Origin of the sequence: Aquibacillus saliphilus (assembly GCF_020404745.1) — a bacterium.
Classification (GTDB): Bacteria; Bacillota; Bacilli; order Bacillales; family Amphibacillaceae; genus Aquibacillus; species Aquibacillus saliphilus.
In genome coordinates this window covers 56,186-111,778 of record NZ_JAIZAP010000017.1, presented here as the reverse complement: position 1 = coordinate 111,778, position 55,593 = coordinate 56,186, and the positions used below count along the sequence as shown (strand labels likewise).

The window sequence follows — 55,593 nt, the reverse complement described above, 5'->3', positions numbered from 1 at the left end:
GGGAGAATCATGCGTGACGAGGCTCTATGTCAAGTCTTATAGGGGGAATAATATAAAATTTAATAAAAAAGATAGGGAGCAATTTCCTCTGTTTAAAATAAAAAATGAAATTTTAAGAAAGATAGAGGAATTTCAAGTATGTGTCTGAAATTAAGGGGCCCAGCCGGTTTTAGGGCGAATAATTCCAACTTTGGGTAGAATAACTTCCACTTTGAGGCGAATAACTCCAACTTTGGGTAGAATCAGGTTCAGCGGTAATTAAGATGTAGTTGAATATGTGTTGTTGCAGGTGTTCCCGCTAAAGAAATTAAAGAAATTCATCCTATGTAGAAGTAAAAATGAACGGATTGCAACGTCTGGTTAAATGAATGGTGGCTTATCGTCTATTTCGGATGAAACTTGAAGATATCTAATTATAAGAAATGATGACCAGATAGATAGAGGTCATCATTTTTTCGTGGGTGGAAGCTACTTCCTTATGATTATTTATCTTTACCTGCAAAAATCCGCCAAAAGGTGCAAGGAAGGAAAACAGTAGAATGATAGAGTTTGACAAGAGGTGCTGGAAATTTAAATAAAGTGACTCCTTTCTTAGTGTTGACCGTCTAATATAATGAAAGAGTGAGAGGTGAGAGGTATGGAAGACGAAAGATTAGTGGAATTGGTGTTGGACGGAGATGATGAAGCCTTTGAAACGTTACACGATAGATATTTTCAACAGTTATTTCAATATGTCTATGTGAAGACGGGGAACTACCATAATGCAGAAGAAATTATTCAAGATATTTTTTTCAAAATGGCAAAAAATTTATGGAGGTTTCAGGGCAAATCCAGTTTTAAGACATGGCTGTTTTCAATAAGTCAAAACACGATAACCGATTATTACAGAAAGCAAAACAAGTATAAAAAGACAATGGCAATGGGACATATGGAATTGGAAAATCTCACGGAACAGGTGCCATCGACAGAAAGCCAGGTGGTCCAACAGGATAGTTTAGATGAGATAACAAAAGCGATAAACCGATTAGGACCGGATTATCGAACAGTTTTACATTTGAGATTGATGGAAGGTTTCTCGATAAAAGAAACGAGCTATATCATGGAAAAAACGACGTTTGCAGTCAAATCGCTACACAATAGAGCTAAAAAGAAACTGGCTGAATGTCTTAGAAATGAGGTGGAAGAACATGACAAAAAGGCCTTACGATGATAAAAAAAATAAACAGTCTGTAACCGATAAGGAGATAAAGGGAGCGATGACTAAGTGGAACAAAAAAGCGTCCGAGTCTACGAAACAAAAAAGTTTTTCAAAAGCGATGGAAGGAATTGAGTTTTCTAGAGAAAAGACTGTAAAACGGCGAAAGAGTGCTTACAGAAAAAATTGGCTAAAGGGGACAATAGCAACCACTACAGCAGTGATATTACTAGCGCTCATGCTTATTAGTACGGATGTCGTTCAGAACGCCTTACTTTCTTCGGGTGATAATCCAGCACCGTTGGAGGACGATAAGAAGGGATCTACTGAAGATGAAAAAGAACCGGATGAATCAGAAGAATTAGAAGAGTCAGATGAATTACAAGATATCCCTGAGGTGAATCGTCCTGCTTCTAAAGATGTTGTGACGAACCCTGAAGGAATGGGTGAAGTAATCAATGCTTATCAGTTGCTTCATGAAGATAATCTTCCTTTTACAACATATATTCCTGATGACTTTGGGATCAAGAAAATAGACGAGGATCTTGGTAGTGGAGTTTCTGTTTCACCTGTTGAATCAGATGTAATGATGATGAAGGTTGTGTTATTTGATCAAGGAGTTTCGGAAGAGAAAGCTCTTGATTACGTAAAAAAAGCGATAGATGGACTTGGAGAAGTCGAAGAATTGCCTAGAGAAGAGTATGAAGATATTCCTGAGTGGGCACTTGCTTCTTTCTATCATTCAGGAGAAATGTTTGGGACGATGACACTTGGTAAATATAATGATCAGCTCTTTTATGTTCATGATCAATATATTGGTGATGCCGGAGACGGGTGGGGACCGATTAAATACGTTATTTTTGATGAATGGCGTTGGACAGAGACAGCTCAACCGTTGAATGAACCTGAGGGCGATAGCGGAGCTTAGACCAATTTAAAAGTAAGAACAAAGGAGTAAAAGCCTATGTGTGGAATTAATGGAATTATCTATTTTAATGGTCAAGCAGTTGAAACGGAATCTCTTAACAGAATGGGGAGACTAATGGCTCATAGAACTAGATGATGATAATTATTGGATTGAAAATAATATCGGGCTTGGGCTTTCGTAGGTTGTCAATTATTGATGTGGAAAATGCGAACCAGCCGCTTTTCAATGAAGATTACTCACTTGTTTTAGTTTGTAATGGTGAAATTTATAATTACCAGGAATTAAGGAATTGGCTTATTTCTCAAGGGGCACGAGTTTAAAACAAAAGGAGATGCAGAGACGATTCTGCATCTCTACGAAGAATATGGAGCAGATTGTGTCAATCATTTGCGAGGAATGTTTGCGTTCATTATTTGGGATACAAAAACAGAGACATTATTCGCTGCAAGAGACCACTTCGGCATCAAACCTTTTTACAACGGGCACCAGGATGAAAAGTTGGTATGTTCGTCATATTTAAAGCATATTACACAAGAAATGGGATCTTTAAAAGAGTTGGATAAGGAAAGCTTGCTCCAATATTTAACGTTTCAATATGTTCCATGTCCAAGAACGATGGTGAAGGGTGTGGCTAAACGACCACCAGCTCACCGACTTACTGTCAAAAGAAAAGATGTGCAAGTGGAGCGGTATTGGCAACCCACGTTGATACAAAAATTTACCGAATTAATTTTCAGAAATTAATTCGGTAAATCCTTGCAATCTTAAACAGACTGTTATACTATGACCTTGTTACCTAATAATTCTAGGTAGGTGAAAATAGTATGTTTAACCGGGAGCTAGTAAAGGGAAGCACATCACTTCTTGTTTTACAATTATTAAATGAACGAGATATGTATGGTTATGAACTAGTCAAGGAAATGGATAAACGAAGTGATCATCACTTCCAAATAAAAGAAGGCACGTTGTATCCTGCTCTACACAAATTGGAAAAGCAGGCGTACATTGACTTTTACTGGCAAAATCAACCAAAGGGTCCAGCACGGAAATATTACCGAATTACATTAGAAGGACAAAGTATTTTGGACGAGAAAACAAGTGAATGGCATCGATATGTACAGGTAATGAACAATCTAATTCGGAGAAATGAGTCATGAGTGTGGCTGAACAACAGTTTATTGAAGAGCTAAGTGAATCCTTATCTAACTGCTCAAATAAACAGGAAATTCTAAAAGAATACGAGATGCACTTATATGAGATAGCCAATGAAGATAATAGCGAAATTCCTTATCAGCAATTGAAAGAACGCCTAGGGTCACCTCAAGAAATTGCGAGCATGTGGCATCATGAAACAGCCATCACACCTAACCGTACACAGTGGCTATTTGTTACTTTTAACATTTGTTTATTTGTTGGCGGAAGTCTATTAACATGGAGCTACAACGTCTTTGATTGGACCTTTATAGAGGTTATCTGGGGAAGACTTACTCACATAGCTTCAATTATCATCATTGTCTATTTTTTCTTCTGGGCGCTGTTAGGTTATGAGATAGGTAAGGAATTTGGTCCTAAAGGAAGAAAGTTGTTAAGAAAGACGTTTGTTTATTGTGTTGCACCGAATCTTATTCTAATGGCATTGACTATTTTTCAGGTGATTCCTTATCAATGGTTTCAGCCACTTCTGAGCATACCATTTATTATTTCATGTATTGTTTTTACAGGCTTACTCTATCCGGTTAGTTGGATTGGTTACCACTGGGGAAAAAAGGCATCTATTTGAGTATGGTACTGTGACTTCATCAGTACTGTACTTTGCTATATTTTTTGCACATATACATAGAATAACTATGTATATAGTATATCTTAGTAATGGAGGATTAGTATGAATATCGAGATAAAACGTCAGGATTTATTATTTCTACTTGTTTGTTTAGGCTTGGCAATTATTACCGAGTTAAGCTTTTTCCATGGAACCGTTGGTGTCTCTTATTTATTGTTTTTAACTGCTTTTTATAGTGTTTTCTTTTTTAGATTCCGGTCATTAGCATTTACTCATCGACGAATCGGAATGTTGTTAATGGTATCAATCTGGATATTATCGGCAAACTACTTATTTTATGATAATCAGCTGTTTTACCAATTAAATTTTTTGGTAACTCCAGCATTAATGACTGTTCATATTATATTAATTACAGCTCCTAAACAAATGAATTGGCACGCACCATACTTTTTACAAACAATGGTTGAGAAGTTGGCAATGGGAATAAAGTATAACAATCATTTTTTTACTAAAATATTTAGATTGATTTTCAAAAATATCGATGTACAAACTGCTCAAACAATTAAACGGATAGCGCTTGGTTTAGTGGTTGGCTTACCGTTGTTAGGTATTGTTACCCTTTTACTTATGTCAGCAGATTCGGTGTTTCAGGATTTTGTCTTACGATTACCGAAGTTTATTTTCCAATTAAGTTTTGAAGAACAACTATTGCGAGCTATGATTGTCGGTTTCTTCTTACTTGTCTTCTTCGGAATATTTCAAGTATTAGAATTATCAAAGTCAAACAAGACTTATCAAAATCAAAAAGAAGATAGAAAAAAGTTCGACAGTGTCGTAGCATTAACAATATTATTTTTACTTAACGGTGTTTATCTTTTGTTTACAGCCATCCAATTCACTTACTTTTTCGGTACGGGATTAGAAGAAGGCTATACGTATGCGGAATATGCTAGACGAGGCTTTTTTGAATTAATACTTGTGACGATGGTGAATTGGACCTTATTAATCAGTTTTCTTACTTTTGTCAAGGAGTCTCGAAAAAAAGCTAATTTAACCTTGAAGGTAATGTATTCAATCGTTGTTGTCGTTAGTGGGGTTATGCTTGTTTCCGCTTTCCAACGTTTAAGTATGTATGAGGAAGCCTATGGGTTTACCTTCGATCGTATTTTGGCTCATGCATTTATGGTATTTTTAGCTATTATTTTTGCTTATACAATGATGCGTGTTTGGATTGAAAGGCTATCCTTGTTGCACTTTTACTTGTTAACTAGTCTTACTTTCTACACGGCGTTAAATGTATTACCGCTAGAAAAAATAATTGTCGATAATAACCTAGAACGCTATCAACAAGTAGGAAAAATAGATGTGTTTTATTTGGATTCACTTGGGTGGCGGGGTGTGGAAGGATTAATTAACTTATACCAAGAAGAACCAAATCATCCAAACGTAGAGAAGATTCTGATTCAAAGAAAAAATACAGCAGAGAATTTTCAGCAGCAACGAACATGGCAATCGTATAACGTTCAAAAACAAACAGTAATGGAAAAATTAAGTAAACTGAACATTAAATAAAGTAAGACATAAAGTGGGGGGGATTATATGGGTGAAGATACGAAATGTAGATTCAGGAAAAATAAATCTTACAAAAAAGTATGCTTAATCATTTTCTTTGTTGCGATACTAACGACGGGATTGATTGGATATGGAATCTACTGGGCATTCTTTGATATGGAGAGGTTACCAACAGGACGATTTCTAACTGAAGAAATATCTCCTGACGGAAAATATACTATAAAAGCATACGTTGCAAATAGTGGTGCAACAACTTCATACTCGATTCGTGGTGAATTAGTGTTTAATGAACGAAATAATAAAACCAAGAATGTATATTGGAATTATAGAGAAAATACCGCAAATATAAAATGGGTTGACAATGATACGGTCAGAATTAACGGGCATGAACTTAATTTGCCAAATGATAAATTTGATTTTAGAAACAAATAATAAGAAGGTTAATATAAAAAATGAGAAGTACGCAATAATCTTTCACGCACTTCTCATTTCTCTTTCTTATACCAAAAATGCTTAAATTAATTAAGCTTAAGCATTGCCGGCAACAGTTTGATCTGCACCATCTGGATCTAGTGAATTTGTTGCATTAATACCACTATTTGTATTGATGAAATCACCTGTGTTAAAGGCACCTGAACCGGCAGAAGTTTTAGATGAACTTTTTGGAGATAAATAAAAACTGTCACCAAAATTGATGACTCCACCACCAACGCTATTAATTTTTATTGGTCCTACAGCAGATGGCATTATGGACACCTTCTTTTCATAGTATTTGTTTTTATTATTTTAAAAACAACTAGGCATTACCACTAACCACTTGGTCAGTTACGTCTGGATCAACCGTGTTCGTTGCACTCAACCCACTATTAGTATTGATAAAGTCACCAGTATTAAAAGCGCCAGAACCAGCAGCAGTTTTAGATGCGCTTTTAGGTGATAAATAGAAACTATCTCCGAAGTTAATTACTCCTCCGTCAACGCTATTTATTTTGATAGGTCCAACGATAGATGGCATTTTTAAACACCTTTCTTAACAGACTATTTATAACTATTGTATTAAATCGTTTTCGTTTTGTTCCTGTTCTAGTATCCGAATGTGCTTTAACCTAGCTTCTGAATCGATATGTTTTAGACTGCCGATTTGAACAAGTGAAGAAGCAGAGACACCGGTAATAGTAACGTTTTTCACATGAATAGTTGGGTTATGGTGATAGGTGTTTTTCTGTATTATTGGCATACCAGGTGATTTGGCAGGTTCCTGTGCAAATATTTTGAATCTGTCAAAGTCAAATCCCTCATCAGAATAAACGCCACCTTCTTTTTGAACAGCTATTACTCTGTTAACAGGTGAAGATGTATTTGCGTCACCAATTTCAACTATCGAACTAAAAGCAACAGACGTAATTTTTATTTTTTCGACTTCAGATAGTCGTTTATTCATTGGTAGTTCCTTCATCAATTGCTGCTTGTCGGAGTGGGACTAGTGAACCAACAATATATGAATCAGGTGGTGTATCGTAGAAGGATGTCAATTTAATTGTTTCGTTATCCCCAATCAAAAACACAGATGAAGAAGCTACCCCTGTTATCTCAACATTTCCGACATTTAATCCCCAATTGTGAACCTCATAATTCATACCTATTTATCTCCTTTTGGTTGATCATTTTGAAAGAACTGTCGAAGAGAATGATTAATTTCTTTTTGAACTTGCTCATAAATTAATTCTTTTAATTCTTGGTCTGTTTGTGTTGGAGCATCACTTCTGGCGTTTTTTTCATAATGGGCTACTCGTTCTGGTAATTGTTTCCGAACGTCATTTACTATTAGTTCCTGATAGGATTGATTTAGAGGAAGACCGTGCTCATTAGATAGTTGATTTAATAAAGCTGGACCTTCATTTATTAAATAAGAATCAAGTTGCTCAACTAATTGTTGAGTTACTGGTTTTACTTGTCGTTGGTAATTATTGATTGGTGACTGGTTTAGTGACAGATCATCGACGTTTGATAGATCCTCTGGAGAAATACCAATATGGAGCGTGCCATCAAGTCTTTCAATTTTTAGTTGGTCAAAATGGTATTCTAATTTTTCAATTGTTGTATTTTTGGCATTAGAATGGTTGTTTTCATTGTTTTCTATTCTGGCAAGTCGTTGTTCAAGTTCTTTCATTCTATTGTCTTGTTGCTGCATATATGCCTGGACTCTGGCAAGGTAATCATGCCATGAATTTGAGTAGTTCATCTTTTGAATCCTCCTAGGCTATGACCTAACTAATACTACAATATGCACGTATTTTTTTGTTCGTGATTTTTTCGCTCCTAAAAATGGATGATATCGAAATAAATAGAGATTATTATCGTTGTCGGACGTTAAAGCTATCGTCATCTAACCCAAAAAACGCGCGAAAATTTCTATAAAAAAAGCAATTCCAAATTTAAGTAGGAGGAGCAAGTGGTACAAGTGGTTCCGCAATTGTACCTTCTGGCTCTGCCTCTTCAGCAAGTTCTGTATAGCCACCAGTATTATATAGTTCAGCTAATGCTTGAATATTACCGGCACTTCCAATCTGAAATATAGAAGAATTTGAAACACTACCTACTTTAATCATCCGAATACAGATAGACTGATGTACTGTTAAATTCATTGATTATCACCTCTACAATCCACTAATGTTCTGGTCAAAGTTATCTTTTTCATCAACGTTAGTGGTTGATTGGTCCAAAGAAATACGTATCCCATCCCCTGTATTAAATGATCCTCCACCAGCAAATGTTTTTGCTTCTGTAAATGGACTCATCGCATAGACATCTCCTATGTTAAAAATACTTGATGACGCAATTGATATTACTTTGACGGCTCCTACAGCGGCAGGCATAGTTTTTCCTCCTTTACGTATAGTTTATGAAACAGGAAGGTTATCTGTTCAAAGATTTAGATGGAGTCACGGAATAATTTAACGAACTTTAGCCAGAAGTCTCCTTCCTCAAAAATTCGTTAGAATTTTAGGTGGGAGCTGAATGGCTGTTTTGCCTCTTTTACAGAAAATAAAAAGCAAAAACGAAGACAAAAATACAATAATTTGGTAGAATTAACTTAAGAACATACGTTTGAAGGTGGCTTGGTATGGCTAAAAAGAACAAAGCATTCAAATTTCGTTTGTACCCATCATTTGAACAACTTATTTTATTGAAGAAGACGTTCGGTTGTGTGCGTTTTGCGTACAATAAAATGTTGAATGATAGAATTGATACATATGAAAAGTTCAAAGAGAATAAGGATGAATTATTGAAACAAAAGCATCCAACTCCAGCTAAATACAAAAAGGATTATCCATTTTTGAAGGAAGTAGACAGTCTTTCTTTAGCGAACGCTCAAATGAACTTGGATAAAGCGTACAAAGCTTTCTTCAAAAAGAATGCGAAGTTTCCAAACTTCAAAAGTAAGAAACACAAGCAATCCTACACAACAAACGTTGTGAACGGAAATATTGAACTTTTGAATGGTCATATCAAGTTACCTAAATTAAAATGGGTGAAACTCAAGCAACATAGAGAGATTCTAGAAACACATCGATTAAAGTCCGTGACCATTTCGATGACTGGTTCTGGAAAAATCTATGCTTCGATTCTTACTGAATTTGAGGAAATCATTAAACCAGTGGAACCTAAAAACGTTGTTGGATTAGATTTTTCCATGAGCGATTTGTACGTGACAAGTGATGGTGAGAGAGCCAATTACCCTCGCTTTTATCGTCAATCTCTCGAAAAGTTAGCCAAAGAACAGCGTATTTTATCACGCCGTAAAAAGGGTTCTAATCGTTGGTACAAACAAAAACGGAAAGTAGCGAAGCTACAAGAAAAAACTGCCAATCAACGCCGTGATTTCCTTCATAAGAAAAGCTATATTTTGGCGAACAAATACGATGCCATCGCTATCGAAGACCTTGATATGAAAGGAATGACGAGGGCTCTTAGTTTTGGGAAAAGCGTCTCTGATAACGGATGGGGAATGTTCACAACGTTCTTAAAATACAAATTTGAAGACCGTGGAAAGTCGTTTGTCAAAATTGACAAATGGTTCCCTTCTTCAAAGATGTGCTCAGAATGCGGCGAAGTAAAATACCAATTATTACTTTCAGAACGCACATTTTCGTGTTCTTGCGGTCACGAATGCGACCGTGATGAAAATGCTGCAAAAAATATTAAAATAGAAGGAAAAAGACAACTTTCAGAAACGAAAGTAGCCTAAACCATATATTCGAACCGCTGGTTCAGCGGGGATAGCTCGGTCAATTTGGGTGGCTAGTAAAAGCACCTATTTATTCGAGAAGCCCCCACTTCAAAATTCGCTAGAATTTTAAGTGGCGGGTAGTTCACGATACAATGAGGGCAGATAATTAGATTAAAAGTTAAATTGGAGGAACTACTATGGCGGAAATAAATTCTCCTCTCACAGAAAGCAGTCGATTACAGTGGATTGATGCTGCGAGAGGACTTGCAATACTAGGAATTTTCATGGTCAATGCACCAGCATTTAATGCGCCTTTCTTTCTCTATGGTGGAGAGGACGAGTTCTGGACTAGCTCACTGGATCAGTCTGTTCAAGTAATTATCGATATTTTTTTCCAAGCAAGCTTTTATACGTTGTTTTCATTTTTATTTGGATTTGGTATGCAGATTATTATTAACAAATTAATAGATAAACAAATGGATGTAAGAATTCTCCTTTTTAGAAGATTAACAATCTTAATTGGTTTTGGATTTATTCATGCATTTTTTATCTGGCATGGGGATATTTTACTTTCATACGGGATTATTGGTCTGTTACTGCTTTTATTTATTAATACGACTAATAGAACATTACTTTATTGGGCGTTTGGGCTACTTTTAATTCCGGTGTTAATTTACACTTGGTTGTTATATATGGTTAAAGATCAATTAAATACATATAATTTAGGTGCTGTAAATCAGGCATTTACTAACTATGGCCAAGGTACCATTGTGGATATTTGGCAACAAAATTATCAAGATTGGATCTATGCAAATGGGTTTATTGGTTTTATTTTTCTAGCTTTTGGGCTTTTACCATTATTTTTACTTGGTATGCTTATAGCAAGAAAGAAGTGGCTTCATAATGTAAATCAACATGCATCGATATTAAAAAGGTTATGGCTAGTTACGTTATTAATTTTTATTGTATTTAAAGCAGGACCACATTTGTATGGAAACCCTGCGTGGTTTTCGTATGCACAAGATTCGGTTGGCGGTTCGGCTTCTGCGCTATTCTATCTTGTTTCGATTACACTGGCTTTTCAAAAAGGATTGCTTGCTAAGCTGTTACTTCCGTTTATCTATGTAGGTAGAATGTCACTTACAAATTATTTGTCACAATCAATCATCTGCTTCATTTTATTTTACTCAGTAGGTTTCGGTTTGTATGGGAAAATTAGTCCAATAGGGAGTGTAGGAATTGTACTAGTTATTTTCAGTCTCCAAGTAGTATTAAGCAAGGAATGGATAAAGAGATATAGATTCGGCCCGATGGAATGGGTGTGGAGAAGATTAATGTATGGAGAAAAACTTCCAAATAAACGAGAAAGGAAAGAGGTGGAGCAAGGGTGAATCGTGATTCGATAAAAAAAGAAGCGCAAAAATGGCAAGAAGAAGGAATCATCAATCAGCAACAGATGAGTCAAATTGTCGGTCGATATCCGAAACGTGATCGTGGTTTTTTATTATTAACCTTTGCAGCATTGTTTATTGGTTTAGGATTTTTAACATTTATTGCCTCCAATTGGTCCTTTATTCCGCAGATTGGAAAAATGGCAATCATTCTAATTTTCATGGTCGGTTTTTATATAAGTGGCGAGCAAGTTTATCGAAACAAATCAAAACCAGTTGGACTGAGTTTGCTTGTTATTGGTTTATTTGTGTTTGGTGCTGGTATTTTTCTAACAGGTCAAATGTATAATTACATGTATTTTCAAGCTACACCTTTCTTGATATGGGCGTTAGCTGGAGTTTTATTGTTCGTTTTTTATCAACACGCTACACTATATGTTGTATCGATTGTGATTACTACAGTAGGGCAAGTGTATAATGCCTTCGTGTACAGTGATTTTTACTTCATGTTATTTTTGGTTCTGTTGTTAGCATTTGGTCACTACACCTATCACAGGGCAAGGCGCCTATATGGATATTTGTTTGCTTGTAGTTTTATGATTCAGACGATCGTGCTTATTTTTGCTTTTGGAAGTGAATATTACTGGGTAATTGTAAGTTCGCTAGTTTTATATGGATTAGGAAGTGCTAGTAATAGACAAGGAATAAGCAGACCTTTCCGGCATGTGAGCTTGCTAGCGATGTTCATCTTATGCATTTTTCATATATTCTCACTTGGAAATTCCTATTTTTTGAACTCGATTGGATTTGAATCTGCATTTCTAATCGTATGGATTATTCTTTTTATCTTAGCTTCAATAATTAAGATAATGAAAAAAGAGATAATAAACACAATTGAACTTGTCTTGTTTTTGCCAGTAGTTTATCTGTCATTTGGTGATTTACTTGCTATGCTAATGTTATTTGCTTTTTCACTAGGTATCTTACTTATTGGTTATAAAGAAGAAAATTATCAAAAGATTACGCTTGGTACATTTGCATTTCTAATAAGTACTTTACTTGCTTATATTCACTTAGCTTGGGCGTTCCTTAACAAGTCACTATTTTTCTTTCTAGGTGGTATTATCCTATTCATCCTTAGCTTTCTATTAGAGCGGAAACGTAGAGAACTAAAAAAGGATGTTAAAGGAGGCGTCAACGAATGAAACGGATATTTTTTTACATCATTGTTGGATTGCAATTTTTATTTCTGGTTGGGATGGCAGCATCGTATTATATGATTGACTATTTTGGCGAAACAATAAAATTAGAAACGTTGCCCGTTGATCCTCAAGACATCTTTTATGGTGACTATGTCACGCTCCGTTATGAAATAGAGGAAATTCAGGCAAATAAGTGGGGTGGGAATGAGAATCCTACATCAGGTAATCGGGTCTACGTGCTGTTGGAAAATAAGGAGGGAGCATATCAAGTAGTTAAAGCATCAGATGAGAAGTTTCAACCAAGTAGTGGTCAAGTGATGTTAACGGCAAAGTACAAATACCACGATTCCATCAATAGCATTTATCAGGTTGACTACGGATTGGGACGATATTATATTGAAGACAATACTGGTCAGCAGTATGAACAATCGGGTGAGATGATTGTCACTGTAGCCGTGGCACCTTGGGGACAGAAAAAGATTACTGATCTAAAATGAATCTGTTAATCTGAAAATAAATGAAAACACCCCAAGAGTTGATCAACTCTTGGGGTGAAAACTATTTTGCTTCTAATACTTCTTTTATTCTATCAATCGCCCACTGAAGATCTTTTCTTTCAATAATTAGTGGAGGGGCAAAGCGTATGACATTTTCATGTGTTTCCTTACATAAGAGACCTTTTTCTTTTAACCTTTCACAATAAGGACGAGCAGCTTCTGTTAGTTCTACACCAATAAAGAGGCCTTTACCACGGACTTCTTTTATGATCGGGTTATTTATCTTTTTCAATTCTTCCATCATGTAAGTGCCAAGCTCTAGAGAACGATCTGCAAGGTTTTCTTCCTCCAATACATCAAGAGCGGCAATCGAGACAGCACTCGCTAACGGGTTACCACCAAATGTAGAACCATGAGAACCTGGATTAAATACTCCTAATATATCTCTGTTAGCAACGATGCATGAAATAGGAAATACACCGCCACCTAAAGCCTTACCAAGAATCAAAATGTCTGGAGTAACGTCTTCCCAGTCACATGCAAACATTTTACCACTTCGACCTAGACCAGCTTGGATTTCATCAGCGACGAACAGTACATTATTCTCTTTACAAACTTGATAAGCTTCTCTTAAGAAACCTTCTGGTGGCATCACTATTCCTGCTTCACCTTGAATCGGTTCTAATAAAAAGCCAGCTGTATTTTCAGTAATCGCATTTTTAAGAGCATCGATATCTCCGTAGGGAATTAATTTAATTCCTGGTAGCATTGGACCAAAACCTCGCTTATATTCCTCCTCGGATGATAGAGAAACCGCAGTCATTGTCCTACCGTGAAAGTTACCTTCACAAGCAATAATTTCAGCTTTATCTTCTTTGACGCCTTTGACATCATAAGCCCAACGTCTTGTTGCTTTAACAGCTGTTTCTACAGCCTCAGCGCCAGTATTCATTGGTAATGTCATTTCTTTATTTGTTAATTTACATACTCTTTCAAACCATGGTCCTAGTTGATCGTTATGAAAGGCCCGTGATGTTAATGTAACCCGGTCTGCTTGATCTTTCAGTGCTTGAATGATTTTTGGATGACGATGCCCCTGATTAACTGCAGAATATGCACTTAGCATATCCATATAACGGTTTCCTTCAGGATCATAGACCCATACATTCTCTGCTTTAGAAATAACAATAGGCAGTGGATGATAGTTCTTAGCTCCATACTCTTGGGTTTGATCAATTATTTCTTGACTATTACGTACCATTATATTCCTCCGTTCTAGAGTGGAAAAACGATGTGTCTGATAAAATAATAAACATGGTCTAAATCACTTTTTAGCTAGAGTTTCTAAGCAGGAATTATCTGCCTATCTTTACCATTTATTATAACAGTTCTACTTAATATTTCACCAATTGTAGCGGATTAAAACATTTATTATATGAAAATAATAGTAAAAAGTGATATGATATTCATGACTAAAGGTGAGGAGGTTTTAAAGTGACACATTTACATATAACATCATGGGTGCTAGCCTTTATTTTATTTGTACTAGCATTGTTATTTTACAAACAGGGAAACAAAGCTGGAAAAATACTTCATATGGTATTAAGACTGGATTACTTATTAATCTTATATACCGGTGGAGATTTATTAATGGATTATTTTACTGCGAACATGATGCTAGGTGAGGTTCTAGTGAAAAGTTTTGCCGGACTTTGGTTAATTTCTATGCTCGAAATGATTTTAATTAAAACTAAAAAAGAGAAGCCAACGAAGAACTTGTGGATTCAACTGGCTATTGCTTTTGTAATTGTACTCGCCCTAGGATTTGGTCGCCTACCAATGGGTATTTTGCCAGGAGCATAACAAAAACTTATCACGTTCGCGTGATAAGTTTTTTAGTTTCGTTAGCATTGTTTTTTTAAAAAGTACGTGGTGTTGTGATTGCGACTGATAAACTTTCCGGTAAAATAAATAGGATATTAACCGTAGAGAAGATGCCAACGTGCGTCTTCTTTTTTCGTTGTTCACCGGAAATGATAGATGGAATTCTGTGGATAATTAATTCCTAAGTTAGCCACGTCCAGCTCAACCGAAATAACATCAGGTTAAATTACTTCGAAGTGTTGAATCCCAGGATTCTTTCACAGATTAGGCGTACGATTCATATGAATATATAGTAGTTTATCATGAAATACGTCGTTAATAATAGGAGAAAAGCTCACGGCTGATTCTTTAAGTCGGGTAGAAAGTCAAGTTTTTCTAATAAGGAAGGTGTTGATTTAATAGATGTGTGGTATTACAGGTTGGATTGATTTTAACCGAAACTTATTATCAGAAGTAGATAATGTAAGAAAAATGTCAAATGCGATTCAACATCGTGGTCCGGATGAGTATAATGAATGGATTTCTAACCATGTAGCCTTTGGTCATCAACGCCTAATTGTTGTTGATCCTGAAGGTGGTAAACAGCCGATGGAATATACAAAGGATAATTCCAATTATGTTCTCGTTTATAATGGTGAACTTTATAATACAGAAGATATACGAATAGAACTACTTAGACACGGGTGGTCATTTAATTCTTACTCAGATACGGAGGTGCTGCTTAAAAGCTATATCCAATGGGGGAGAGATTGTGTACAGAAACTAAATGGCATTTTTGCATTTGCTATTTGGGATTCTATAAACAAGGAATTATTCATGGCAAGAGATAGACTGGGAGTGAAGCCACTGTTTTATATGGAAAAAGACGGTGGAATTTTATTCGCTTCTGAATTAAAAGCATTAATAGCCCATGATGAAGTTGAAGCTATTTTAGATGAAGACGGCCTTAGTGAAATTTTAGCCCTAGGGCCATCAAGAACTCCTGGTCATGGGGTGTTCAAAGGAATGCATGAATTACGTTCAGGGTTTGTTGGCATCTTTACTAAACATGGCTTTAAAACAGAGCGTTATTGGAATGTAACCAGTACGGCCCATACCGATGATGTCGAAGAAACGGCAGATACGATTAGATACCTGCTCACTGATGCTGTTGAACGTCAATTAATATCGGATGTTCCGCTTGGTACTTTCTTATCGGGTGGAGTCGATTCCAGTGCAATTACTGCGATTGCATCTAATTATTTAAAGCGTCATAACAAAGGAACATTAAATACTTTTTCTATTGATTATGAGGATAATAATAAATATTTCCAGAAAAGCTCATTCCAACCGAATAGTGACCAGGATTTTATTGGAACGATGGTTGATGCACACAATACAAATCACTATAACTTTGTTATTAGTAATAAAAAATTAGCCGATATGTTGAAGGAAGCTGTTGAATTTCGAGATTTACCTGGTATGGCTGATGTAGACTCTTCACTATTATGGTTTTGTCATCAAACCAAACAAGAAGTAACAGTTGCATTGTCAGGCGAATGCGCGGATGAAATATTTGGTGGGTATCCATGGTTTTACCGTGAGGATGATTTAGCACGGGAAGGATTTCCTTGGATTCGTTCGTCAGAGGTTAGAAGATCATTGCTAACTAAAGAGTTAAATCAAAAACTAGATTTACACGGCTATATGCTAGACCGCTATCAAGAAACAATTGATGAGACTCCGCAGTTTGAAGGAGATAACGAAATAGAAAGACAAAGACGACAAATGTTTTATTTGAATATGCTTTGGTTCATGCCAACGCTACTTGATCGAAAAGATCGAATGAGTATGGGGGCTAGCTTTGAAGCTCGAGTGCCATTCAGTGATCACCGACTTGTTGAATACGTATGGAATATCCCCTGGGAGATGAAATCGTATAGAGGTAGAGAGAAGGGAATCCTTAGAAAAGCGCTTGAAGGGTTGTTGCCAGACGAAATCTTATACCGAAAGAAAAGTCCTTATCCCAAAACACACAATCCAATTTATAAGGATGCTGTAGTAGAATGGCTACATGATATTTTAGACGATCCAAATGCGCGCCTATTTGAAATTTTCGATAAGGATGAAATACGAAAGCTTGTAGAAAGTGAAGGGAAAGAGATTGAAGCCCCTTGGTTTGGTCAATTAATGACAGGACCACAACTTCTTGCACACTTATGTCAGATTGATCACTGGTTACGAACGTATGATATTAAAATTGAATATTAGAATTACCTCGAGTGTGGATATATGTCCACACTTTTCTTATATGATAGGAAGAAAAGTGAATTTTTTTAGACAATTAGTGAAATTGGTTTGACTTTAATGTTAAGACTAGGATAATAGTAGAGGGTTATTTTAATTGTCTGAAATGAAATAATACATATAAATGTGTTTTGGAGAGGAAGTATTGCATGCAAAAATTTCTAGTGTTTCTCGTGAGCATTTCGAGCGTTTTTCTAATTGCCGATACATCGTATGCAGCTTTGGAGGATGATTCTTCTTTGCAAAACGAGTTGATTTATTATGTTCTGGTTGATCGCTTTACGAACGGAACTGCAGAAAATGATGGTGACATAGATATTGAAGATCCATCGGCGTACCATGGTGGAGACATTCAAGGTGTAATCAGTAATTTGAATCATATAAAGGAACTGGGTTTTACGACCATTAATTTGAGTCCGGTCATGAGTAATGGAGCGGAAGGTTACCATGGTTTTTTGATTGATGATCATCGTTTAGTTGAAGAACACTTTGGATCAATGGAAGAATTAGCCCAATTAGTTGAAGAAGCCCATAAATTAGATTTAAAAGTAGTATTGGATTTTGTTGTTTCACATGTAGGTCCAAACCATGAATCCTTAACAAATAATTCAGATTGGCTTGCTAATACTACAACATTTGATGGAAATGAGTATCCGAGTCCTGATTTAAGTAACGAAATGGTTAAGCAATACTTTTTTGACAGTGCAGCTTTCTGGATTAATGAAACAGGTATTGATGGCTACAGGTTGTATATGAACGAAAACACTCCAAGTACATTTATTAATGAGTTTACCGATGCCGTTCAATCTATCGACTCGGACTTTTTTGTGATTGGTGAAGTAATAAACTCCAATCAGGGTTTTAAAAGTGATGAACTAACAATAGATGCATTAGTAAATGATCAAATACACAGCAGATTATCGGATATATTTAGTAGTTACGGTAATTCTATAGAACCATTGTTGAAAGAATGGCCAAATAATACTAATTTAACCAATGGATTGTATTTAGATAGTCATGAAACAATTAGGTTCACAAGAGAGGTTGTAAAACAGAAGCAAAACCCGATTACTCGCTGGAAACTTGGCTTAACATTTCTTTATACAACTCCAGGAGTACCAATAGTCTATCAAGGCTCTGAAGTTCCGATGGATAACGGTGAGGATAGTCCAGATCACAGAATGACTCAAATAAATGGTGGAGACGACGAGTTGCAACAACATATTGAACAACTTGCTGCTATTAGAAAGCAATTTCCATCATTAGTCTATGGAAAATTAGATTTGGTTGAATCAATTGGTGCTATGACTATGTATAAGAGGGAGTATCAAGGCAAGGTCGTATATGTAGCAATAAATAACGATACAAAAACGAAATCGATTACGATTAAAGACGTACCAGAAGGTATGCAACTGACAGGATTGCTACAAGATAATATTGTTCGTGAAAAAAATAATGGTGAGTATAAAATTACACTTGATCGTGAGACTGCAGATATATATATAGTAGAAGAAGATACGGGGCTGAACTGGTTATTTATTACCTTCGTTGTATTAGTTCTAGGTGGATTTGTCGGGGGGGTAACCTACTTAAGTATTAAAAATAAACGCCAACAGTAATAGTGTTAGAAAAAGCGTAGGGATTGTCCTACGTTTTTTCTAACTTGTTTCATTTAACAAAGAGCCATTTTATTGTAGTTTATTTAAAAATATATTATCCATTGACAACATTACCACCATTAACATGAATCATTTGTCCGGTAACATAACTAGAGTCATTACTAGCTAAATAAACGTAAGCGGGAGCTAATTCGAAGGTTTGTCCAGGACGTCCCATCGGAGTATCGGAGCCAAATTCTGAAACTTGTTGCTCATCAAAACTTGCAGGAATAAGCGGAGTCCAAATTGGACCAGGTGCAACAGCATTGACCCGAATACCCTTTTTAACCAATGATTGCGATAATGCTCGAGTAAACGATGTTATCGCTCCCTTTGTACTAGAATAATCAACTAACTGTTCATTACCTTTATAGGCAGTTATCGACGAGGTATTTATAATTGAACATCCCTGTTTGAAATGTGGAACAACCGCTTTCGCCATGTAAAAAAATGAGAAAATGTTAACTTTAAATGTTTTTTCGAATTGTTCGTTAGTGATACTCATAAAGTCTTTTTGTGGGTACTGAACCGCGGCATTATTAACTAATATATCCACTTTACCATATTCTCCGATAACAGATTGGACTGAAGTATTACAAAAGTCTGCATCTGAGACATCACCACTAATTATCGTGCATTTTTGTCCTTCTTTTTCAATCCATTTTTTTGTATCTTCAGCGTCTTTATGTTCATTGAAATAAATAATGGCGACATCTGCCCCTTCTTTTGCAAAATAAATGGAGACCGCGCGTCCAATACCACTATCACCGCCAGTTACTATGGCTACTTTTCCTTTTAGTTTTCCACTACCGTTATAGTTTGGATCTTCGTACTGTGGCAAGGGATTCATTTCGTGCTCAAAACCAGGTTGCCTATTTTGATGTTGTTTTGGTAGTATTTGTTTTTTATTGTTGTTGCTAGACATACTAAAACCTCCTTAAGTTAGTACAGTTCGTTTTAGTATTGTCATTTAAAAGAGTTATTATTATTCGAAAGAGGTAGCCACCTAAAGCTGTTTACTTCGTTACTAAGATGCTTATGTTATCTGTTCGTGACAAGATATTGCACCATCATTGTGCAAGTGTTGGAAGAAGATACGATACTGATAGATATCGATTTCTCCACGAATATAGATTTGTTGGCAGAAATCTAAAAGTTGATCTATTGAATTTGGTTCGTGATTCCGCTCGTAGGTGTATAACGAAATAAGATTTTTTAAATCCATCGTTAACCTCCTTATATCTTTATGAATAAACTGTTTTTAACAATCTAGTAATACTATTTTTATGATAGAAAATATTATAATATGACAGTTTCTATTAGAGATTTAAATAAAAAAAGTAGTGATTATCTAATCAGATAGATAATCACTACTTAAACAATTATTTATAAGAGCTATTTAGAAAAAATAAAGAAATTGTACCTGGACCAGCGTGTGATCCGATGGATGACCCAACCATTTGAATATGAATATCTTCAGTATTAAAGCGGTCTTTAATCATTTCAGCCAACTGTGTAGCTGTTTCAAGGTCGTCACCGTGACTAATTCCGATTGGCTGATTGGCTAAGTCATGTCCGCGCTCTTCCATTAATTCAATCATTCGTTTCAATACTTTTTTAGAACCTCTAATCTTTTCTAGCGGAATTAATTTGCCACCATCAACATGTAGAAGTGGTTTAATTTTAAGTAAAGTACCTACAAAGGCTGCTGTTTTACTAACTCTTCCACCTCGATATAAATATTCCAAATCATCTACTGTAAATATGTGCTCCATATGCTCCGATTGGTATGTACTGACTTCGGCTATTTCATCGATAGTTGCGCCCTCTTGTGCTAGTTGGGCGGCACGTAATACGACTAGACCGAAACCTAACGATGCGCATTTGGTATCAATAACTTTCAAATTCCAATCTGGATATTCCTCTAACAATTCCTGTTCAGCTAACTTAGCAGACTGATAAGTGCCAGACAGTTCAGAAGACAATGATAAACACAGACAAGGTTGATTTTTTTTAGCAAATTTTTCAAAGACCTCTTTAAATGCCTGTGGTGATACTTGGGAAGTCTTCGGTGCTTTCCCCTCTCTCATAGCATCATAAATTGTTTTTGCAGAAATGGTTTTGACATCTTCATAATTTTTATTATCAAGCTGTACAGTTAAAGAAGCCATTTCAATATTATAATCGTGATAATAATTTTCGGATAAATCACAGGCTGAATCAGTAATAATTTGCACTGTCATTTCTCCACCTCCATTGTTATTAATTTTTTCGATTCATTCATTAAAGATGGTACGAGGGTATTTTATAAAAGACAGGTTAATAATAAAGTTAATTAAAGATTAATGCGCAAGATGTTTTATTTACTACTTAAGTTTAATCGTATCGAAACATATAGTCAAAAGTTAATTTGTCAGTCTTTACATTATAGCGGATTATACTGTACGATTGTTGGGTATGTAAACAGAAGATAGCTAATCTTACATAAATAATAAGAAGCATCTGAGGATTAGGAGGTTTTAGTATGTTTCTGGTAGAAGCAAGACGAATATTTATAGTGGTAATAGGAGCTGTCCTTAATGCAATTGCATTGAACTTCTTTCTAATTGGAGCAAATGTTTATGCCAGTGGTTTTACTGGTATAGCACAGTTACTTTCAAGCATTTTTACAGATGTTCTTAATATTCCTGGAATTAGCACAGGTCTTATTTTACTTGTATTAAATATTCCAGTGGCAATATTGGGTTGGTTAAAAGTTGGTAGAGGATTTACCATTTATAGTTTTATTTCCGTGGTATTTACTACTTTTTTCTTAGAAATTTTTCCAATTCTACACTTATCTAATGATATTATGTTAAATGCAGTTTTTGGTGGCGTAATTGGTGGCGTTGGTGTTGGTATCACCTTGAAATGGGGTGCTTCAACTGGAGGTTCAGATATTATTGCAATGGTACTGTCGCGGTTGAAAGATAAACCAATTGGTGGCTATTTAATGCTTATAAACGGCGTAATCATTGTATTGGCTGGTGTTATCAATGAACCAGAGAATGCTTTATATACGTTACTTGCTTTATATGTAACTACCCGTGTTATTGATACAATTCATACAAGACATGAAAAAATCACAGCAATGATTGTTACTAAAAAGGCTGATGAGCTACAAGAAGCTATTCACAGTACAATGGTAAGGGGAATTACCCTCCTACCAGCAAAAGGAGCCTATTCAAAGGTTGATAAGAACATGATGATTTTAGTTATAACTAGATATGAACTCTACGATCTTGAAAGAATTATTAAAGAGGTAGATCCAAATGCATTTACAAATATAATACAAACTGCTGGGGTATTTGGAATGTTTAGAAGGAACGATTAAGTAACCATTTTGCTGCTTTCTTCAACCAATTATGTATAATTGAACAATAGTATTTTAATGAAGAGGGAGTCCGTGTTTTATTAAAAAACACTAAAGGCTAGGGCATGCATGCCCTAGCCTTTAGTATTGCTTGAATTTAGTAACCGTAATTACTAATTATTTCTTCTACAACTTGAGTTAATGTTTCCCATTCAGCATCAAATTTTTTGTTGATCGTAATGAAATTTTGAAAACCAAAAACATTATCTACTCCGTCAATATTCATTAAATCATTTAATATTTTGTGTTCACTAGTTTGACCAGGCATAACAGAAATACTATTATTACCCTCGAAAATCATAGAGTCAGTAGTGAATTTCAATGCATTTGGATTTGGTGTTTCTTCAACGCGAACGCTCATCAATAGTTCCTCCTAATTATCCTTATAATATGTTAATAATAGCAGAAAAAGATAAAATTAAAAAGCAACTCACTTAAGAACAGAGTAAATAATAGTGACTGTTGTTGGCTATCGGTTATAATAGATGAAATTAATTCCATAAACGTATGAGGGGGTGTGAAAGTTGATTAAACACGTTATTGTCCCTGGAACTCTATCGGCCCTAGGGCTAGGAATCTTCCTCTGGTTTATGGAAGAACTAACTGGTAAAAAAGTTTATACATTATTGTTAAATGTAGATTTCATTCCGATTATTGGAAATGATTCTTTACCTTTAATGATCGAATGGTTTTTTCATATTGTTATTTCCTGGGGAATAACGATGATTATTGTCTTATTGTTGCATACACAACCGAATCCCACTAATTCATTCTACTTTGCAGTCGTTTTTGTATTGACTAGTATTGCTTGCCTTTCGTATATCCCTTTGACACTGGTTTCTGTTAAGGAAACTCCCAATCTTTTTGATTTTCAGGCTATATTGTACTGGATTATTGGTCATATTCTATACGCTATTATTTTAAAGAAAAGTATATGTAGAATATCTTAATGATAATTTTATTGTTTTTCGGTGTGTTCTAATTAATTTCAGGAAAAAAAGATGAAAATACCCCACCAAAAAGATGGGGTATTTATCATGCAGAGGTTATTTTAGTTCGTTTTGTTGCTCAAGCTGCTGCTCTAATTGTTGAAGTTCTTGTTGTTCTTGTGGAGTAGCATTTGTATAAGCAGATTGGATAGCATTTCTAGCTGCTTCCTTATCTTGCTCATTAATGTTTTGCCCATTAGTCATACGATTGACAGCATTTCTAGCTTGTTGGAATAAATTATTTGCCATCGCTTAAAAACCTCCCACAGTATGGTTGTCAGCTTCTTCTTTTTTTCGTTCTACATCTGTAAAACGTTCATGGTAGGGAATGCGTTCATCATGTTTTTTTACTGAATCTGCACCTTGTTGAGTAAAGCGTTTTGATTTGCTTTTCTTACTCACGAGAATCCCTCCCTATTGACCGTCCTTTAAAAAAAAGCTTGAACGCAGATTTTTGCGCTCAAGCTTAGTATGGATAGATTTACTCATTATATGAATTAAAAAAATGGAAGTTTAATTAAATTGCTTTTATATTTAGTTTTAAGTATTCTTCAAGAAATAATCCTATACCGTCTTGTTCATTGGTGTTCACTACATGTTTTGCTAACGTTTTTAATTCATCAATTCCATTTCCCATAGCGACACCAACCCCGGCAAATTCAATCATTTCTAAATCATTATCTTCGTCTCCAAATGCAATTATATTTTCTTGTGAAATTTGATAATAATGAGCAATTCGTTTTAAGCCTACAGCTTTATTCATTCCCTTACGAACAATTTCAATTACATTCAGGGGAGCACCCCATTTACGGTGTTCAATCACAGAAGCGTGCTCATCATCTAAGCTTTGTCGTAATTGCTTGATATGGTCTTCGCGTGGCTGAATAAGTAGTGAAGTAGGATCGTGATGGAGTTCATTTTTCAGACTTCCAATTGTGATTGTGCTTTCTTGATTTGGTGCTTGGAATAAATCAATTAATTTCTCGTCATAGCGATCCAAGTAAATTTCGTCCTCAACTTCAGCTAATATATTTCTGACTTCTAACTCATAGCAGGTTTGAATTATTTTTTTAGCTGTACGGTTTGCTAGTGGACTATGAAGTGCATCCCATTTTTTGTCTGTTGGATGATGGATTAGAGCACCATTGAAGTTAACCATAGGAGTATCTAATCCGAGTTGGTGATAATAATCAATACTTGCACGGTGTGGTCTTCCAGTAGCTATTACAACGATATGTCCTTCTTCTTTTGCCTTTAACACAGTTCGCTTTGTCCGATCGCTAATTACTTTATCATCGGTTAAAAGAGTTCCATCAAGGTCTAATGCGATTAAATGCCTGTTTTTCATGTGAAATCACCTCTTATAATAAGTATAGTTTAAAGGGGAATTATTAATCTGTAAAGAATTTGTATTTTTCATAATTTTAATTAGTGAGATTTTTATGGAAATTAATGGATTTAATTTGTGCATTTTTCTATAAACTACTATGATAAGCTTATAAGCATTATTATATGATGAAAGGAATTATAACAATGATAGGAATATACAAAGAGTATTGGAAAAATATACCAGTCTTAGTAATTGTACAGGACGACAAAAAGGAAAAAGCCTTACCAGTTCTTACGTATCTACACGGATACACGAGTGCGAAAGAACATAATTTACCACTAGCTTTTTTGATGGCAGAAAGAGGATATCGAATTGTATTACCAGATTGTATGTTACACGGTGAACGGACAAATGATAATAAAAATAAGGATAAAGAATTTTTTACTATTATTGAACAAAATTTAATCGATTTGCAAATTATTAAAGATCAATTAGATAGTAGAAACCTATTACTTGATCAACGATTCGGTGTGGCAGGAACAAGTATGGGTGGAATTACTACAGCCGCAGCACTCACTCAGTACGATTGGATAAAGGCTGCCGCAATTTTGATGGGGTCACCTAAAATTACAGAATACGCTAAAGAACTAGTTGATAAAATGAAACAAACAAATGATAGCATAAATATGTCTGATCAAGAAATAGATTCCATTTATGATTCTTTGTCTAAAATAGATTTGTCTAAGCAACTCAATAAACTAAATGGAAGACCACTATTTTTCTGGCATGGTGAAAATGATTCCGTTGTACCTTTTAGTCATTCTTATGATTTCTATCAGCAAGCTATTAATTATTATAAAAATCCGGAAAGTATACGATTTTTAAAAGAAGTTGGACGTGGTCACAAAGTAAGCCGTTTTGCTACCCTAGAAACAGTCGACTGGTTAGAAATGCAATTGTAAGTGATACAAATCATTTAAATTTTTTACTGTTTATGTTTATAATAAGAATAAGTAATTGAAGGAGGGAAAATTAATGGAAGAAGCTCTGCAAGAAAATTTAATGGGTGCTTTGGAGAATGTTATCGATCCAGAGCTAGGTATAGATATAGTGAATCTTGGTCTAGTATATGGTGTTGAATTGAATGATGAAGGACTTGCTACTGTCACAATGACATTAACAGCAATGGGATGTCCATTAGCTGCTCATATTGAATCAGATGTTAAAGGTGTGTTGGAAGACCTTCCTGAAGTTAAAGATACACTTGTTAACATAGTTTGGAGTCCACCTTGGACCAAAGATCGCATGTCTCGCTATGCTAAAATCGCACTTGGAATTCCAGATTGATCCGTTTACATCCCTTGCTGTAGAAGCAAGGGTTTTATTTTTTGTCTAGGAAATTATAAAATGGACTGCTGTGGATCATGGATTATTAAATTAGCCACGTCCAGCTCCGGCGTCTACGCTTTTGTTCTTTAAAAAAAGTAGAGGGGACTTCACCTCTACTTAATTTCGTTAGTACATAAGCATTTTTTTTGCTTTATCACTCATATGATCAGGAGTCCATGCTGGTTGCCAAACGAGTTTGACATCTACTTTATTAACACCGTCTATAAAATAAATTGCACTCTCAACGCCACCTACAATGCTATCGTGAAGTGGACAACCTGGCGTGGTTAGCGTCATATTCACAACAACATCACTTTCCTCAGTTACCTCAATGTTATAAATAAGCCCAAGGTCAACGATATTAATTCCTAGTTCAGGATCGATAACCTCATAAAGAGCCTCTTTTACCTGTTCAAACAAGTTCATTTTTAAAAACTCCTTTTCCAATTTTTAAAAAATAAAAAAACACTGCATGAAAATTATTAGTGAAACTTTATTTTCTTAAAACATTTACTATCGATAATCCGTACAGTATTGACGTAGTTAGCATCAATCCCTGAAATAGTTGAACACCATAACTTGCGTTCAGGAGCCCAGAAATTGAAAGTCCGATGATTCCTATTGTAAATAGAACAAAGATAACGGTGCCTAATTTCTCATTGATTAAGTCTTTAAGCAGTGGAACATTTGATTTTCCTACCTTGCTAGAATATTTGTATGTCCACCATAGGAAAGGAACAATTTTATATAAATAGCCTAATATACTGAACATAATCCAACAGATAATGTATAAAAAAATTAGCCAGCTCCACAAACCTTGGTTATTAATCGAAAATATACTTAAAATAGCTGCGAGGCTATGAATAATCCAGCCAAATCCAATAGCAAGAAGTGAGAATGTGAAAGGGCGGTCTAATTTTCGCTTCATTCTTTTCATAATAATTTCCTTTATATCTAAAGCGAAAAAAGTAAAGCCAAACCATAAGATTACCCAACTGATAGGTAGCAGAATGGACAGTTTAAACCAAAAGGAAAGTATCAATCCAAGTAATCCTAGTGTATAAAAAATAAAAGCTAATTTTGCCCATTTCATCAAAAATCCGTGTGATAGGCTAAACATGGGTACCATTTTGTAAGAAAACCCAAAAATTAGTAATGTAAACCAGCCAGCAACGCCCAACAAGATATGTGATTGGAGGGTAGCTGTATAATTAAGAGTCGCTCCAAAGGCAATTGTCCATGCTAATATGAAGCCAAGCACTATAGTGATCAAAAAGCATACCAACGCTGTAGAGACGAATAATGTCATTATATTTTTTTGTTGTTGAGATCTTAAAGTCATTAACATTTGGAAAAGAAATAATAGAATGCCAACAATCACAAAAATAGCACCGTAAACTGCCAAATTTAGATTCATACCAAGCAACAGTGAAAAAATAATGATACCGAATCCAGTAATAAATAGCTGTATGAAGCCTAGTTTTTCACTCCAAATAGGTGTTAAAAAAGCAACAGGTACTAATTGGTACATCGCACCCATGATGACCATTACAATCCAGCCTAAGAGGAGAAAGTGAGCTCCCATTAATAGTTCAGGTAGTCGAAATATGCCATTAGTTAACGCATCGCTATGAATAAAAAAGATAAATTGCGATAATACAAATGCTCCCAAGCCGAATAGAATAAACGAAAGAGGAAGCTTTATATTTGTTTCTGTTTTCTTAGATAGCCCAGGACTTGTAAGCATTATATTAATCACCATTCTTTGTTATTGTGATGGCAAAACTGCCATCACTTTGTTCTTGTACATCATACGTGTAACCTTGGTCGTCTAATTCTGGAAAAAGAAACATAGGTTTGCGATCATTAATAATTGTCAATTTCTCTCCACCACTAATTTCTTCTAATGCAGCAAGAGTCCTCATCATCGGTTGTGGTGGTTGTAATCCTCTATTATCTAACCTCATAACTTATCGCCATCCTCTTTTGTGAAGATTATTTTCCAATGCTTTTTATCTACTTTTACTGATTCATGTTCATATCCCTTTTTCTTCAACACTTTAAATAATGGGAAAGGATTAAATGGTGCGTGTAGAACAAGCTGTTGATCGCCTTCTAAACTTTTCACAGCATTCATAATTTTACTAAAGGGCTCTATATTTTGTTTGATTTCTTCACGTACATCAACTTCTACTATTTCACTTTTATGGTTCATAACTCCACCTCCAACGTATCTATACTATTATGATAATCATTATCAGTTGAAGAGGATGTGACCTGAATCACATTTATTAAAAACAGAAAATAGAAGAAACCCCCTTTGGTTGTTTATTTATCAACCAAAAGGGGTTTCTTCTAAACTTACACTTTTATCTTTAGCCTAAAAAAGTTCATCTTCTAAACCATATTTGTCTAAAATTAAAGAACCCTTATCATTAATAGTAATTAATTTTTGTTTTTTTAGCTGGCTTAGTGTTCTACTAACAGTCTCTCTACTAGACCCAATCATATTAGCTAACTCTTGATTGGTGAAGCTTGTATTTAACTTAAATAGATTATTTTCAAGTTCAGTACCATGGTTATCTAACAAACGTAAGATTAACATGATGATCTGTTCATAAGTGTTGTGTAAAATCTGTTCTTCTAATCGTTTCTGTAAATCAACAATTAAATCTCCTAATACTTTAAATAACTTAACGCTGATGCCAGGGTTGTTGAATAAAAAGTTTTCGAATGAACTAATTGGAATATAAATTAAAGTAGCATCTTCAGCGATTTCAGCGTGAGCAGGACAATCATCTTGACGGAAAAACCCTTGGTGTGGAAACATTTGCCCAGGTTTAAGAACATTGACAATTTGTTCCTTTCCATGAAAGTCTGTTTTGTAAATTTTCACCGCACCTTCATCAATGAAATAGACGTTTGTAAGCGGATCTCCTTGCATAAATACATGTGTTCCTTTTTTATATCGTCTTGATTTTGCGAGTTCAACAATAGGTGTCATTTCGTCACTTGTTAAATCTTTGAATATAGTGAACTTTTGTAATAGCTGTTTTACCGATTGTGCATTCATGATACCCTTCCTTTCTGCCTTCCATCAACTATCTTAACACGCGAACATTCAATTTTTCATTTAATTATTATACTTTCTCGTTACTTTAGTTTGTCGTTGTGATTAAAATCATATCAATTCGTTGATTTAACTCACTAGAAGAAACCAAATTTTGATATAAGCTAAAACACATAAAGATTTTAGGAGGATACTATTATGAGTGAAGTACACTTTGCAGTTAAAGTTAATGCCCCAGAAATTGAACCTAGATTCCGTCATCCAAGAATTCTCGAAGTATTTGATGGATTGAAAACAGGAGAGGCAATGGAATTAACAAATGATCATGATCCAAGACCTTTGAAATATCAATTCATGATCGAACGAGAAGGACTGTTTGAATGGGAATACATGGAAGAGGGTCCATTAGTGTGGCGAGTTTCGATAGTTAAAAAATAGGATGAGTTTGTGATTTGAAAAAGCTACTTTTGAACTTTTCATACTTTATTAACATAATTGTGAAATATGTCACATCTAGAATGCAAATACCCTTGTACAATGAGAAAAAGAATCATTAACCATGATGATAATGTCACTGGAGGGATAGTTATGCAGCAACGGGATTACAATGAAGATCCTTTTATTGTTATATGGGAGCTAACTCGCGCTTGCCAATTAAAGTGTTTGCATTGTAGGGCAGATGCACAATATCATCGGCATCCATTGGAGCTAAATTTTGATGAGGGAAAAAAACTGATAGATGAAATATACGAAATGAACAATCCAATGTTAGTTTTCACTGGTGGAGATCCATTAATGAGGCCAGATGTTTTTGATATTGCGGAATATGCAGTGAATAAAGGTGTCCGAGTGTCGATGACCCCTTCTGCTACACCAAATGTAACGAAAGAAGCAATGGATAAAGCAAAAAAAGTCGGTTTATCGCGCTGGGCATTTAGCTTGGATGGTCACTGCGCAAAAGTCCATGATCATTTTCGTGGTACGAGTGGCTCATTTGATTTAACGATAAATGCAATTAAACATCTTCATGAGTTGGAGATGCCTCTACAGATTAATACGGTAATTTCTCGGTACAATGTCGATTATCTAGAGGAATTGGCTGCATTGATGGAAGAACTGGATTGTGTGCTGTGGAGTGTTTTCTTCTTAGTACCTATCGGAAGAGGTCAAGAAAAAGATATGATTACGCCAGTGGAGCATGAACGAGTATTTAGGTGGCTGAATAAACTTTCTAAACGTGTTTCGTTTGATATAAAAACAACAGCTGGACAGCATTACCGAAGAGTAGTAATTCAAGATAAGATGAGAGAAAACAAAGGAAAAAGTGAAAAGGATACAATTTTTTATGAGGACGCACTTAAAAAAGGTGCAACAGGCAGTATTGATGGATTAGGTCGTGCTCCTAAAGGGGTAAATGACGGCAATGGCTTTATCTTTGTTTCTCACACAGGGGATGTGTATCCTAGTGGATTACTTCCAATTAAGGTGGGTAACGTCAGGGAAAAACCATTGAAGGAAATTTACCGCGACTCGCCTATATTACAAGATTTAAGAAATCCTGATAAATACAAAGGGAAATGTGGGGTATGTGAATTTCGTCATGTTTGTGGGGGATCAAGGTCAAGAGCTTATGCGATGACAGGTGATTACATGGAAAGTGAACCTTTCTGTGTTTACACTCCTAGAGCTATGAGGAAACAAAAAAATACCGTCCAGTAAAAATAATTCAAAAATTTATAGCTGATTAATTGGTTTGGTTCTATATTATGAATGCGCATATACAAGTGATTATAAAAGTTGAATATTGATAAATAACATTGTGAATATTGGCATCATGTTGTATCACGTAATGGAGTTGCTTTTTAGAATCAAACCAAATTAAACTGATGTACAAGTTTTTCAGTAACCTATGAGACGGTTATTATTTCTGTGTAGCAGTGATTTAATCAATACTACACAGTACGATTGGACAGTTTTCACAATTGATTTCATTTTTCAAGTGTTGTAGGTCATGGATAAATATTTTGCTCTTTTCCATAGATAAAATGTTGTTCCGTTTTAAATCATTTAGTAGTCTGTTGACGCTTTCTCTTGAAGTGCCACAAAAATTGGCAAGCTCCTGGTTCGTTAAGACCATATCAATTAATATTCCATCATCTTTTTTTAATCCGTAACTATTTGTTAACCGAATTAATGTGGAATATAGTGCTCCTTTTTTACCATGAAGCACTAAATCGCGAAATTTTGTTTGATCACGACGGAAATTTTCGCCCATTACTTTCATGAATTCAACTGCTAGTTTACTGTCTTCTAATAGCCGCTTTTCTAACTGGGCTTTTTTGATGACTGCTACTTCACTATCCTCAAGCACCTTTGCATTTAGCAAATATTTTATTTCATCGTCAGTATATAATGATAATTCTCCTATAATGTCCCCTTTGGAACAGATACGTAACGTCAATTCTCTTCCATCGGGGGATATTTTCCCTATTTGAATCCTCCCAGATAAGATCACATATAATTCAGAGGCTTCTTCACCTTGTTGAAATAAAAAACTATTTTTTTCAATAGTAATCGTATGGTCTACAGTCGTTAACAGTTCTGTTAATTCTTCAGACATTCCATGATTTCTCATAGCTTTTTTCATACTTTTTAGCCTCCTTATCTTTAGGGTATCTTACTGTTGAAATGGGTGAAAACAGGTCATCTTATAAGAATAGAAATGCTAGAAATCCTACTACAAAACAATAATAGGCAAAATATTTAAGATTTCCTTTTGCCATAATATTCATAAACCACTTTAAAGAATAGTAGGTTGCAACAATGGCTGCTAGGAATGCTAAAGTGTATGGAATCCAAAGTACAGCAAACTGTTTGTCAGCAATTATCTCATCAATGGAGAGTAATAACGTTCCGAGACTTACCGGGATATACAACAAGAAAGAAAAACGAAAAGCTGTTTCATGTTTCATTCCTAGTAACATTGCCGCGACAATTGTGGCTCCAGATCGACTTATGCCTGGAATAAGAGCTACGGACTGGGCTAGACCTACAATAATTGCGTCTTTTATGGTCAAATCGCCATCATTCTTCCGTCCCTTTAGATTACGAATAATCCAAAGTGCTAACCCGGTTATAATTAATGTTATCCCTACCATTTTTGAGGCTGAAAATGTAGATGAAATTTGATCTTCAAATAGAATCCCAATCAAACCGGCTGGGATTGTTCCGATAATTAAATAGAATATAAAATTAAAATCGGATTTTCCATCTGGATTTTTGTTTGCGATATAAGAAAAACCATTTTTTATTAAGCTTACTATATCATTGCGATAAATTAGAAGTACAGCTACTAAGGAACCAAAATTAACGATTATTTCAAAGTTTAAACCAGATAAATCTAACTGAAACAAGTTTCTAACAATAATTAAATGGCCACTAGACGAAATCGGAATTGGTTCTGTAAAGCCTTGAAAAAGCCCAAGTATAATATATTTTATAAGTATTGATAATTCTGTAAAAAAGTCCATATCTTTCCTCCTAATAGTGTATAACGATGTTCTTAATTTATCCACTCCTGTCACAACACCAGAGAAAAATGAATAGGCTAAGTGAAAAGGAGGAGGTTTTAAAAGTGAATCGACCACATAATCCACATCATATGTATGATTTATGTCAAAAACACATTCATTCCTATGTAGTTGTTGATACAGTTGATGGCACTCAAATTGACGGTATTATTACAGGAGTAGATGAAGAATACGTATATATGGCTGTTCCGATTGATCATAGCAGGTCAAATGAACGCATCTTCCCAGTACCAGGATATGGCTATGGATATGGCTTTCCTGGCTATGGATACCCAGGTTATGTCCCTCCAGTTGGAAGGTTTAGACGATTGGTTCTGCCATTAGCAGCGTTAACTGCATTATCATTACTACCTTGGTACTAACTTTCTAAGCAAGTAATAGTCAATCATACTCAAGAAATACTGTAAAGGCTCCACTTGAAGATTGCTGAAGCGCAGGGGTAATCTTACTGTAATCATAAAATACCCGACGATTATCTGCTTTTTGGATAAAGGTAAACCCTTGCCATTCCTTGGTGGGTTGGCAAGGGTTTACCTAATAATCACTATTCGGTCTCTTCTTTTAGTATACCGTCACCGATAATAATAACTGTAAGAGAAAATGCTGCAGCGAGTATAAAAATTGGCAGAAGTGTTAATGCTTCGCCAGCCATACTAGTAAGTACATAGGAAATTAAGAAACTAATTACAATAGCCCAAAAGATGGTCCAAAAATAACGCATACTATTCACCTCATTTTTCACATTCTTATTATAGTTTACCAAAAGCTCAGAAGAAAATAAATATAAATTAAGACAAATTCATTTTATATAGCTATAAAATTACTATTTAGCTAAATAAACATAAAATCTAAACAGGGGGGAAAGGCATGTATTTAGTTTCTAGTTGTTTTAATTGGATCGGTTTTCACCTTACACAAAGGCTGTTAAATGATAGTAAAGAAGTTATCGGATTAGACCAAATAGCAACTGAAAGGGAAGAAAACCTATCTTTATTTATTGGTAGAAATAGTTTGTTAACGCATGTAACTGATAAATATTCATTGATAAATGAATTTAAATCAGAGCGTTTTAAAACTGTGTTTGATGTAGCTGATGATGAGGAGTTTGTCACTAAAGGTGAATTAAATGCTGACCAGTGGATACGGTTATCAAGTGATCCAACCGTAGCTAATTTTGAAGATACCTTGACTATCTGCTTACCGCTTTTATATGGTAAATGGATGCCAAGAGATAAAAATGGATTTTACTATCTTAAGAATTATATTGAATTTAATTCTGCAAGATTTGAAAAAGATGCTGTTCACATAGATGATTTTATCGATGCCTTGTGGAAAGTACCGGCTTCAAGGGGAAAAACAGAAGTAATTAAGTGTCAACCAATAGAATGGAACAAAACAAAAGAGAACAATCAGACAAATATACTTTATATTGAAGAACAGGAAAAGAAAGAAAATAGACTAAAAACCTTGAATAAACACTATCAACAATTCTGTGATTTTTACTGATTTGATGAAGTTGTCAACTAAAATTTATTTACGTGCTCCGAGATAGAATGTAGAATAGTACTAGACAATTCACGTATCTGATTAGGAGTGCGTATTTTTGAAAAAACAATCCGCTTTTATCTATGTAATTATTTTCATTTTTTTCTTATTCATATTGCCGGGTTGTGATTCTTTCAACCAGGGGAATGTTCAAAAGGTAGGTATGCTAGTCGAGAACACGGTCAATGACCAAGCATGGGGAAGCTCTGGTTACGAAGGGTTACTTGCTATCAAGGAAGAGTTTGATGTAGACGTTTACTTTAAAGAAGAAATACAGACACAACAAGAGGTTAATCAGGCAGTTGAAGAATTTGCAAATAAGGGTGTTAATTTAATTTTTGGACACAGTAACACTTACGGGAAGATGTTTGATACTATTAGCTCTTTTTACCCTGATATTCATTTTGTTTATTTTAATGGAGGGTATGAGAATTCAAATTTAACTAGTTTGAATTTTAACGCACATGCAATGGGTTTTTTCGGTGGAATGGTTGCCGGTGAGATGACGAAAACGAATCAAGTTGGGATTATCGCTGCATATGAGTGGCAACCTGAGATAGAAGGTTTTTTTGAAGGAGTAAGCTATCAAAACCCTCAGGCATCAGTTCACATGAATTTTGTGAATAATTGGGATGATGAAGAAAGGGCGTTAGATTTATTTGATCAAATGAACGCCCAAAATGTAGATGTTTTTTATCCAGCAGGAGATACATTTAGTGTATCAGTTATTAATAAAGTGAAAGAGTTGGACAAGTATGCAATAGGTTATGTCACTGATCAATCACATCTAAGTGAAAGGAAGGTACTGACTAGTACTGTTCAACATGTTGATCAATTATACTTACTTGCAGCTGAGAAGTTTGACGATGATGAGCTAAATGGCGGTATTTTCACTTATGATTTTCAAGATGAAGTAATTTCGTTAGGTAAATTTAGTCCAGATATTCCAAACCGTTTTAGAGAAGAAATTAATGAAAAAGTAGAAAAGTATATGGAGACGGACCTGTTACCTAATGAACGATAAAAAAAAGACTAGAATCGCTGGTTCTAGTCTTTTAAATTAAAGTTATTTTTTGAATTTTTTGACCATATTTGATGCTCCCTTTACATACGGTGATAACTGTTTATAGGTATCCATCATTGTTTGTGCTGTGTTAAAGAGATCAAATGATTGCTCCTCGTCTTGCTTGTTTTGAATGTTCTGATCGTTATGTTGATTATGCCTAGATACTCGTGGTCCGAACATCAAGGAATCAAACATATTTCTTTGATGCTGAGTTTGTGTTTTTTCGGGTTCAGTATTATAAGTGGAAGAGTTGTTATTTTGAAGATTATCTTGTTCTTCTAAACTCTCAAGATTATCATTTTGTTCAGTCATAGTTACTGACACCTCCTTACTTATCTAGTTTATTTCGTGCAGTTCAAAAGCGATAAGGCTTTTGTCATGTATTTTAAAAACTTTCATGTGAGATACTTGATAATAAGTTGTATTTACATTAAAATTAGTACCAAGTCTTAATATTTGATTATAAAGTTCCCTGAGAGGATGGAAATAGATGAGTGTTGGAATTATTGGAACAGGTCACTATGTGCCTGAGAAAGTCGTAACTAATTTTGATTTAGAAAAAATAGTTGATACAAGTGATGAATGGATAAGAACTAGAACTGGGATAGAGGAACGAAGAATTGCTGAGGATACAATGGATACTTCAGATATGGCATATCTTGCATCCGTAAATGCACTTGAAGATGCGGGCGTTAAAGCGGAGGATATCGATTTAATTATTGTCGCAACAGTAACACCTGACACTGCATTTCCGTCTGTATCATGTATGATTCAAGATAAACTAGGTGCTAAGGGTGCGGCAGCAATGGATTTAAGCGCTGCGTGTTCCGGGTATATGTATGGAATGGTAACAGCTAAACAATTTATTGAAACAGGTGTTTATAAAAATATACTTGTTGTAGGAGTCGAAAAGTTATCTAAGATAACTGACTGGTCCGACCGTAATACTTGTGTACTATTCGGTGATGGAGCAGGTGCAGTGGTACTTGGAGAGGTGACAGAAGGAAAAGGGATACTTTCCTTTGAATTAGGTGCTGATGGCAGTGGTGGTAAATATCTATTTCAGGATGAAGATTATTTGAGCATGAATGGTCGCGAAGTCTTTAAATTTGCAGTGAGACAAATGCCGGAGTCATCTGTAAATGTTGTTGAAAAGGCTGGATTTAAAAAAGAAGATGTTGACTATTTAATCCCGCATCAAGCAAATATAAGGATCATGGAAGCGGCTAGAGAAAGACTCGGGATCGCAGAACACAAAATGGCAACTTCCGTAAAGAAATATGGTAATACTTCTTCAGCATCGATAGCGATTGCATTATCTGAAGATGTGAAAAACGGTAAAATCAAAGATGATGATTTAGTTGTTCTTGTAGGATTTGGTGGCGGATTAACTTGGGGAGCGCTTGCTCTTCGATGGGGTAGATAAATCTGTTTAATAACTTGATGCATAAGTGATTAAAATTGATTATTCGAAAAATAGTTGAGTGAAGTGACTTTTAGTAGTTTTAAATTAGTGGATGGTAAAGGAGGAAATTCTCAATGGAAAGTAAAAGAGTGGTTATAACAGGACTCGGAGCTGTAACTCCTATCGGTAATACAATAGATACAATTTGGAATAACCTTATAAATGGTAAATCAGGCATTGATTACATGACTAGAGTGAATAAAGATGAATTTCCCGCAAAAGTTTCAGCTGAAGTTAAAGATTGGGATCCTAATATATATATGGAGAAAAAAGAAGCTAAACGAATGGATTTATTCACACAATTTGCTGTCGCGGCAGCAACAATGGCCGTAGACGATGCAAAATTAGAAATCACTGAAGAAATTGCAGATAGAGTTGGGGTGTGGATTGGCTCAGGTATTGGTGGCATGACAACATTTGAAGAGCAATATAAAAGGTTTAATGAGAAAGGCTATCGTCGAGTAAGTCCTTTCTTCGTTCCGATGTTGATCCCGGATATGGCAGCAGGTCAAGTCTCCATTCAATTAGGTGCAAAAGGAATAAATTCTTGTACGGTAACTGCCTGTGCATCAGGTGCTAATTCAATTGGTGATGCGTTTAAAGTAATCCAACGTGGAGACGCTGACGTCATGATTACAGGTGGAGCAGAAGCACCAATTACCAATATGTCAGTAGCTGGATTCTCTACTGCGAAAGCTTTATCTTTTAATGATGATCCAGCCACCGCAAGCCGTCCATTTGATAAAAATCGTGATGGATTTGTTATGGGTGAGGGTTCAGGAATTTTAATTTTAGAGTCCTTAGAATCTGCTAAAAAACGTGGAGCGAAAATTTATGCTGAGATTGTCGGTTATGGATCAGCAGGTGATGCTTATCACATTACATCTCCAGCACCCGAAGGAGAAGGTGCTGCACGAGCTATGAACCAAGCAATCAATGATGCTGGTATTGAGGCAAATGCAATTAATTATATAAATGCACACGGTACAAGTACTGAATTAAATGATTCATTTGAAACGATGGCAATTAAACAAGTATTTGGTCAACATGCATATCAACTAGGCGTGTCATCAACCAAATCTATGACAGGTCATTTGTTAGGAGCAGCTGGTGCTATAGAAGCTATCGCATGTATAAAGTCGATAGAAGATAGTATTATGCCACCAACAATTAACTATCAAACTCCAGACGAAAATTGTGATCTTGATTATGTACCAAACGAAGCAAGAAAAAAGGACGTTACATTTGCATTAAGTAATTCTTTAGGATTTGGTGGACATAACGCCGCACTATTGTTTAAAAAGTATCAGGAAGTATAATTAACTTTTAAGAAAAGCCTTGCTCTAGGAACTACTGAGCAAGGCTTTTCTTATGGGATAAAGGATTTACTCCAGTCTATAAGACAGGGCTACTCAAAAAACAGAAACAAACTACTATCTATCAGTTTACCTCCATTAACTGAATTAATTTTATAATTACCCTTATGCAGCAATTGTCACCAAATATGGTCTATCCCAACTGTATTTGAAGGAAAAAAATTCAAAAAAACGATTATGAAATTGAGTAAATTATAAGAGTTTTTCACTTAGATAAACATGTTCTATCAGTTTCTATCATATATCTATAGTAAATAGAATGGACAGGCAGGGTGGTAGAAATGGGGTATATATTATTATTTTTAATAGGTTTTGGTTTAACGGTATCAGGAGGCGTCACTTTAATTACATATTTGAATTTTATTCCTGCTGGATTGTCATGGCTTGATTACTTCATCTTTATCCAAGGAAGAATTGAATGTTATTTATTTCCAATAGGAATCATAATACTTGCAATAGCTATTAATAAATTACCTAATATACCTGTTAAATAATAGGTTAGTGAGAATAAATTTTCCTTCGATGGTCATAATGTATCTTAAAGAGGATGTTAAAAAAGTCATCAAGTGATATAGAGGTAAAAATTTATTTGAATTTGTTTCCTATCAAAACTCTCATAAGTTTTTGACTTCTATTTTTAAAAAGTCATCAATTGATTTAATATATAAAGCGAGGGTTAGATATATGCTATATTTACATGACGTCTGGGTAAACTGGTTTGAAGGAGAAGAAAATGGGTATAACGTTTGCGATTTCCATGAATGGCGGAAGGAAGATGGTATTGAGCTTTTGGACCAAGTTCCTATTTTGTACATAAATGATTTATTTTACCATTACATTGAGAATGATCTGCAAGATTTACCGAAGCCTTTGCTTGATAGCATTTATAAACGTGCTTATTTGAGAAAAAACCAGGAACGTATTTCACTAGAATATTCCTGCATTGTAACTAATGGAAAATCGATTATTGTCATTGACACAATGGGTTATAATTTACCGGTTCGAAAAAGTAGATTGATACCAAGACAAGAGCGGTTAGTATATGAAATGGTTGAGGGAACGAAGCCTCAAGAGTTTTTGTTCCCTGAAGAACAACAGGGGAAGGAATATCATATTCTATCCTTACCGCCTGATTCAATGTTAGGTCTAACACGAAAGGAAAGGCAGTTAAAGCAGTTATTAATGATGGCGTTGGATCAATTAGAGGGAACGAAAAATAGCGAGGAAATAAGGTACTGGTTAACAGAATGGGATCCTAGTCAATACCCCGTTATTAGAAAAATGAATTTTGATCAAGCATGGAAAATGCTATATCAAGGTGTTTTAAATGGATGGAGTAAATCACATGAGGAATTGTGTGAAAAAATGGTTAAGGGTCAACCCTTCTTTGAAAAAATGTGGGAATTAGAACATGATCAAGAGCAATATGATACGTACAAAAGAATACTCTAATGTAAAAACGACCGAAAAGTAGTGTTCATACTACTCTCCGGTCGTTTTTTAGTAGTTACTTTTTCCTTTTTACTCTACCTAGCCCCATTGCTTTTTTAGCTTTTACTAACATTTTAGCTGCCGAATATTCGGCTTTTTCAGCACCTTTGTCTAATATATCATCCAGTTCATGTGAGTTTACCAACTCTTGATAACGTTCTTGAATTGGTTTTAATGTATTAATGACAGCGTCAGCGGTATCTTGCTTGAATTCACCATATCCTTTACCTTCGTAATAGGTTACAAGTTGTTCAATCGTTTGGCCGGTGCAACTTGCATGTATCGTTAATAGATTGCTTATTCCGGGTTTGTTTTCCTTATCAAAGCTAACGATGCCTTCTGAATCAGTCACAGCACTTTTAATTTTCTTTTCGATTTTTTTTACGTCATCTAACATAAATATAGACGATTTTTGATTTTCGTCAGACTTACTCATCTTTTTAGTTGGTTCCTGGAGTGACATTATTCTTGCTCCAACTTTTGGTATGCTTATTTCTGGAACAGTAAATATATCATTGAATTTATTATTAAATCGCTGAGCCAAGTTACGGGTTAATTCTAAATGCTGTTTCTGATCATCACCTACAGGTACAATATCAGTTTTATATAATAAAATATCAGCAGCCATTAAAGGTGGGTAAGTCAGTAGCGATGAAGAGACTGCTTCTTTGCCATTAGCTTTATCCTTAAACTGTGTCATTCGCTCCAGTTCTCCAATATAACTAATTGATTGAAGCATCCAACCTAACTGGGTATGTGCAGAAACCTCCGACTGTATAAACAAAGTTGATTTATCAGAGTTTATACCAGAAGCTAAGTATAATGCAGCAAGCGAGCGTATATTTTCTCTTAGCTTCAATCGATCTTGTGGTACGGTAATTGCGTGTTCATCTACAATACAAAAGTAACAGTTGTTTTCCTCTTGTAAATCAACAAAGTGTTTCATTGCCCCTAAGTAATTACCGAGCGTTAGCGTACCGCTTGGTTGAATTCCTGAAAATATTGTTTTCATCTTTTACACCTCTTGTATTTATTTGATTTAAACTTTAGTCATCTTTCTTTATAAATTTGAACGCAAAAAAAGCTCATTTCTCTCCCTAAGAAGGGACGAATGAACCGCGGTGCCACCCTTGTTATCTTACCAACGAAGCGGTAAGATCACTTTAAATTTAAAATTAGCTCGAAAGTCCAATTCCGATTTACCTTGATGCTTGTTTACACCACCCACAAGCTCTCTAGAATCAGCGGATAAAAAGTACTACGCCTTTTTCATTGCTAGTTTATTGACTTTTTATATATTATATATAGTATTTTGGTCAATAGCAAGGGAGAACTAAAAATGTATTAGAATGTTTGGGTTATGAAAGTTAAATTGCAATGGGGAATGAGAAAAAAGAGCTTCATCAGTAGTATGAAGTTCGTATTGGGATAGAAGGATGAGAAAAAAGAGCTTCATCAGTGGTATGAAGTTCGTATTGAGATAGAAGAATGAGAAAAAAGAGCTTCATCAGTGGTATGAAGTTCGTATTGAGATAGAAGAATGAGAAAAAAGAGCTTCATCAGTGGTATGAAGTTCGTATTGAGATAGAAGAATGAGAAAAAAGAGCTTCATCAGTGATATGAAGTTCGTATTGGGATAGAAGGATGAGAAAAAAGAGCTTCATCAAGATGGTGATGATGATGCTCAAACTGAGAGATGCTGTAATAGACTTAACGATTTTTATATGTAGTATGCCCACTGATGAACGCCTATAATTTTATAATTGCTTGCTAGAATTTTTCTTATCCTTTGTTTCGATTGCACCACTTGGCACCAATCATGAATAATATTTGTGGTAATCTTTTCATTAGGGAAAAGAATCTGGAATTCTTTAACGGTTCTTAATACAGCGTTTGATGCCGGATCTTTATATCCACATTCGTTACAAACGCATTTACTTTTTTTAACAGATACAGAAAAAGAATGGCAGTTTATACAGGTAATGCCCTTCTGCAGCTGGTCATAATCGTAGGGGTTAATCTGTGTATAAGGGTATTCGTTTTTATTTAATGATATTAATTTATCTGCGAGTTTTTTATGTTTATCCGTTAGCTTTGAAGATATTGTACCTAAATGTTCAATGTATTGATTAATCTGAGTTGGAAATATAATCGGTTTATCTAAGGGAGCCTGGTATAAGGTGAATGATGGATTAATGAAAACAACGGAAGAATCAATTTGAGGGTTTGATCCGAGACTTATAAGGATTCGCTTCTACTCAACTGATGCAGTCGATTAATTACTTCTAATCTCGGTTTCTTAAAAAGCTTATCAGATTCGTATAAATAATCGCCTTCATAATTTTTCACTTCGTATAAGTAGATCTTTTCTTGTGTAATAATGAGAGAATCAATTTGGAAGGTAGTACTATTTACTTCTAGTAACAAATCATTTAATACTAGGCATTCACATTGTAGCTTTTCTGTTAAGGTGTCAAATAACTCCTCTCCTTGATAGCCTTTTTGTAGATTTAAATAGTGCTGCTTATCCTTGATGGTTAAATTCATTCGCATGTGTAGTAGTTTTAGAATCGCTAATTCCTTTGACTTAGTGCGTGATTTAAAAGACATAGTCCACATCCTTTTTTAGAATCTATTTTATTATATATTCTTGAATATTGGAATGAAATCAAAATGTGTGAAAGTTTTTATCGAGTATATTAATTAGTGGAAGTTAAGAAATGGTGATAGGTATTAATAAACAATAAAGGTATATGGAAGAGTTGTATTCGACTCATTATCTGCGCGCAAATAGCAAGTAAAATACAAGTAATCAAGGGTTAAACTATCGAAGAAGAGATAAACGATTTGGATTCAGATGTTAGTTCAGGTAGGCCAATCACCTGTTATTTATCTTAAATTCCAATAATTTTGTACTGCAAATTATCTTCCGTAATGGAAATGTTTTTTGGTTACCTGAGATATGCTCCGCGTTGCCATACGAGTGATCTCTAATTATAGAGATCACTCACAATGACTTCAGTTTACAATTGATCACTTTAATAGATAGTAATCTATAATACACAGCTGAAAAGTTCCGATTTCACTATTCCCTCGCATGTTTCACCAACCATAAACTCGCTTAACAAACCGAAGTAAATGTCTATCCTTTATCATCGCATTATACTTGTTGAATGGATTGTATATAAAAATTCAATATAGATGATTAAAGATAAAAAATGATTAATAACCCAATCATTATCCCTGTTAATAACAGACCTTGGATAAGAATAACAGATAAAAAGTTAGCTGTGACTCGCTCAGAAGGCTTTGGCTTATCAGCCCATTCGTCTAGTAAATCCTTGTTAAACATACGACCTCCGACTCTTCTGAAACCATATACAATTCCGTCGAAGAAACGTCCTTTAATGATGAAAGAGATTAGCCAGACAATTAAATAAATAAAAGCAATGTAAAACAATGCATCGATATAGTGATGGAGATTAGTTTCCGGTGCTGCTAATAGAAAAAAAACGAAACTAACTAATAGATTTATTAGTAAAAGAATCCATTTGTTCTTAAAAAATGTGAACACAAATACATGACCTACCTTTGAATAATATACTTTTATTATATCACAATAGATAAATTGATCAGAAACTATTATGTTTCAACTGGTTCAGTGTTACCTAATTCTCTTTGTGAAACCTAAAAATTGCACAGGACAAATAGTTGAGTAATAGTGCTTAATAATAGCAAATAACAAGAAATTTTATAGGTAAAAAGTCCTAACTTATCAAGTAATAATATAATGATTATGCGATTTCCAATATTTTATGAAAAAAAAGTAATGCAAAATTGTGAGAAAACTTGTATAATTCAAATTGTGGGTGTCACATCATCTACAAAATATTTAGATAATTTAGGGGAGGTCATTGCTAGATGAGAAAGTCAAATTGGCTATTATTAGTACTAGCTCTATTGTTAAGTACATTTCTAGTGGCTTGTTCTGGTGGAGATGATTCAGCAGAAGAAGAAACAGAAGGAACTGATACTGAAGAAGGTACTGATACAGAAGAAACAGAGGAGGAACCTGCAGACGAAGAGGCAGCTCCTGAACAAGTACTTAATATTTTAGAATCTGCTCAAATCCCAACAATGGATTCTTCACACGCAACAGACGCTGTTGCATTCCAATTCCTGGGTGAATCTATGGAAGGGCTTTATCGTCTAGATGAAAATGCAAGCCCAATTCCAGGTATTGCTGATGGCGAACCAGAAATAAGTGAAGATGGTATTACTTGGACAATTCAATTACGTGACGATGCAGTATGGTCTAATGGTGACGCTGTGACAGCTAACGACTTCGTATTCGCTTGGAGACGTGCTGTTGATCCTGATACAGGCTCTGAGTATGGACCGTTCATGATGAATGGCGTACTTAAAAATGCAGAAGCTATTAACAATGGCGAAGCAGACGTTGAAGACTTAGGCGTTGAAGCTACAAGTGATACTGAATTAGTAATCACTCTTGAAAAACCAATTCCATACTTCTATGGACTATTAACTTTTGGTACATTTTTACCACTTAACGAATCTTTCGTAACAGAACAAGGTGAAGATTATGCATTAAGCTCTGAAAACCTTGTATTTAACGGACCATTCTTGTTAGAAGATTGGAATCCGACAGGTGACAATCCCGATCAGTGGAAACTTACTAAAAACCCTGACTACTGGGATGCAGAAACTGTAACATTAGAAACAATTAATGTCAGTGTTGTTAAAGAAACAAGTACTGCTGTTAACTTATATGAAACTGATGAAACAGACCGTGCTGGCCTAAGTGCTGAGTACGTTGAACAATATGCAGGTACGGAAGATTTCCGTTCACTACCAGAACCAACACTTTTCTACTTGAAAATGAACCAAGACAATGAAGCTCTTGCTAATCAAGATATCCGTAAAGCAATCGCGATGGCTATCGGTAAACAAGATTTAGTTGATGTAATTCTTGCAAACGGATCTGTAGTTTCTAATGGAGCAGTTCCAGCAAACTTTAGTGCGCACCCTGAAACTGGTGAAGATTTCCGTGACATTAATGGTGACTTACTTGTTGAAGATGTAGAAGCTGCTAAAGAACATTGGGCAACTGGTTTAGAAGCTATCGGCACTGATACAGTAGAACTTGAGTACTTAGGTGGCGACAGTGAAGTTGCACAGGAAATGGATGCTTACATTAAGAACCAATTAGAGACTAACCTAGAAGGTTTAACAGTTAATGTTACTTCTGTACCTTTCGAAGAACGTATTGCTAGAGATGAAGCTAGTGATTATGATATTCAAAACTCCGGTTGGGGTCCTGACTATCTAGATCCAAACACATGGTTAGAAATGTGGACATCTACTAGTCCATACATGACTATGAATTATAACAATGAAGAATTTGATTCTTTAATAGAGAAAGCAAACAATGAGTTGTTAACAGAACCTGTTGAACGCTTTGAAACTCAATTAGAAGCTGAGAAAGTAATGATGGAAGATGCTGCTATCGCTCCTATCTATCAACGTTCTCGTGCATATCTATGGAGACCAGGTGTTGAAGGTGTTGTATTCAACCCAATGGGTGCAGACTTCTCATACAAATGGGCACATATTGAATAATTAACAACATTGGATTGACCAAGGGATTGCTCTTGGGAAGAGAGTGTACTGCCGTCTCATGGCATATACTCTCTTTTTCCATTTTTAGCATACTTTTTGAATAATTTGAAGATTCCTAAAAAAACATGAAAACTATACAATCAAGAATAGGAGGGTAAAAAGGATGGCAAGATATATTTTGCAGCGACTTGGCTACATGGTTCTTACATTGTTTTTAATAGCTACATTTTCGTTTTTCCTCATGAAAATGCTTCCGGGATCTCCACTCTCAGCTGAGCAGAAGGTATCTGAAGCGCAAAGAGAAATCATTTTAGACAAATACGGCTTAAATGACCCTGTGCCAGTCCAATATGTTAGGTATATAGGTAACTTGATGCAAGGTGATTTGGGGGTTTCTTTCCAATTGAAGAATCAGCCGGTTACAGATATATTATTAAGTAGAATTCCCATATCTGCACAACTTGGGCTATACGCTTTACTAATAGGAACTGTTTTAGGGATGCTATTAGGTTTAATTGCGGCAATAAGGAATAATTCGTGGGTGGATTACTCTGCCAATATTATTTCAGTTATTGGTATTTCAATCCCGTCATTTATTTTTGCAGGTCTAATGCAGTACTATGTAGGGGTAAAGTTAGGGTTATTACCAATCGCATTCTGGGGCACCTGGCAGCAAGCAATTATGCCGACGATTGCCTTAGCAATATTCCCAATGGCAATTGGAGCAAGGTTTATGCGAACAGAGATGATAGAAGTATTAGGATCCGATTTTATTGTTACTGCAAGGGCGAAGGGGTTAAATAATACGGGAATACTATTTAAACATGGTCTTCGTAATGCGCTTATCCCTTTAGTAACTGTAATGGGGCCAATGGCAGTAAGTTTAATGACTGGTACTTTAGTTATTGAACAAATATTTTCTATACCTGGAATAGGGGAGCAGTTCGTACAGTCGGTAATGAGAGATGATTTCTCAATTATTATGGGAACAACCCTGTTTTTCGCATTTTTCTTCGTTCTGATCATACTCATTGTCGACATACTGTATGGTATTATAGACCCGCGGATTCGACTGGCTGGAGGTAAAGATTAATGAATAAAGAAAAGTTAAATAAAGATTTGTTCGTTCCTGCAAAAAAGGGCGATGACAAAAGTGAAGAAATCTATAGGCCAAGCCTTTCTTATTGGCAAGATGCATGGCTAAGGTTAAGGAAAAATGCAGGTGCTATCTTTGGAATAATTACGCTTATTCTCATTGGATTTTTATCACTCGCAGGACCGCATTTTAATGAATATGGACTAGATGATCAGGATTTAGGACACTCAAGATTGCCGCCACGAATACAAGGGTTAGAAGAAATTTCATGGCTAGGCTTGAATGGCACAAAATCTGAAATGTTTGAAGGTGCAACTGTAGAAGAGGCCGAAGAAAAAGCACTTGCGAGATGGACTCAAAAGGACTTTGAATACATTACCTTCGATGTTAAGGATGAAGGAAATGGTTCTAAAGATTCAGCTAGAGTAGAAGGTGTTTTTGAGATTTATCAATATAAGGATATGAGTGACACTTATTATTGGTTTGGTACAGACACATTAGGTCGTGATTTATTTACACGTGTATGGATAGGTACCCAAATTTCATTGTTAATTGCTTTAGTAGCGGCAGCAATTGATATGCTTATCGGGGTTGCTTATGGTGGGATCTCTGCTTATTATGGTGGTCGAGTTGATAATATCATGCAACGAATCATTGAGATTTTAATTGGTATTCCAAATCTAGTAGTAGTAATTCTGATGATTATGATATTAGATCCAGGTATTATGTCAATTATTATTGCATTAACTATTACTGGTTGGACCGGTATGGCAAGGATAGTTCGTGGCCAGGTTCTCAAGTTGAAAAATCAGGAATTTGTATTAGCGTCGCGTACGCTTGGTTCATCTAATTCTCGAATTTTGACGAAACATCTTATTCCTAACACACTAGGAATGATTATTATAAACACAATGTTTACAATCCCATCAGCTATATTCTTTGAAGCATTCTTAAGCTTTATTGGTTTGGGGCTTCAATCACCAGACGCATCACTTGGAACATTAATTAATGATGGTTTTAAATCACTACAAATAAACCCACACATTATGATTTTCCCTGCGATTGTTATATCGTTAATTATGATAGGATTTAACATTTTAGCCGATGGTCTTCGAGATGCATTAGATCCGAAGATGCGTGAATAGGAGGTAGGTGACAAGATGGATAATATATTAGAAGTTAAAAATTTGCATGTCTCCTTTGATACGCATGGAGGAGAGGTAAAAGCTGTACGGGGTGTTTCCTTTGATCTTAAAAAAGGAGAAACACTTGCTATTGTTGGTGAATCAGGGTCCGGAAAGTCTGTAACTACAAGAGCTCTAGCCCGTCTTATTCCTTCACCTCCTGGGCGAATTAAAGAAGGAGAAATTCTCTTAGAGGGTAAGGATTTAGCTAAGTTAAAAGAAAAGCAAATGCAACAAATTCGTGGTAAGGATATATCGACCATTTTTCAAGACCCGATGACTTCACTAAATCCAACCATGAAGATTGGCACTCAAATTATGGAAGGTCTTATTAAACACCAAAAAATGAGTCGTTCAAAAGCAAAAGAACGTACGATAGAACTTATGGAATTAGTAGGACTTCCTAATGCAAAAGATAGAGTGGATCAGTACCCACACCAATTTTCGGGTGGACAACGTCAGCGTGTTGTTATTGCAATTGCGCTTGCATGTAATCCTAAAGTGCTAATTGCTGATGAACCAACAACAGCACTTGATGTAACGATTCAAGCTCAAATACTAGAGTTAATGAAGGATATTCAAAAGAAAACAGATAGCTCGATTATTTTCATCACACACGATTTAGGTGTTGTAGCTAACGTAGCTGACCGTGTGGCCGTAATGTATGCTGGGAAGATTGTTGAAATTGGAACAGTTGATGAAATTTTCTATAATCCCAAACATCCTTACACATGGGGTCTTTTAGGTTCGATGCCTACTTTAGATAATGAAGAAGAAAGCTTGGTTGCGATTCCTGGATCTCCACCGGATATGTTAAATCCACCAAAAGGTGATGCTTTCGCACCAAGAAATGAATTTGCACTTGAAATTGATAATGAGATGGAACCACCCATGTTTAAGGTTTCTGATACTCATTACGCTGCTACATGGTTATTACATGAATATGCGCCAAAAGTGGAACCACCTGCAGTCGTAAAGAAACGGATGAAGGGTTTTGCTGCTTCATCTGACAACGAGAAAGGTGATGAGTTATGAGCCAGGAAAAATTATTAGAGGTTACTAATCTAAAACAACACTTCAAGACTGGTAGACATAGCGTTGTTAAAGCCGTAGACGGGATAACCTTTGATATTTACCAAGGGGAAACCTTCGGCTTGGTAGGTGAGTCTGGTTGTGGAAAATCAACAACTGGACGTAGTATCATCCGTCTATATGATGCAACAGACGGTGATGTGAAATTCAAAGGTGAAGATGTACACGGTAAAAAGTCAAAAAAAGATCTTAAGAAATTTAACCAGAAAATGCAAATGATTTTCCAAGATCCTTATGCATCATTGAATCCTAGAATGACAGTGCTTGATATTATTGCAGAAGGCCTAGATGTGCATGGACTAACGCCAAATGATAAAGAACGCAAGGCTCGTGTTGAGAATTTACTAGAAAGAGTTGGATTAAACAAAGAACACGCCAATCGTTACCCACATGAATTTAGTGGTGGACAACGCCAAAGAATTGGAATAGCGCGTGCATTAGCGGTAGACCCAGAATTTATTATTGCTGATGAACCAATCTCTGCATTGGACGTTTCTATTCAGGCTCAAGTAGTAAACCTTCTAAAGGATTTACAAAGAGAGCATGGTTACACATACCTGTTTATCGCGCATGATCTTTCAATGGTTAAGTATATTAGTGATCGTATCGGAGTTATGTACTTTGGTAAAATGGTAGAATTAGCTGATAGTGATGAGTTATATAAACACCCGATGCATCCATATACTAAATCCCTTTTATCGGCAATTCCGTTACCGGATCCTGATTATGAACGAAATCGTATTCGTCATTCTTATGATCCGAGTCAACATGATTCGAGTGAAGACCCTGAGTTTAGAGAAATTCGACCGAATCACTGGGTATTGTGTACTACTAAAGAGTTTGAAGCATATAAACAAGAATTAACTGAGAAATAAAGGATTCTAATTGAATCAATTTCATAATTACTTATACAGCAATTGTCATCCGCATATAGTTTGGGAACGGTCTATCCCAACTATATGCGGATAACAATTGTAAAAAATCAGTATTATGAAATTGACTAATTTAGCAAATCTTTCTAAATTCCGAATATAAATTAGAGTAACTATATTTTAAAATAGCTCTTACCTTCTGGGTAAGGGTTATTTTACTATTCCTTTTAATTAGTTGAAAAATAACATAAAAAACTTGTGGAAAATGTTACTATTATAGTACGAATTCTTATATAATAGAATCAAATACATCTTTGGGAGTTTGATAATTAATGGAGAAAAAACAACTAAGCATCGTCATCTTCATTACGATTCTCCTTCTAAGTATAGTCTTTCCGGCTACTACATATGAAGCAGCAGAAACTGAAGCAATGACATCTAAAATGCATCAGAAACATGTAACAGAGCTATCAAAATTTGAACTACCTAAATCATTAAAAAGATTTTCATATGATTCAGGGTTAAGCTTTGAATATCCCGAAGCTGTTAGAGGTATTTATTTGACTGGACATTCAGCAGGAGGAAGTCGTTTTGAAAAATTAGTCGATTTTGTTGATTCAACAGAGCTTAATGCAATGGTTATCGACATAAAAGACGACGACGGATATTTAACTTACAAAGTAGAAGAGGGCTCACCATATGAGGATATGGATCAAAATTATATAAAGGATCCTCGTAAAGTACTTGAAGTATTAGAAGAAAAAGGAATCTATCCAATCGCAAGAATTGTTGTTTTTAAAGACTCTGTTTTAGCTAAAAAACGACCTGATCTTTCATTTACTAAAAATGGAAAGGTATGGTCAAATAATAAAGGTGAATCATTTGTTAGTCCTTTTCAAGAAGAGGTTTGGGAACATAATCTAGGAATTGCTAAATTAGCAGCAGAGCTTGGATTTAAAGAAATCCAATTTGACTATGTGAGATTTCCAGAAGGGTTTGAAAAAAGAGATAAAGAATTAAGTTATGACTTAGGAAATTACAAGGATTCGGAGCTAGATGACGTAAAAAAACGCGTAGCATCTGTTACGGATTTTGTTAAGTATGCCCGTGAAGAACTTGATTATTATGATGTTGATGTTTCAGTAGATATATTTGGCTATGCTGCAACGATAGAGGAAACGCCAGGAATCGGACAAAATTTCTCTAAGATATCAGATAATGTCGATGTTATTTCATCAATGATTTATCCGAGTCATTGGACTTCTTATTTTGGTATTCAAATGCCAGATAAAGAACCATATAAACTAATCACCGAATATTCCAAGGTTGAGAATGAAGTATTAGGTAAATTGGATAATAAACCAACTTCCAGACCTTGGCTTCAGGACTTTGAGGCGCCATGGTTATATAGTGGGGCTACAAAACAATACGGCAAAGCAGAAGTGGAAGCACAGATCAAAGCACTGAATGAAAATGGAATAAATGAATTTTTATTATGGAACTCAGGGAATTCCTATACAGAAAATGTTGATTATACCCCAGTAGACTAAAAGTTTAAACCTTCGAATTTTATGACGAAGGTTTATTCCCCTTCTTTTCAATTAGTTGAAAACATCTATTGAAAAGAAGAATAAATAAAATTTTGTATTAAGCTAGTAAAATAAGGGTATATTAAACTGAATCTTTGTGAAATAAGTTTAACAATTACAAGGATTTTCGTTATAATAGAATAACGACGAAAATAAGGAGTAGATTTATGAACTGGTATGAAAAGCTTAATAAGTATTTTCCGGTTGAAGAAATGAAATCTAAAGAACATATGGAAATGCTGTTAAAAGAAAAAGGGGACGTCTATTATAAGGACGAAGGTCCGTACCATGTGTTAATGTATGCCGAGTTTAAGTCTTTTATTTTTATCGATTATGTTTATGTATCAGCTCAATCGAGAGGACAGGGTTTAGGACACAAATTAATGGAAAAATTAAAAAAGAAAAATAAACCAATCATACTAGAAGTAGAACCTGTTGATTACGAAGAAACAGATTCAGAAAAAAGACTGCGCTTTTATCAAAGAGAAGGCTTTCTTCATGCACAATCAATTGGATATAACCGTCGATCACTAGCTACAAATAAAGAAAATCCTATGGAAATTTTATATTGGACACCAGAAGATGAAGGTGAAGAGGCAATTTATAATAAAATGAAACAAATGTATGAGGACATTCATACGTATAAAGATGAACAAATATACGGAAAGTCCTATCAACCAGTTGATGAGGTGCTTTCTTATGATAATAAAAAAGAGTCTGATAACATTTATGATGCTCTTAAAGAAGAAGAGAATGCCTAAGATCTCAATCGGTAACAATAATCCCAATAATCTTGTGTAAAATAGTCACCGGGGTTATTGTTACTACCTATAGTTATTTAACTAACTTTAAAAAAATTATTTGATAATTAAGGTTTACTTTTGTATTATCAGGGTAAATTATCTTATAAGATAAGGTTTTTGTAATCAAAAAAGTTTTAAACGCACTACCCATAAGTTGACAAATGTAGTATACTTGTACATAGAAGAGTTATTTAAAATGATTTTAATTTAATATATTCTTCAATGTCATGAAGAGACTATAAATAATTTGCATATTGAGGAGTGAAGTTTCATGGTAACACTTTATACCTCACCAAGTTGTACATCCTGCAGGAAAGCTAAAGCCTGGTTAGAGGAACATGATATACCATTCCGTGAGAGAAATATTTTCTCAGACTCACTTTCATTAGATGAGATTAAAGAGATATTGAGAATGACGGAAGACGGTACTGATGAGATTATTTCAACTAGATCTAAGGTTTTTCAAAAACTAGATATGAACCTTGATCAATTACCCTTAAAGGATTTGTTTAATCTTATCCAAGAAAACCCAGGTCTTCTTCGTAGACCAATAATCTTAGACGAAAAACGTCTACAGGTAGGTTACAATGAAGATGAAATAAGACGCTTCTTACCAAGAACTGTACGAACTTTCCAACTTCGGGAAGCGCAACGGATGGTAAACTAATACTAAAAACGCAGATCTATATATGAGGTCTGCGTTTTTACTTCATATTAGACAAATTATTAGTGTGAAACGAGTGACAAATAGCAAAAAATAAGATAAAATGTAAATCTAATAAACTTATTTAATCATAGTCATAAAATTATGGCATATGCCTTTTTTGCATATTTATAGTTAATTTGTTTTTCATTATCCTATTTTTCATCATAAACTATAAGTAAAGTAAATAAAAATATCGCAATTGAAGGTTGATTTTTACCGTAATAGGGTAATGTGTGAGTAATGAATAAAACTAGGTGAAGTTATCCCTTCCACCTAAATTATTTAAGAAGGGAGAGAATTATCATGGAAATAGAGAGAATAAATGAAAATACAGTGAAATTTTATATTTCCTATATAGATATTGAAGACCGTGGTTTCGATCGTGAAGAAATATGGTACAATCGCGAGAAAAGTGAACAACTTTTTTGGCAGGTAATGGATGAAGTTAATTATAACGAAGATGATTTTAATATAGATGGCCCACTATGGATCCAAGTACAAGCACTAGACAAAGGTTTAGAAATTGTCGTAACCAAGGCTCAAATTTCTAAAGATGGTCAAAATCTAGAGCTACCAACTGAGAATGGTAAAACAATTGATATGCCTGTAGATGAAAAAATTGAATCATTATTGGAAGAGAAATTCGGTAATGATGATAGAAATGATTCAAAAGATGAGAATGACGAAGAAGAAGAGGTGGACTTAACCTTTATTGTCGGCTTTTCAGATTTTGAAGATGTGATTCAACTCAGCCACTACTTTCCTAAGGTTGAAGGTTTAACTGATAGTTTATATCACTTTGAAGATCAATATTTACTATTGATACAATTTGATGATGAACAGTTAACAGATGAACAACAAGAAAATTCCTTGAGCCAACTGTTGGAGTTTGGCCAAGAGGCAAGCATGACTATTTTTCGCTTAGAAGAATATGGTAAAATAATTTTCGAAAATGATGCATTGGTACAAATTAAAGATTACTTTCCAATCCAATAAAAACGGACATTCCACTATGGGATGTCTTTTTTTTGTTGCTTAGGATATAAAATTGGTTTCTTGTGGAAGATTTTTTGATAAGGTTGGGCCGAGTCCAGCTCCAGCGCCTACCCGGAAATAAGCGGTTTACTTATTTCGAATGCCCCGACTGAGGTCATAAGATAACCCTCATTACGGACATAAAGCGCTATGCCGAGGCTTGTCCTATTGCCCCTAGGGTGAGCATTAAGGAAGGCAAATGAGAATAATATTCTAAAGAATAAGAATCTTTTTATTTCAAAGTCGCCATCGTTTGTTCTGAACATTTATTTAGTTATAAAAAAATAGAGGATTTCTTAGGGAATCGGATGAAATAGTATAGTGGAGGTGATTACTTAAATGCTACAAGCATTAAATCAACATGGCAAGCTTCAATTGTTGGCACTCATGAGTCCAAGTGAAATTATCCAACATAAGATACATTCCAAATTTTTTTGTCCAACTTGTAAGGAACACGTTTTAATCAAGGCTGGAGAGAAGGTTACTCCTCATTTTGCACATCACCCAAAGAGTGAATGTCCAGCTAAAAAAGGAGGTGAAGGTGAGTATCATGAACGTGGCAAGTTAAACTTATACTACTGGTTACTAAGGCAAGGGATTTCGGCACAATTGGAAGTCTTTATTGGAAAGATACAACAACGACCTGATATTTTAGTAGAGATAAATAATAAGTTAATTGCTATCGAGTTCCAATGTGCTAAGATTTCAGCTAATGATGTTAGAAAAAGATCTACAGGATATAAGAATATTAATATAACTCCAATTTGGATTCTCGGAGGAAATAGACTTATTCGAAAAGGAAGTAATAGTCTTTCAACAAATAACTTCGAGTTGTTATTTCTCCACCAGTTCCACAATAATTATCCCCCAACAATATTTTTCTATTGTCCGAGTGCAAATCAATTCTCTATCTTTCAACATATTGTAACTACCGACACGAAATGGTCACACGGGAATTTGAAATTCAAAAAGCTTAATGATTTAACATTTTATCAATTGTTTAAAAGAGAAAATCCAAATAATCAACAATTACTTAGTGATTGGAAACTAGTAAAGTTTAATTTTAGGACTAGGGTTTCTCCTCATCCAACAAAATTAGAAATGAAATGGAGAGAGTGGCTTTATTTAAAGAATATTCATCCCAGCTTACTTCCGTCTGTTGTTCATTTGCCGGTTCCAAGTCAATTTATGATGCTTAGCCCGCCACCGGTATGGCAAAGCAAAATTTGTATAGAAGTAATCAATAATTCCAATCGAAGTTTTACAACGAATCTATGTTACAGCCTCCTAAAAGCTGATAAAAAGCCCCAATCGTTCTATCCACTTATTAATGGCCTCAATGATCCTATAAAAGAATACTTACTCCTTCTAGTAAAACTACAATATCTAAAGCAAGTAAATCCTACAACCTTTCATGTCATAAAAAAACCTAAAAGCCATCATAGTATTGAATATGCAATAGAACAAGATGAACAGCTAATAAATAGTTTATTGAACGGTTTCAAACCAAGCACTAATATGCATGTTTAACCAGCAATTACGATATAATAATAAAAGGTGCATTGAATGTAAGAGTATTTGTCTGTGTCTATTTTTGTGATATGAAGGAATAATTTGTTCTTGTACAGAAGTATTTATTTAGTAGGTAAAAGGAGGATTTTATTTTGACAAAATCAGCAAACCAATTACAAACGCGTAAAGAAATTCCGGTGGAAAAAACATGGAAATTAGAAGATATTTTTACAACGGATGAAAAGTGGGAAGAAGAGCTTGAAGGGATAAAGCAACAAATACCATCTTTTGAACGTTATCAAGGAAAATTAGAAAAATCAGCACGAAATTTGTATGATTTATTAGTTTTGCAGGACGAAGTATCCGAACGTATTGGTAAGCTTTATACATACGCACATATGAGGTATGACCAAGACACAACTAATTCAGCTTACCAAACGTTAAATGCAAAAGCTGAGAACTTATTAACACAGGTTTCTAGTGCGATGAGCTTCATTGTACCTGAGATATTGTCTTTAGATGAAGAAAAATTGAAAACATTTATAAAAGAAAAGCAAGGATTAAAACGATATGAACATACATTAAATGAAATAACAAGACAGCGACCACATATTCTAAGCAAAAAAGAAGAAGAATTATTAGCTGAGGCATCAGAAGTAACAGAGAATGCTTCTCAGACGTTTGGAATGTTGAATAATGCTGACCTAACTTTTCCTG

The 55,593-nt window shown here is 35.0% G+C and carries 66 protein-coding genes and 1 other annotated feature (1 of these 67 running past the window's edge); of the genes, 39 read left to right on the top strand and 27 right to left on the bottom strand.

The genetic code is table 11. The features are described from left to right. The first annotated feature begins 637 nt into the window (after positions 1-637). The 8 genes from LD272_RS16420 (at position 638) to LD272_RS16390 (ending at position 5,907) form a co-directional block, all read left to right on the top strand. Entirely contained in the window at positions 638-1,210 is a 573-nt protein-coding gene (locus tag LD272_RS16420) for an RNA polymerase sigma factor (protein ID WP_226037706.1), read from the top strand. Then, the gene (locus tag LD272_RS16415; RefSeq protein ID WP_226037705.1) at positions 1,188-2,123 is read left to right on the top strand and encodes a hypothetical protein; all 936 of its coding nucleotides are present in this window, start codon (positions 1,188-1,190) and stop codon (positions 2,121-2,123) included. Before LD272_RS16420 ends, LD272_RS16415 begins: the two co-directional genes overlap by 23 nt. Positions 2,124-2,254: 131 nt before the next feature. Beyond that, positions 2,255-2,443, top strand: a complete 189-nt coding sequence (locus tag LD272_RS21520) for a class II glutamine amidotransferase domain-containing protein (protein ID WP_369414000.1) — start codon at positions 2,255-2,257, stop codon at positions 2,441-2,443. Further along, on the top strand, positions 2,412-2,867 hold the full coding sequence (locus tag LD272_RS16410; RefSeq protein WP_369414001.1) for a class II glutamine amidotransferase domain-containing protein: 456 nt from the start codon (positions 2,412-2,414) through the stop codon (positions 2,865-2,867). Before LD272_RS21520 ends, LD272_RS16410 begins: the two co-directional genes overlap by 32 nt. 80 nt (positions 2,868-2,947) lie before the next feature. Continuing rightward, positions 2,948-3,280: a PadR family transcriptional regulator gene (locus LD272_RS16405; protein ID WP_226037704.1), complete on the top strand. Its 333-nt coding sequence runs from the start codon at positions 2,948-2,950 to the stop codon at positions 3,278-3,280. Further along, positions 3,277-3,903, top strand: a complete 627-nt coding sequence (locus LD272_RS16400) for a DUF1700 domain-containing protein (protein WP_226037703.1) — start codon at positions 3,277-3,279, stop codon at positions 3,901-3,903. The genes LD272_RS16405 and LD272_RS16400 overlap by 4 nt, the downstream gene beginning before the upstream one ends. 102 nt (positions 3,904-4,005) lie before the next feature. Further along, the gene (locus LD272_RS16395) at positions 4,006-5,475 is read left to right on the top strand and encodes a DUF4153 domain-containing protein (RefSeq protein ID WP_226037702.1); all 1,470 of its coding nucleotides are present in this window, start codon (positions 4,006-4,008) and stop codon (positions 5,473-5,475) included. Between the two features lie 27 nt (positions 5,476-5,502). Then, positions 5,503-5,907 carry a DUF5412 domain-containing protein gene (locus tag LD272_RS16390; protein ID WP_226037701.1) on the top strand — a complete coding sequence of 135 codons (405 nt, stop codon included), beginning with the start codon at positions 5,503-5,505 and terminating at the stop codon, positions 5,905-5,907. A 96-nt stretch (positions 5,908-6,003) separates the two neighbouring features. Here LD272_RS16390 and LD272_RS16385 read toward each other — a convergent pair whose 3' ends face one another. From LD272_RS16385 to LD272_RS16355, 7 genes are all read right to left on the bottom strand, one after another. After that, entirely contained in the window at positions 6,004-6,222 is a 219-nt protein-coding gene (locus tag LD272_RS16385; protein WP_226037700.1) for a spore germination protein, read from the bottom strand. A gap of 49 nt (positions 6,223-6,271) precedes the next feature. After that, on the bottom strand, positions 6,272-6,490 hold the full coding sequence (locus tag LD272_RS16380; RefSeq protein ID WP_226037699.1) for a spore germination protein: 219 nt from the start codon (positions 6,488-6,490) through the stop codon (positions 6,272-6,274). A 33-nt stretch (positions 6,491-6,523) separates the two neighbouring features. Continuing rightward, the gene (locus LD272_RS16375; protein WP_226037698.1) at positions 6,524-6,916 is read right to left on the bottom strand and encodes a spore germination protein GerPE; all 393 of its coding nucleotides are present in this window, start codon (positions 6,914-6,916) and stop codon (positions 6,524-6,526) included. After that, the gene (locus LD272_RS16370) at positions 6,909-7,112 is read right to left on the bottom strand and encodes a spore germination protein GerPD (RefSeq protein WP_226037697.1); all 204 of its coding nucleotides are present in this window, start codon (positions 7,110-7,112) and stop codon (positions 6,909-6,911) included. The genes LD272_RS16375 and LD272_RS16370 overlap by 8 nt, the downstream gene beginning before the upstream one ends. 2 nt (positions 7,113-7,114) lie before the next feature. Beyond that, a complete protein-coding gene (gene gerPC / locus LD272_RS16365) occupies positions 7,115-7,717 on the bottom strand; it encodes a spore germination protein GerPC (RefSeq protein ID WP_226037696.1) in 603 nt (200 codons plus the stop codon). 193 nt (positions 7,718-7,910) lie between these two features. Further along, entirely contained in the window at positions 7,911-8,120 is a 210-nt protein-coding gene (locus LD272_RS16360; RefSeq protein ID WP_226037695.1) for a spore germination protein GerPB, read from the bottom strand. A gap of 12 nt (positions 8,121-8,132) precedes the next feature. Further along, a complete protein-coding gene (locus LD272_RS16355; protein ID WP_226037694.1) occupies positions 8,133-8,351 on the bottom strand; it encodes a spore germination protein in 219 nt (72 codons plus the stop codon). Between the two features lie 248 nt (positions 8,352-8,599). On the opposite strand from LD272_RS16355, the gene LD272_RS16350 reads away from it, so the two are divergent. From LD272_RS16350 to LD272_RS16335, 4 genes are all read left to right on the top strand, one after another. Then, complete coding sequence (locus LD272_RS16350; RefSeq protein WP_226037693.1) at positions 8,600-9,724, top strand: RNA-guided endonuclease InsQ/TnpB family protein; 1,125 nt, start codon at positions 8,600-8,602, stop codon at positions 9,722-9,724. 179 nt (positions 9,725-9,903) lie between these two features. Further along, on the top strand, positions 9,904-11,097 hold the full coding sequence (locus LD272_RS16345) for a DUF418 domain-containing protein (protein ID WP_226037692.1): 1,194 nt from the start codon (positions 9,904-9,906) through the stop codon (positions 11,095-11,097). After that, positions 11,094-12,302: a DUF2157 domain-containing protein gene (locus LD272_RS16340; protein WP_226037691.1), complete on the top strand. Its 1,209-nt coding sequence runs from the start codon at positions 11,094-11,096 to the stop codon at positions 12,300-12,302. The genes LD272_RS16345 and LD272_RS16340 overlap by 4 nt, the downstream gene beginning before the upstream one ends. Beyond that, positions 12,299-12,796 carry a GDYXXLXY domain-containing protein gene (locus tag LD272_RS16335; protein WP_226037690.1) on the top strand — a complete coding sequence of 166 codons (498 nt, stop codon included), beginning with the start codon at positions 12,299-12,301 and terminating at the stop codon, positions 12,794-12,796. The genes LD272_RS16340 and LD272_RS16335 overlap by 4 nt, the downstream gene beginning before the upstream one ends. Before the next feature lie 61 nt (positions 12,797-12,857). On the opposite strand, the gene LD272_RS16330 is transcribed toward LD272_RS16335, so the two are convergent. Further along, positions 12,858-14,057, bottom strand: coding sequence for an ornithine--oxo-acid transaminase (locus LD272_RS16330; RefSeq protein WP_226037689.1), 1,200 nt, complete (start codon positions 14,055-14,057; stop codon positions 12,858-12,860). 233 nt (positions 14,058-14,290) lie between these two features. Here LD272_RS16330 and LD272_RS16325 point away from each other — a divergent pair, with 233 nt between their 5' ends. The 3 genes from LD272_RS16325 to LD272_RS16315 all read left to right on the top strand — a co-directional run bounded on the left by LD272_RS16325 (position 14,291) and on the right by LD272_RS16315 (position 18,585). Continuing rightward, complete coding sequence (locus tag LD272_RS16325) at positions 14,291-14,659, top strand: YisL family protein (RefSeq protein ID WP_226037688.1); 369 nt, start codon at positions 14,291-14,293, stop codon at positions 14,657-14,659. Positions 14,660-15,082: 423 nt separating this feature from the next. After that, on the top strand, positions 15,083-16,930 hold the full coding sequence (gene asnB / locus LD272_RS16320; protein ID WP_226037687.1) for an asparagine synthase (glutamine-hydrolyzing): 1,848 nt from the start codon (positions 15,083-15,085) through the stop codon (positions 16,928-16,930). A 185-nt stretch (positions 16,931-17,115) separates the two neighbouring features. Next, positions 17,116-18,585 (top strand): alpha-amylase family glycosyl hydrolase, encoded by a 1,470-nt coding sequence (locus tag LD272_RS16315; RefSeq protein WP_226037686.1) that lies wholly within the window; start codon positions 17,116-17,118, stop codon positions 18,583-18,585. A gap of 94 nt (positions 18,586-18,679) precedes the next feature. Here the strand turns inward: LD272_RS16315 and LD272_RS16310 are convergent, their stop codons facing one another. From LD272_RS16310 to LD272_RS16300, 3 genes are all read right to left on the bottom strand, one after another. After that, the gene (locus LD272_RS16310; protein WP_226037685.1) at positions 18,680-19,549 is read right to left on the bottom strand and encodes an SDR family oxidoreductase; all 870 of its coding nucleotides are present in this window, start codon (positions 19,547-19,549) and stop codon (positions 18,680-18,682) included. A 111-nt stretch (positions 19,550-19,660) separates the two neighbouring features. Further along, the gene (gene yppF / locus LD272_RS16305; protein ID WP_226037684.1) at positions 19,661-19,849 is read right to left on the bottom strand and encodes a YppF family protein; all 189 of its coding nucleotides are present in this window, start codon (positions 19,847-19,849) and stop codon (positions 19,661-19,663) included. A 157-nt stretch (positions 19,850-20,006) separates the two neighbouring features. Then, entirely contained in the window at positions 20,007-20,867 is an 861-nt protein-coding gene (locus tag LD272_RS16300) for a DegV family protein (protein ID WP_226037683.1), read from the bottom strand. Between the two features lie 281 nt (positions 20,868-21,148). Between LD272_RS16300 and LD272_RS16295 the strand changes: the two genes are divergently transcribed. Next, positions 21,149-21,997 carry a YitT family protein gene (locus tag LD272_RS16295; protein WP_226037682.1) on the top strand — a complete coding sequence of 283 codons (849 nt, stop codon included), beginning with the start codon at positions 21,149-21,151 and terminating at the stop codon, positions 21,995-21,997. 136 nt (positions 21,998-22,133) lie between these two features. Here LD272_RS16295 and LD272_RS16290 read toward each other — a convergent pair whose 3' ends face one another. Next, complete coding sequence (locus LD272_RS16290; RefSeq protein ID WP_226037681.1) at positions 22,134-22,397, bottom strand: NifU N-terminal domain-containing protein; 264 nt, start codon at positions 22,395-22,397, stop codon at positions 22,134-22,136. 163 nt (positions 22,398-22,560) lie between these two features. Here LD272_RS16290 and LD272_RS16285 point away from each other — a divergent pair, with 163 nt between their 5' ends. Continuing rightward, entirely contained in the window at positions 22,561-22,986 is a 426-nt protein-coding gene (locus LD272_RS16285) for a hypothetical protein (RefSeq protein ID WP_226037680.1), read from the top strand. A 96-nt stretch (positions 22,987-23,082) separates the two neighbouring features. Here LD272_RS16285 and LD272_RS16280 read toward each other — a convergent pair whose 3' ends face one another. The 3 genes from LD272_RS16280 to LD272_RS16270 form a co-directional block, all read right to left on the bottom strand. Beyond that, positions 23,083-23,274: a DUF3813 domain-containing protein gene (locus tag LD272_RS16280; protein ID WP_226037679.1), complete on the bottom strand. Its 192-nt coding sequence runs from the start codon at positions 23,272-23,274 to the stop codon at positions 23,083-23,085. Between the two features lie 3 nt (positions 23,275-23,277). Then, positions 23,278-23,427, bottom strand: a complete 150-nt coding sequence (locus LD272_RS16275) for a hypothetical protein (RefSeq protein ID WP_226037678.1) — start codon at positions 23,425-23,427, stop codon at positions 23,278-23,280. A 115-nt stretch (positions 23,428-23,542) separates the two neighbouring features. Beyond that, positions 23,543-24,373: a Cof-type HAD-IIB family hydrolase gene (locus LD272_RS16270; protein ID WP_226037677.1), complete on the bottom strand. Its 831-nt coding sequence runs from the start codon at positions 24,371-24,373 to the stop codon at positions 23,543-23,545. Positions 24,374-24,558: 185 nt separating this feature from the next. Between LD272_RS16270 and LD272_RS16265 the strand changes: the two genes are divergently transcribed. Then, positions 24,559-25,317, top strand: a complete 759-nt coding sequence (locus LD272_RS16265; protein ID WP_226037676.1) for a prolyl oligopeptidase family serine peptidase — start codon at positions 24,559-24,561, stop codon at positions 25,315-25,317. A 73-nt stretch (positions 25,318-25,390) separates the two neighbouring features. Next, complete coding sequence (locus LD272_RS16260; protein ID WP_226037675.1) at positions 25,391-25,702, top strand: metal-sulfur cluster assembly factor; 312 nt, start codon at positions 25,391-25,393, stop codon at positions 25,700-25,702. Positions 25,703-25,870: 168 nt separating this feature from the next. Here LD272_RS16260 and LD272_RS16255 read toward each other — a convergent pair whose 3' ends face one another. The 5 genes from LD272_RS16255 to LD272_RS16235 all read right to left on the bottom strand — a co-directional run bounded on the left by LD272_RS16255 (position 25,871) and on the right by LD272_RS16235 (position 28,817). Further along, positions 25,871-26,170 (bottom strand): metal-sulfur cluster assembly factor, encoded by a 300-nt coding sequence (locus tag LD272_RS16255; protein ID WP_226037674.1) that lies wholly within the window; start codon positions 26,168-26,170, stop codon positions 25,871-25,873. A gap of 67 nt (positions 26,171-26,237) precedes the next feature. Beyond that, entirely contained in the window at positions 26,238-27,491 is a 1,254-nt protein-coding gene (locus tag LD272_RS16250; RefSeq protein ID WP_226037673.1) for a heme-copper oxidase family protein, read from the bottom strand. Positions 27,492-27,495: 4 nt separating this feature from the next. After that, positions 27,496-27,711: a DUF2249 domain-containing protein gene (locus LD272_RS16245; RefSeq protein ID WP_226037672.1), complete on the bottom strand. Its 216-nt coding sequence runs from the start codon at positions 27,709-27,711 to the stop codon at positions 27,496-27,498. Then, on the bottom strand, positions 27,708-27,959 hold the full coding sequence (locus LD272_RS16240) for a DUF2249 domain-containing protein (RefSeq protein WP_226037671.1): 252 nt from the start codon (positions 27,957-27,959) through the stop codon (positions 27,708-27,710). Before LD272_RS16240 ends, LD272_RS16245 begins: the two co-directional genes overlap by 4 nt. Positions 27,960-28,124: 165 nt before the next feature. Beyond that, entirely contained in the window at positions 28,125-28,817 is a 693-nt protein-coding gene (locus LD272_RS16235; RefSeq protein ID WP_226037670.1) for a Crp/Fnr family transcriptional regulator, read from the bottom strand. A 195-nt stretch (positions 28,818-29,012) separates the two neighbouring features. Here LD272_RS16235 and LD272_RS16230 point away from each other — a divergent pair, with 195 nt between their 5' ends. After that, the gene (locus tag LD272_RS16230; RefSeq protein WP_226037669.1) at positions 29,013-29,252 is read left to right on the top strand and encodes a DUF2249 domain-containing protein; all 240 of its coding nucleotides are present in this window, start codon (positions 29,013-29,015) and stop codon (positions 29,250-29,252) included. A 150-nt stretch (positions 29,253-29,402) separates the two neighbouring features. Next, positions 29,403-30,533: a TIGR04053 family radical SAM/SPASM domain-containing protein gene (locus tag LD272_RS16225; RefSeq protein ID WP_226037668.1), complete on the top strand. Its 1,131-nt coding sequence runs from the start codon at positions 29,403-29,405 to the stop codon at positions 30,531-30,533. Positions 30,534-30,756: 223 nt separating this feature from the next. On the opposite strand, the gene LD272_RS16220 is transcribed toward LD272_RS16225, so the two are convergent. Next, positions 30,757-31,461, bottom strand: coding sequence for a Crp/Fnr family transcriptional regulator (locus LD272_RS16220; RefSeq protein ID WP_226037667.1), 705 nt, complete (start codon positions 31,459-31,461; stop codon positions 30,757-30,759). 61 nt (positions 31,462-31,522) lie between these two features. Then, entirely contained in the window at positions 31,523-32,344 is an 822-nt protein-coding gene (locus LD272_RS16215) for an undecaprenyl-diphosphate phosphatase (protein WP_226037666.1), read from the bottom strand. Positions 32,345-32,448: 104 nt separating this feature from the next. Here LD272_RS16215 and LD272_RS16210 point away from each other — a divergent pair, with 104 nt between their 5' ends. Continuing rightward, positions 32,449-32,766, top strand: coding sequence for a hypothetical protein (locus LD272_RS16210; RefSeq protein ID WP_439647407.1), 318 nt, complete (start codon positions 32,449-32,451; stop codon positions 32,764-32,766). A gap of 182 nt (positions 32,767-32,948) precedes the next feature. On the opposite strand, the gene LD272_RS16205 is transcribed toward LD272_RS16210, so the two are convergent. Beyond that, the gene (locus LD272_RS16205; RefSeq protein WP_226037665.1) at positions 32,949-33,125 is read right to left on the bottom strand and encodes a DUF2929 family protein; all 177 of its coding nucleotides are present in this window, start codon (positions 33,123-33,125) and stop codon (positions 32,949-32,951) included. Between the two features lie 146 nt (positions 33,126-33,271). Between LD272_RS16205 and LD272_RS16200 the strand changes: the two genes are divergently transcribed. Together LD272_RS16200 and LD272_RS16195 are read left to right on the top strand one after the other, a co-directional pair. Beyond that, positions 33,272-33,910, top strand: coding sequence for a hypothetical protein (locus LD272_RS16200; RefSeq protein ID WP_226037664.1), 639 nt, complete (start codon positions 33,272-33,274; stop codon positions 33,908-33,910). Positions 33,911-34,007: 97 nt separating this feature from the next. Then, complete coding sequence (locus LD272_RS16195; protein WP_226037663.1) at positions 34,008-34,973, top strand: BMP family ABC transporter substrate-binding protein; 966 nt, start codon at positions 34,008-34,010, stop codon at positions 34,971-34,973. A gap of 42 nt (positions 34,974-35,015) precedes the next feature. Here LD272_RS16195 and LD272_RS16190 read toward each other — a convergent pair whose 3' ends face one another. Then, positions 35,016-35,327 carry a hypothetical protein gene (locus LD272_RS16190; RefSeq protein ID WP_226037662.1) on the bottom strand — a complete coding sequence of 104 codons (312 nt, stop codon included), beginning with the start codon at positions 35,325-35,327 and terminating at the stop codon, positions 35,016-35,018. Between the two features lie 178 nt (positions 35,328-35,505). On the opposite strand from LD272_RS16190, the gene LD272_RS16185 reads away from it, so the two are divergent. The 4 genes from LD272_RS16185 (at position 35,506) to LD272_RS16170 (ending at position 39,308) form a co-directional block, all read left to right on the top strand. After that, positions 35,506-36,441, top strand: coding sequence for a beta-ketoacyl-ACP synthase III (locus LD272_RS16185; RefSeq protein ID WP_226037661.1), 936 nt, complete (start codon positions 35,506-35,508; stop codon positions 36,439-36,441). Between the two features lie 113 nt (positions 36,442-36,554). Next, positions 36,555-37,799, top strand: a complete 1,245-nt coding sequence (gene fabF, locus LD272_RS16180) for a beta-ketoacyl-ACP synthase II (protein ID WP_226037660.1) — start codon at positions 36,555-36,557, stop codon at positions 37,797-37,799. A 338-nt stretch (positions 37,800-38,137) separates the two neighbouring features. Further along, positions 38,138-38,350, top strand: coding sequence for a YuzI family membrane protein (locus LD272_RS16175; protein ID WP_226037659.1), 213 nt, complete (start codon positions 38,138-38,140; stop codon positions 38,348-38,350). A 190-nt stretch (positions 38,351-38,540) separates the two neighbouring features. Further along, complete coding sequence (locus LD272_RS16170) at positions 38,541-39,308, top strand: YjbA family protein (protein WP_226037658.1); 768 nt, start codon at positions 38,541-38,543, stop codon at positions 39,306-39,308. Between the two features lie 55 nt (positions 39,309-39,363). Here LD272_RS16170 and trpS read toward each other — a convergent pair whose 3' ends face one another. The 3 genes from trpS to LD272_RS16155 form a co-directional block, all read right to left on the bottom strand. After that, positions 39,364-40,359 (bottom strand): tryptophan--tRNA ligase, encoded by a 996-nt coding sequence (gene trpS / locus LD272_RS16165; protein WP_226037657.1) that lies wholly within the window; start codon positions 40,357-40,359, stop codon positions 39,364-39,366. A gap of 88 nt (positions 40,360-40,447) precedes the next feature. Next, positions 40,448-40,629 (bottom strand) — a binding site (T-box leader). 956 nt (positions 40,630-41,585) lie between these two features. Then, positions 41,586-41,957, bottom strand: a complete 372-nt coding sequence (locus tag LD272_RS21685; protein ID WP_369413997.1) for a nuclease-related domain-containing protein — start codon at positions 41,955-41,957, stop codon at positions 41,586-41,588. 595 nt (positions 41,958-42,552) lie between these two features. Continuing rightward, entirely contained in the window at positions 42,553-42,921 is a 369-nt protein-coding gene (locus LD272_RS16155) for a DUF3899 domain-containing protein (RefSeq protein ID WP_226037656.1), read from the bottom strand. A gap of 347 nt (positions 42,922-43,268) precedes the next feature. Between LD272_RS16155 and LD272_RS16150 the strand changes: the two genes are divergently transcribed. From LD272_RS16150 to pepF, 11 genes are all read left to right on the top strand, one after another. Next, positions 43,269-44,987, top strand: coding sequence for a peptide ABC transporter substrate-binding protein (locus LD272_RS16150; RefSeq protein WP_226037655.1), 1,719 nt, complete (start codon positions 43,269-43,271; stop codon positions 44,985-44,987). A 163-nt stretch (positions 44,988-45,150) separates the two neighbouring features. Further along, positions 45,151-46,080 carry an oligopeptide ABC transporter permease gene (gene opp3b, locus LD272_RS16145; RefSeq protein WP_226037654.1) on the top strand — a complete coding sequence of 310 codons (930 nt, stop codon included), beginning with the start codon at positions 45,151-45,153 and terminating at the stop codon, positions 46,078-46,080. Then, positions 46,080-47,228: an oligopeptide ABC transporter permease gene (gene opp3C / locus LD272_RS16140; RefSeq protein ID WP_226037653.1), complete on the top strand. Its 1,149-nt coding sequence runs from the start codon at positions 46,080-46,082 to the stop codon at positions 47,226-47,228. Before opp3b ends, opp3C begins: the two co-directional genes overlap by 1 nt. Before the next feature lie 15 nt (positions 47,229-47,243). After that, positions 47,244-48,302 (top strand): ABC transporter ATP-binding protein, encoded by a 1,059-nt coding sequence (locus tag LD272_RS16135; protein ID WP_226037652.1) that lies wholly within the window; start codon positions 47,244-47,246, stop codon positions 48,300-48,302. Continuing rightward, positions 48,299-49,234, top strand: a complete 936-nt coding sequence (locus LD272_RS16130) for an ABC transporter ATP-binding protein (RefSeq protein ID WP_226037651.1) — start codon at positions 48,299-48,301, stop codon at positions 49,232-49,234. The genes LD272_RS16135 and LD272_RS16130 overlap by 4 nt, the downstream gene beginning before the upstream one ends. Before the next feature lie 329 nt (positions 49,235-49,563). Then, on the top strand, positions 49,564-50,781 hold the full coding sequence (locus tag LD272_RS16125; RefSeq protein ID WP_226037650.1) for a putative glycoside hydrolase: 1,218 nt from the start codon (positions 49,564-49,566) through the stop codon (positions 50,779-50,781). Positions 50,782-50,987: 206 nt separating this feature from the next. Then, positions 50,988-51,581: a GNAT family N-acetyltransferase gene (locus tag LD272_RS16120; protein ID WP_226037649.1), complete on the top strand. Its 594-nt coding sequence runs from the start codon at positions 50,988-50,990 to the stop codon at positions 51,579-51,581. Between the two features lie 313 nt (positions 51,582-51,894). Further along, complete coding sequence (gene spxA / locus LD272_RS16115; protein ID WP_153737023.1) at positions 51,895-52,290, top strand: transcriptional regulator SpxA; 396 nt, start codon at positions 51,895-51,897, stop codon at positions 52,288-52,290. 342 nt (positions 52,291-52,632) lie between these two features. Then, entirely contained in the window at positions 52,633-53,325 is a 693-nt protein-coding gene (mecA, locus tag LD272_RS16110; protein ID WP_226037648.1) for an adaptor protein MecA, read from the top strand. Between the two features lie 378 nt (positions 53,326-53,703). After that, on the top strand, positions 53,704-54,894 hold the full coding sequence (locus LD272_RS16105; protein WP_226037647.1) for a competence protein CoiA: 1,191 nt from the start codon (positions 53,704-53,706) through the stop codon (positions 54,892-54,894). Positions 54,895-55,028: 134 nt separating this feature from the next. Further along, positions 55,029-55,593, top strand: the 5' end (the start) of a protein-coding gene (pepF, locus tag LD272_RS16100) for an oligoendopeptidase F (protein WP_226037646.1). It continues 1,250 nt past the right edge of the window; the window shows 565 of its 1,815 coding nt (coding positions 1-565); the start codon lies at positions 55,029-55,031; the stop codon falls past the right edge of the window.

Coding starts and splice junctions, on each gene's coding strand:
- LD272_RS16355 (WP_226037694.1), bottom strand. CDS start 8,351: ATGCCTGCCGCTGTAGGAGCCGTCAAAGTAATATCAATTGCGTCATCA.
- gerPC (WP_226037696.1), bottom strand. CDS start 7,717: ATGAACTACTCAAATTCATGGCATGATTACCTTGCCAGAGTCCAGGCA.
- LD272_RS16310 (WP_226037685.1), bottom strand. CDS start 19,549: ATGTCTAGCAACAACAATAAAAAACAAATACTACCAAAACAACATCAA.
- LD272_RS16400 (WP_226037703.1), top strand. CDS start 3,277: ATGAGTGTGGCTGAACAACAGTTTATTGAAGAGCTAAGTGAATCCTTA.
- LD272_RS16375 (WP_226037698.1), bottom strand. CDS start 6,916: ATGAATAAACGACTATCTGAAGTCGAAAAAATAAAAATTACGTCTGTT.
- opp3b (WP_226037654.1), top strand. CDS start 45,151: ATGGCAAGATATATTTTGCAGCGACTTGGCTACATGGTTCTTACATTG.
- LD272_RS16300 (WP_226037683.1), bottom strand. CDS start 20,867: ATGACAGTGCAAATTATTACTGATTCAGCCTGTGATTTATCCGAAAAT.
- LD272_RS16200 (WP_226037664.1), top strand. CDS start 33,272: ATGTATTTAGTTTCTAGTTGTTTTAATTGGATCGGTTTTCACCTTACA.
- LD272_RS16260 (WP_226037675.1), top strand. CDS start 25,391: ATGGAAGAAGCTCTGCAAGAAAATTTAATGGGTGCTTTGGAGAATGTT.
- mecA (WP_226037648.1), top strand. CDS start 52,633: ATGGAAATAGAGAGAATAAATGAAAATACAGTGAAATTTTATATTTCC.
- LD272_RS16315 (WP_226037686.1), top strand. CDS start 17,116: ATGCAAAAATTTCTAGTGTTTCTCGTGAGCATTTCGAGCGTTTTTCTA.
- LD272_RS16295 (WP_226037682.1), top strand. CDS start 21,149: ATGTTTCTGGTAGAAGCAAGACGAATATTTATAGTGGTAATAGGAGCT.
- LD272_RS16395 (WP_226037702.1), top strand. CDS start 4,006: ATGAATATCGAGATAAAACGTCAGGATTTATTATTTCTACTTGTTTGT.
- LD272_RS16335 (WP_226037690.1), top strand. CDS start 12,299: ATGAAACGGATATTTTTTTACATCATTGTTGGATTGCAATTTTTATTT.
- LD272_RS16245 (WP_226037672.1), bottom strand. CDS start 27,711: ATGAGGTTAGATAATAGAGGATTACAACCACCACAACCGATGATGAGG.
- trpS (WP_226037657.1), bottom strand. CDS start 40,359: ATGAAAACAATATTTTCAGGAATTCAACCAAGCGGTACGCTAACGCTC.
- LD272_RS16280 (WP_226037679.1), bottom strand. CDS start 23,274: ATGGCAAATAATTTATTCCAACAAGCTAGAAATGCTGTCAATCGTATG.
- LD272_RS16120 (WP_226037649.1), top strand. CDS start 50,988: ATGAACTGGTATGAAAAGCTTAATAAGTATTTTCCGGTTGAAGAAATG.
- LD272_RS16220 (WP_226037667.1), bottom strand. CDS start 31,461: ATGAAAAAAGCTATGAGAAATCATGGAATGTCTGAAGAATTAACAGAA.
- LD272_RS16175 (WP_226037659.1), top strand. CDS start 38,138: ATGGGGTATATATTATTATTTTTAATAGGTTTTGGTTTAACGGTATCA.
- LD272_RS16270 (WP_226037677.1), bottom strand. CDS start 24,373: ATGAAAAACAGGCATTTAATCGCATTAGACCTTGATGGAACTCTTTTA.
- LD272_RS16360 (WP_226037695.1), bottom strand. CDS start 8,120: ATGAATTTAACAGTACATCAGTCTATCTGTATTCGGATGATTAAAGTA.
- LD272_RS16125 (WP_226037650.1), top strand. CDS start 49,564: ATGGAGAAAAAACAACTAAGCATCGTCATCTTCATTACGATTCTCCTT.
- LD272_RS16380 (WP_226037699.1), bottom strand. CDS start 6,490: ATGCCATCTATCGTTGGACCTATCAAAATAAATAGCGTTGACGGAGGA.
- yppF (WP_226037684.1), bottom strand. CDS start 19,849: ATGGATTTAAAAAATCTTATTTCGTTATACACCTACGAGCGGAATCAC.
- LD272_RS16130 (WP_226037651.1), top strand. CDS start 48,299: ATGAGCCAGGAAAAATTATTAGAGGTTACTAATCTAAAACAACACTTC.
- LD272_RS16205 (WP_226037665.1), bottom strand. CDS start 33,125: ATGCGTTATTTTTGGACCATCTTTTGGGCTATTGTAATTAGTTTCTTA.
- LD272_RS16215 (WP_226037666.1), bottom strand. CDS start 32,344: ATGGACTTTTTTACAGAATTATCAATACTTATAAAATATATTATACTT.
- LD272_RS16370 (WP_226037697.1), bottom strand. CDS start 7,112: ATGAATTATGAGGTTCACAATTGGGGATTAAATGTCGGAAATGTTGAG.
- LD272_RS16330 (WP_226037689.1), bottom strand. CDS start 14,057: ATGGTACGTAATAGTCAAGAAATAATTGATCAAACCCAAGAGTATGGA.
- LD272_RS16240 (WP_226037671.1), bottom strand. CDS start 27,959: ATGAACCATAAAAGTGAAATAGTAGAAGTTGATGTACGTGAAGAAATC.
- LD272_RS16255 (WP_226037674.1), bottom strand. CDS start 26,170: ATGAACTTGTTTGAACAGGTAAAAGAGGCTCTTTATGAGGTTATCGAT.
- LD272_RS16235 (WP_226037670.1), bottom strand. CDS start 28,817: ATGAATGCACAATCGGTAAAACAGCTATTACAAAAGTTCACTATATTC.
- LD272_RS21520 (WP_369414000.1), top strand. CDS start 2,255: ATGATGATAATTATTGGATTGAAAATAATATCGGGCTTGGGCTTTCGT.
- LD272_RS16135 (WP_226037652.1), top strand. CDS start 47,244: ATGGATAATATATTAGAAGTTAAAAATTTGCATGTCTCCTTTGATACG.
- LD272_RS16190 (WP_226037662.1), bottom strand. CDS start 35,327: ATGACTGAACAAAATGATAATCTTGAGAGTTTAGAAGAACAAGATAAT.
- LD272_RS16345 (WP_226037692.1), top strand. CDS start 9,904: ATGGCGGAAATAAATTCTCCTCTCACAGAAAGCAGTCGATTACAGTGG.
- LD272_RS21685 (WP_369413997.1), bottom strand. CDS start 41,957: ATGTCTTTTAAATCACGCACTAAGTCAAAGGAATTAGCGATTCTAAAA.
- LD272_RS16420 (WP_226037706.1), top strand. CDS start 638: ATGGAAGACGAAAGATTAGTGGAATTGGTGTTGGACGGAGATGATGAA.
- asnB (WP_226037687.1), top strand. CDS start 15,083: ATGTGTGGTATTACAGGTTGGATTGATTTTAACCGAAACTTATTATCA.
- LD272_RS16415 (WP_226037705.1), top strand. CDS start 1,188: ATGACAAAAAGGCCTTACGATGATAAAAAAAATAAACAGTCTGTAACC.
- LD272_RS16230 (WP_226037669.1), top strand. CDS start 29,013: ATGAGTGAAGTACACTTTGCAGTTAAAGTTAATGCCCCAGAAATTGAA.
- LD272_RS16265 (WP_226037676.1), top strand. CDS start 24,559: ATGATAGGAATATACAAAGAGTATTGGAAAAATATACCAGTCTTAGTA.
- LD272_RS16250 (WP_226037673.1), bottom strand. CDS start 27,491: ATGCTTACAAGTCCTGGGCTATCTAAGAAAACAGAAACAAATATAAAG.
- LD272_RS16390 (WP_226037701.1), top strand. CDS start 5,503: ATGGGTGAAGATACGAAATGTAGATTCAGGAAAAATAAATCTTACAAA.
- LD272_RS16170 (WP_226037658.1), top strand. CDS start 38,541: ATGCTATATTTACATGACGTCTGGGTAAACTGGTTTGAAGGAGAAGAA.
- LD272_RS16290 (WP_226037681.1), bottom strand. CDS start 22,397: ATGAGCGTTCGCGTTGAAGAAACACCAAATCCAAATGCATTGAAATTC.
- fabF (WP_226037660.1), top strand. CDS start 36,555: ATGGAAAGTAAAAGAGTGGTTATAACAGGACTCGGAGCTGTAACTCCT.
- LD272_RS16185 (WP_226037661.1), top strand. CDS start 35,506: ATGAGTGTTGGAATTATTGGAACAGGTCACTATGTGCCTGAGAAAGTC.
- LD272_RS16105 (WP_226037647.1), top strand. CDS start 53,704: ATGCTACAAGCATTAAATCAACATGGCAAGCTTCAATTGTTGGCACTC.
- LD272_RS16405 (WP_226037704.1), top strand. CDS start 2,948: ATGTTTAACCGGGAGCTAGTAAAGGGAAGCACATCACTTCTTGTTTTA.
- spxA (WP_153737023.1), top strand. CDS start 51,895: ATGGTAACACTTTATACCTCACCAAGTTGTACATCCTGCAGGAAAGCT.
- opp3C (WP_226037653.1), top strand. CDS start 46,080: ATGAATAAAGAAAAGTTAAATAAAGATTTGTTCGTTCCTGCAAAAAAG.
- LD272_RS16385 (WP_226037700.1), bottom strand. CDS start 6,222: ATGCCATCTGCTGTAGGACCAATAAAAATTAATAGCGTTGGTGGTGGA.
- LD272_RS16225 (WP_226037668.1), top strand. CDS start 29,403: ATGCAGCAACGGGATTACAATGAAGATCCTTTTATTGTTATATGGGAG.
- LD272_RS16350 (WP_226037693.1), top strand. CDS start 8,600: ATGGCTAAAAAGAACAAAGCATTCAAATTTCGTTTGTACCCATCATTT.
- LD272_RS16150 (WP_226037655.1), top strand. CDS start 43,269: ATGAGAAAGTCAAATTGGCTATTATTAGTACTAGCTCTATTGTTAAGT.